At 71.1% G+C, this 57,671-nt stretch carries 52 protein-coding genes (2 of these 52 only partly in view); 23 read left to right on the top strand and 29 right to left on the bottom strand.

The window, feature by feature from the left end; genetic code table 11:
- The 3 genes in view from FB453_RS08125 to FB453_RS08115 are tightly spaced (at most 56 nt apart) and all read left to right on the top strand, a layout consistent with a single transcriptional unit that may run on beyond the window.
- Positions 1–303: the final stretch of a dihydrodipicolinate synthase family protein gene (locus tag FB453_RS08125; protein ID WP_145788774.1), read on the top strand. 849 nt of this gene lie to the left of the window's left edge; only the last 303 of its 1,152 coding nucleotides appear in the window; its start codon lies off the left edge, out of view; the stop codon is at positions 301–303.
- A gap of 56 nt (positions 304–359) precedes the next feature.
- Positions 360–1,163: a sugar phosphate isomerase/epimerase family protein gene (locus tag FB453_RS08120; protein ID WP_145788772.1), complete on the top strand. Its 804-nt coding sequence runs from the start codon at positions 360–362 to the stop codon at positions 1,161–1,163.
- Positions 1,156–2,319, top strand: a complete 1,164-nt coding sequence (locus FB453_RS08115) for an SLC5/6 family protein (RefSeq protein ID WP_145788771.1) — start codon at positions 1,156–1,158, stop codon at positions 2,317–2,319. Before FB453_RS08120 ends, FB453_RS08115 begins: the two co-directional genes overlap by 8 nt.
- 91 nt (positions 2,320–2,410) lie before the next feature.
- Here the strand turns inward: FB453_RS08115 and FB453_RS08110 are convergent, their stop codons facing one another.
- Positions 2,411–3,370 (bottom strand): DUF4034 domain-containing protein, encoded by a 960-nt coding sequence (locus FB453_RS08110; RefSeq protein WP_112590025.1) that lies wholly within the window; start codon positions 3,368–3,370, stop codon positions 2,411–2,413.
- Between the two features lie 270 nt (positions 3,371–3,640).
- On the opposite strand from FB453_RS08110, the gene FB453_RS08105 reads away from it, so the two are divergent.
- Together FB453_RS08105 and FB453_RS34090 are read left to right on the top strand one after the other, a co-directional pair.
- The gene (locus FB453_RS08105) at positions 3,641–6,712 is read left to right on the top strand and encodes a S8 family serine peptidase (RefSeq protein WP_145788769.1); all 3,072 of its coding nucleotides are present in this window, start codon (positions 3,641–3,643) and stop codon (positions 6,710–6,712) included.
- Positions 6,713–6,905: 193 nt separating this feature from the next.
- A complete protein-coding gene (locus FB453_RS34090; protein WP_186718114.1) occupies positions 6,906–7,160 on the top strand; it encodes a hypothetical protein in 255 nt (84 codons plus the stop codon).
- 168 nt (positions 7,161–7,328) lie between these two features.
- On the opposite strand, the gene pyrE is transcribed toward FB453_RS34090, so the two are convergent.
- Together pyrE and FB453_RS08090 are read right to left on the bottom strand one after the other, a co-directional pair.
- Positions 7,329–7,853, bottom strand: a complete 525-nt coding sequence (pyrE, locus tag FB453_RS08095) for an orotate phosphoribosyltransferase (protein ID WP_145788766.1) — start codon at positions 7,851–7,853, stop codon at positions 7,329–7,331.
- Positions 7,854–7,923: 70 nt separating this feature from the next.
- On the bottom strand, positions 7,924–8,568 hold the full coding sequence (locus FB453_RS08090) for an alpha/beta hydrolase (protein WP_145788765.1): 645 nt from the start codon (positions 8,566–8,568) through the stop codon (positions 7,924–7,926).
- 109 nt (positions 8,569–8,677) lie between these two features.
- On the opposite strand from FB453_RS08090, the gene FB453_RS08085 reads away from it, so the two are divergent.
- Positions 8,678–9,253: an AAA family ATPase gene (locus tag FB453_RS08085; protein ID WP_222431329.1), complete on the top strand. Its 576-nt coding sequence runs from the start codon at positions 8,678–8,680 to the stop codon at positions 9,251–9,253.
- Positions 9,254–9,398: 145 nt separating this feature from the next.
- On the opposite strand, the gene FB453_RS08080 is transcribed toward FB453_RS08085, so the two are convergent.
- A complete protein-coding gene (locus FB453_RS08080; RefSeq protein ID WP_145788761.1) occupies positions 9,399–12,863 on the bottom strand; it encodes a ThuA domain-containing protein in 3,465 nt (1,154 codons plus the stop codon).
- 233 nt (positions 12,864–13,096) lie between these two features.
- Here FB453_RS08080 and FB453_RS08075 point away from each other — a divergent pair, with 233 nt between their 5' ends.
- Entirely contained in the window at positions 13,097–13,942 is an 846-nt protein-coding gene (locus FB453_RS08075; RefSeq protein WP_486480203.1) for an SAM-dependent methyltransferase, read from the top strand.
- Between the two features lie 129 nt (positions 13,943–14,071).
- On the opposite strand, the gene FB453_RS08070 is transcribed toward FB453_RS08075, so the two are convergent.
- Positions 14,072–14,515 (bottom strand): peptidase inhibitor family I36 protein, encoded by a 444-nt coding sequence (locus tag FB453_RS08070; protein ID WP_145788758.1) that lies wholly within the window; start codon positions 14,513–14,515, stop codon positions 14,072–14,074.
- Positions 14,516–14,933: 418 nt separating this feature from the next.
- Here FB453_RS08070 and FB453_RS08065 point away from each other — a divergent pair, with 418 nt between their 5' ends.
- Entirely contained in the window at positions 14,934–15,485 is a 552-nt protein-coding gene (locus FB453_RS08065; RefSeq protein WP_145788756.1) for a hypothetical protein, read from the top strand.
- Positions 15,486–15,722: 237 nt separating this feature from the next.
- Here the strand turns inward: FB453_RS08065 and FB453_RS08060 are convergent, their stop codons facing one another.
- Together FB453_RS08060 and FB453_RS08055 are read right to left on the bottom strand one after the other, a co-directional pair.
- The gene (locus tag FB453_RS08060) at positions 15,723–16,259 is read right to left on the bottom strand and encodes a hypothetical protein (protein ID WP_145788753.1); all 537 of its coding nucleotides are present in this window, start codon (positions 16,257–16,259) and stop codon (positions 15,723–15,725) included.
- A gap of 38 nt (positions 16,260–16,297) precedes the next feature.
- A complete protein-coding gene (locus FB453_RS08055; protein WP_145788751.1) occupies positions 16,298–17,425 on the bottom strand; it encodes an FAD-dependent oxidoreductase in 1,128 nt (375 codons plus the stop codon).
- Positions 17,426–17,447: 22 nt separating this feature from the next.
- Between FB453_RS08055 and FB453_RS08050 the strand changes: the two genes are divergently transcribed.
- Together FB453_RS08050 and FB453_RS08045 are read left to right on the top strand one after the other, a co-directional pair.
- Positions 17,448–18,173 (top strand): TetR/AcrR family transcriptional regulator, encoded by a 726-nt coding sequence (locus FB453_RS08050; protein WP_486480213.1) that lies wholly within the window; start codon positions 17,448–17,450, stop codon positions 18,171–18,173.
- A gap of 87 nt (positions 18,174–18,260) precedes the next feature.
- Entirely contained in the window at positions 18,261–19,079 is an 819-nt protein-coding gene (locus FB453_RS08045) for a hypothetical protein (RefSeq protein ID WP_186718110.1), read from the top strand.
- A gap of 33 nt (positions 19,080–19,112) precedes the next feature.
- Here the strand turns inward: FB453_RS08045 and FB453_RS08040 are convergent, their stop codons facing one another.
- The gene (locus FB453_RS08040; protein WP_145788748.1) at positions 19,113–20,666 is read right to left on the bottom strand and encodes an NAD(P)/FAD-dependent oxidoreductase; all 1,554 of its coding nucleotides are present in this window, start codon (positions 20,664–20,666) and stop codon (positions 19,113–19,115) included.
- A 176-nt stretch (positions 20,667–20,842) separates the two neighbouring features.
- Here FB453_RS08040 and FB453_RS08035 point away from each other — a divergent pair, with 176 nt between their 5' ends.
- The 4 genes from FB453_RS08035 to FB453_RS08020 all read left to right on the top strand — a co-directional run bounded on the left by FB453_RS08035 (position 20,843) and on the right by FB453_RS08020 (position 23,639).
- Positions 20,843–22,069 (top strand): hypothetical protein, encoded by a 1,227-nt coding sequence (locus FB453_RS08035; protein WP_145788746.1) that lies wholly within the window; start codon positions 20,843–20,845, stop codon positions 22,067–22,069.
- Positions 22,070–22,103: 34 nt separating this feature from the next.
- On the top strand, positions 22,104–22,544 hold the full coding sequence (locus tag FB453_RS08030) for a hypothetical protein (RefSeq protein ID WP_145788744.1): 441 nt from the start codon (positions 22,104–22,106) through the stop codon (positions 22,542–22,544).
- Between the two features lie 79 nt (positions 22,545–22,623).
- Positions 22,624–23,196, top strand: a complete 573-nt coding sequence (locus tag FB453_RS08025; protein ID WP_145788742.1) for a GNAT family N-acetyltransferase — start codon at positions 22,624–22,626, stop codon at positions 23,194–23,196.
- Positions 23,197–23,225: 29 nt separating this feature from the next.
- A complete protein-coding gene (locus FB453_RS08020) occupies positions 23,226–23,639 on the top strand; it encodes a type II toxin-antitoxin system Phd/YefM family antitoxin (protein ID WP_112590058.1) in 414 nt (137 codons plus the stop codon).
- 83 nt (positions 23,640–23,722) lie between these two features.
- Here the strand turns inward: FB453_RS08020 and FB453_RS08015 are convergent, their stop codons facing one another.
- The 7 genes from FB453_RS08015 to FB453_RS07985 all read right to left on the bottom strand — a co-directional run bounded on the left by FB453_RS08015 (position 23,723) and on the right by FB453_RS07985 (position 30,872).
- A complete protein-coding gene (locus FB453_RS08015; RefSeq protein ID WP_145788741.1) occupies positions 23,723–24,790 on the bottom strand; it encodes an ABC transporter ATP-binding protein in 1,068 nt (355 codons plus the stop codon).
- On the bottom strand, positions 24,787–25,623 hold the full coding sequence (gene modB, locus FB453_RS08010; protein WP_145788739.1) for a molybdate ABC transporter permease subunit: 837 nt from the start codon (positions 25,621–25,623) through the stop codon (positions 24,787–24,789). Before modB ends, FB453_RS08015 begins: the two co-directional genes overlap by 4 nt.
- On the bottom strand, positions 25,620–26,435 hold the full coding sequence (gene modA / locus FB453_RS08005; RefSeq protein WP_145788737.1) for a molybdate ABC transporter substrate-binding protein: 816 nt from the start codon (positions 26,433–26,435) through the stop codon (positions 25,620–25,622). Before modA ends, modB begins: the two co-directional genes overlap by 4 nt.
- Positions 26,432–26,854 (bottom strand): TOBE domain-containing protein, encoded by a 423-nt coding sequence (locus tag FB453_RS08000; protein ID WP_112699363.1) that lies wholly within the window; start codon positions 26,852–26,854, stop codon positions 26,432–26,434. Before FB453_RS08000 ends, modA begins: the two co-directional genes overlap by 4 nt.
- Before the next feature lie 514 nt (positions 26,855–27,368).
- Entirely contained in the window at positions 27,369–27,761 is a 393-nt protein-coding gene (locus tag FB453_RS07995; protein WP_112590077.1) for an SCO5389 family protein, read from the bottom strand.
- Between the two features lie 356 nt (positions 27,762–28,117).
- A complete protein-coding gene (gene smpB, locus FB453_RS07990; protein ID WP_145788735.1) occupies positions 28,118–28,609 on the bottom strand; it encodes an SsrA-binding protein SmpB in 492 nt (163 codons plus the stop codon).
- 25 nt (positions 28,610–28,634) lie between these two features.
- Positions 28,635–30,872 (bottom strand): hypothetical protein, encoded by a 2,238-nt coding sequence (locus FB453_RS07985; protein ID WP_145788733.1) that lies wholly within the window; start codon positions 30,870–30,872, stop codon positions 28,635–28,637.
- 151 nt (positions 30,873–31,023) lie between these two features.
- On the opposite strand from FB453_RS07985, the gene FB453_RS07980 reads away from it, so the two are divergent.
- The gene (locus tag FB453_RS07980) at positions 31,024–32,682 is read left to right on the top strand and encodes an FAD-dependent oxidoreductase (protein WP_145788732.1); all 1,659 of its coding nucleotides are present in this window, start codon (positions 31,024–31,026) and stop codon (positions 32,680–32,682) included.
- A gap of 39 nt (positions 32,683–32,721) precedes the next feature.
- On the top strand, positions 32,722–34,155 hold the full coding sequence (locus FB453_RS07975) for an ATP-binding protein (protein ID WP_145788730.1): 1,434 nt from the start codon (positions 32,722–32,724) through the stop codon (positions 34,153–34,155).
- A 108-nt stretch (positions 34,156–34,263) separates the two neighbouring features.
- Here FB453_RS07975 and FB453_RS07970 read toward each other — a convergent pair whose 3' ends face one another.
- From FB453_RS07970 to FB453_RS07945, 6 genes are read right to left on the bottom strand one after another with little or no spacing between them, the layout of a single operon-like run.
- Complete coding sequence (locus tag FB453_RS07970; RefSeq protein WP_145788728.1) at positions 34,264–34,779, bottom strand: NUDIX domain-containing protein; 516 nt, start codon at positions 34,777–34,779, stop codon at positions 34,264–34,266.
- 59 nt (positions 34,780–34,838) lie between these two features.
- On the bottom strand, positions 34,839–35,480 hold the full coding sequence (locus tag FB453_RS07965; protein WP_112640688.1) for an SRPBCC family protein: 642 nt from the start codon (positions 35,478–35,480) through the stop codon (positions 34,839–34,841).
- The gene (locus FB453_RS07960) at positions 35,480–35,845 is read right to left on the bottom strand and encodes a metalloregulator ArsR/SmtB family transcription factor (protein ID WP_145788726.1); all 366 of its coding nucleotides are present in this window, start codon (positions 35,843–35,845) and stop codon (positions 35,480–35,482) included. Before FB453_RS07960 ends, FB453_RS07965 begins: the two co-directional genes overlap by 1 nt.
- A gap of 28 nt (positions 35,846–35,873) precedes the next feature.
- Positions 35,874–37,964 (bottom strand): xanthine dehydrogenase family protein molybdopterin-binding subunit, encoded by a 2,091-nt coding sequence (locus FB453_RS07955; protein WP_145788724.1) that lies wholly within the window; start codon positions 37,962–37,964, stop codon positions 35,874–35,876.
- Positions 37,961–38,944, bottom strand: coding sequence for an FAD binding domain-containing protein (locus tag FB453_RS07950; protein ID WP_145788722.1), 984 nt, complete (start codon positions 38,942–38,944; stop codon positions 37,961–37,963). The genes FB453_RS07955 and FB453_RS07950 overlap by 4 nt, the downstream gene beginning before the upstream one ends.
- The gene (locus FB453_RS07945) at positions 38,941–39,438 is read right to left on the bottom strand and encodes a 2Fe-2S iron-sulfur cluster-binding protein (RefSeq protein WP_186718107.1); all 498 of its coding nucleotides are present in this window, start codon (positions 39,436–39,438) and stop codon (positions 38,941–38,943) included. The genes FB453_RS07950 and FB453_RS07945 overlap by 4 nt, the downstream gene beginning before the upstream one ends.
- A gap of 126 nt (positions 39,439–39,564) precedes the next feature.
- Here FB453_RS07945 and FB453_RS07940 point away from each other — a divergent pair, with 126 nt between their 5' ends.
- Positions 39,565–40,173: a nucleotidyltransferase family protein gene (locus FB453_RS07940; RefSeq protein ID WP_486480202.1), complete on the top strand. Its 609-nt coding sequence runs from the start codon at positions 39,565–39,567 to the stop codon at positions 40,171–40,173.
- Here the strand turns inward: FB453_RS07940 and FB453_RS07935 are convergent.
- From FB453_RS07935 to FB453_RS07915, 5 genes are all read right to left on the bottom strand, one after another.
- Positions 40,133–40,801: a TMEM175 family protein gene (locus FB453_RS07935; RefSeq protein WP_145788716.1), complete on the bottom strand. Its 669-nt coding sequence runs from the start codon at positions 40,799–40,801 to the stop codon at positions 40,133–40,135. The genes FB453_RS07940 and FB453_RS07935 overlap by 41 nt on opposite strands.
- A gap of 109 nt (positions 40,802–40,910) precedes the next feature.
- Positions 40,911–42,287 carry a GH1 family beta-glucosidase gene (locus FB453_RS07930; protein ID WP_145788714.1) on the bottom strand — a complete coding sequence of 459 codons (1,377 nt, stop codon included), beginning with the start codon at positions 42,285–42,287 and terminating at the stop codon, positions 40,911–40,913.
- A 29-nt stretch (positions 42,288–42,316) separates the two neighbouring features.
- A complete protein-coding gene (locus FB453_RS07925) occupies positions 42,317–43,156 on the bottom strand; it encodes a carbohydrate ABC transporter permease (RefSeq protein WP_091398610.1) in 840 nt (279 codons plus the stop codon).
- Complete coding sequence (locus tag FB453_RS07920; RefSeq protein ID WP_112590114.1) at positions 43,149–44,141, bottom strand: carbohydrate ABC transporter permease; 993 nt, start codon at positions 44,139–44,141, stop codon at positions 43,149–43,151. The genes FB453_RS07925 and FB453_RS07920 overlap by 8 nt, the downstream gene beginning before the upstream one ends.
- 70 nt (positions 44,142–44,211) lie before the next feature.
- On the bottom strand, positions 44,212–45,510 hold the full coding sequence (locus FB453_RS07915; RefSeq protein ID WP_091398604.1) for an ABC transporter substrate-binding protein: 1,299 nt from the start codon (positions 45,508–45,510) through the stop codon (positions 44,212–44,214).
- Between the two features lie 236 nt (positions 45,511–45,746).
- On the opposite strand from FB453_RS07915, the gene FB453_RS07910 reads away from it, so the two are divergent.
- Both FB453_RS07910 and FB453_RS07905 read left to right on the top strand, forming a co-directional pair.
- On the top strand, positions 45,747–46,946 hold the full coding sequence (locus FB453_RS07910) for an ROK family transcriptional regulator (RefSeq protein ID WP_112699358.1): 1,200 nt from the start codon (positions 45,747–45,749) through the stop codon (positions 46,944–46,946).
- Positions 46,947–47,173: 227 nt separating this feature from the next.
- Positions 47,174–49,810, top strand: coding sequence for a discoidin domain-containing protein (locus FB453_RS07905; RefSeq protein WP_145788712.1), 2,637 nt, complete (start codon positions 47,174–47,176; stop codon positions 49,808–49,810).
- A 109-nt stretch (positions 49,811–49,919) separates the two neighbouring features.
- Here the strand turns inward: FB453_RS07905 and FB453_RS07900 are convergent, their stop codons facing one another.
- Entirely contained in the window at positions 49,920–51,230 is a 1,311-nt protein-coding gene (locus tag FB453_RS07900) for an FAD-dependent oxidoreductase (RefSeq protein ID WP_145788710.1), read from the bottom strand.
- 183 nt (positions 51,231–51,413) lie between these two features.
- Here FB453_RS07900 and FB453_RS07895 point away from each other — a divergent pair, with 183 nt between their 5' ends.
- The 3 genes from FB453_RS07895 to FB453_RS07885 all read left to right on the top strand — a co-directional run bounded on the left by FB453_RS07895 (position 51,414) and on the right by FB453_RS07885 (position 54,182).
- Positions 51,414–51,770: a YciI family protein gene (locus FB453_RS07895; protein ID WP_145788708.1), complete on the top strand. Its 357-nt coding sequence runs from the start codon at positions 51,414–51,416 to the stop codon at positions 51,768–51,770.
- Positions 51,771–51,772: 2 nt separating this feature from the next.
- A complete protein-coding gene (locus FB453_RS07890; protein ID WP_145788706.1) occupies positions 51,773–52,981 on the top strand; it encodes an RNA polymerase sigma factor in 1,209 nt (402 codons plus the stop codon).
- A 67-nt stretch (positions 52,982–53,048) separates the two neighbouring features.
- Positions 53,049–54,182 (top strand): glutamate--cysteine ligase, encoded by a 1,134-nt coding sequence (locus FB453_RS07885; RefSeq protein ID WP_145788703.1) that lies wholly within the window; start codon positions 53,049–53,051, stop codon positions 54,180–54,182.
- A 25-nt stretch (positions 54,183–54,207) separates the two neighbouring features.
- Here the strand turns inward: FB453_RS07885 and FB453_RS07880 are convergent, their stop codons facing one another.
- Both FB453_RS07880 and FB453_RS07875 read right to left on the bottom strand, forming a co-directional pair.
- A complete protein-coding gene (locus FB453_RS07880) occupies positions 54,208–55,992 on the bottom strand; it encodes an N-acetylglutaminylglutamine amidotransferase (protein WP_145788701.1) in 1,785 nt (594 codons plus the stop codon).
- Between the two features lie 98 nt (positions 55,993–56,090).
- A complete protein-coding gene (locus tag FB453_RS07875; RefSeq protein ID WP_145788699.1) occupies positions 56,091–56,522 on the bottom strand; it encodes a MarR family winged helix-turn-helix transcriptional regulator in 432 nt (143 codons plus the stop codon).
- Between the two features lie 97 nt (positions 56,523–56,619).
- Between FB453_RS07875 and FB453_RS07870 the strand changes: the two genes are divergently transcribed.
- Positions 56,620–57,671 carry the 5' portion of an ABC transporter ATP-binding protein gene (locus FB453_RS07870; protein ID WP_186718105.1) on the top strand. Its footprint extends 727 nt past the window's final position, so 1,052 of the gene's 1,779 nt are visible here — the first part of the coding sequence; the start codon lies at positions 56,620–56,622; the stop codon falls past the right edge of the window.

The following is a 57,671-nucleotide window of genomic DNA, read 5'->3' as shown; positions in this document are numbered from 1 at the left end:
CTGGCCGCCCTGGACCGGGGGGACCTGACGGCGTACGACGAGATCTTCGGGCCCACCGTGCCGCTGGCCCGGCACCTGTTCGCGGTGCCGACCTGGCACTACAAGACGGGGATCGTGTTCCTGGCCTGGTTGGCCGGGCACCAGGACCATTTCACGATGGTCGCTGGCGCGCAGTCCGGCCGGTCTCCGGCGCACCTGGCCACGCTGCTCACCCTGGCCGATGCGGCCGGGCTGCTACCCGACGCCGACCTGGCCGCCGCCCGCGCCCGAGCCTTCTTCAACGTCGCGGGGGTGGCCCAGTGAGCGCGAGGAGTGAGCCGGTTCTGCGAGCCCCGCAGTCGCGAGCGGAGACCAGCCGAGTGAGCCTCGCGCGGTTCTCGTTCAACCAGGCGACCGCCCAGCGCTGGCCGCTGCCCGAGGTGGTGGCCGGGTGCGTGGCAGCCGGTGTGCCGGGTATCGGCCTGTGGCGGGAGCCGGTGGCCGAGTACGGGTTGGCCCGCTCGGCGAAACTGGTCCGCGACGCCGGCCTCGCCGTCACGTCGCTGTGCCGGGGCGGGTTCTTCTCCGCCGACGACTGGCGCGCGGAGAACCTGCGGGCCATCGACGAGGCCGCCGCCCTCGGCGCCCCGGAGCTGGTGCTGGTCTCCGGTGGGCTGCCGGCCGGCAGCCGGGACATCGACGGCGCGCGGCGTCGGGTCGCCGACGCGATCGGCGAGCTGGCCCCGCACGCCGAGGCCGCCGGGGTACGGCTGGCCATCGAGCCGCTGCACCCGATGTTCGCCGCCGACCGGTGCGTGATCGTCACCCTCGGCCAGGCGCTGGACATCGCCGAGCGGTTCGACCCGGCGGTGGTCGGCGTGGTCGTGGACGCCTACCACGTCTGGTGGGACGAGACGGTGTACGCGCAGATCGCGCGGGCCGCCGCGCGGATCGCCGCGTTCCAGGTCTGCGACTGGGTGACCCCGCTGCCGGAGGGGGTGCTGCTCGGCCGGGCGTTGCCCGGTGACGGCTGCATCGAGCTGCGTCGGCTGCGCGAGGCGGTGGACGCGGCCGGCTACGTCGGGCCGATCGAGGTGGAGGTCTTCTCCGCCGAGGTGTGGGCGCGTCCGGGCGCGGAGGTTCTCGACGCGGCGATCGCCGGCTACCTGCGCCACGTTGCCTGATGTCCCCGAACGGCGGTGGCCGGCGGCGGTCGGCGCCTGGTTGGGGATCGGCACCGCACCCGCCACGCTGGTGCTCGGCGCGGCGATGGCCGCCCGACACGGCGGCGCGGTGCCGGTGGCCGGGCTGCTGGTCGGCGGGGTGCTGATGGCGGCCCTGCTCTGGGGGCAGGGCCGGATCGGGCTGCGCCGACCGCTCGGCGACGGCGGGACGTTGACCGCGGTGCTGCCCGCGTACCTGGGGGACACCTCGCGGCTGCTGCTGGCGGCGGTGCTGGCCGTGTCGATGGTCGGTTGGAACGGGTTCAACGTCGGGCTCGGCGGGGCCTCGCTGGCCGCGCTGACCCACCTGCCGGGCTGGGCCGGGCCGGTGCTGCTGGAGGTGGCGGTCCTCGCCGTCTCCTGGGCGCCGGCCCGGCTCGGCAACCGGGTCGCGGTGGTCACCACGCTCAGCGCGGTGGTGCTGGTCGGCTGGTGCCTGACGGCGCTTCCACCACCCGGCGCGCCGGTCCGTCTCGCCGGCGGCGGGCTCGCCGACGCCGCCGCGCTGATCGGGTACGCGGCCGTGTTCGCGCTGCGCGCACCGGACTTCAGCGTGGGCCTTTCCCGAAGGCGGGACCTGGCCTGGTGCGTGGGGCTGCTGATCGGGCCGGCACTGCTCGGGGTGCTCGCCGGGGCCGGCCTGTGGCTGCGGACCGGCTCGGCCGACGTGGTCGCGCTGCTCGCCGCCGGCTCGGGGCTGGCCGCGTACGCGAATCTGTTCGTCGCGGTGGCGGTCTTCGCGGCGGCGCTGACCACCACGTACTCCGGTTCCCTGGCGTTGCGTGGCCTGGCTCCCCGCCTGCCGGCGCGGGCGGCGATGCTGCTCGTCGCGGTGCTCGGCGGGATGCTGGCGGTGGCGCGGTTCGACCGTCTGGTGCTGCCCTGGCTGACCCTGCTGGCCGCCGCGTTGCCGGTGCTCGTGGTGCCGATGGCCGTGGAAGCGGCGGCCCGTCGGCGCGGTCGTGTCCCGCGTACCGTGCCCGCCTGGTGCTGGATGCCGTCGGCGCTGCTCGCGGTGGCCTGCACGCTCGCCGGAGTGGGTGTCGCCCCACTGCTCGGGCTGGCCCTGGCCGCGGCGTGCACTGTGCTCTGGCGGCGCCTCGGCGACGCGACCTAGATGAGTAATCGACATGCCGGGGCCAGCCAACGCGCATGCTGGAGGTCGTAGGCGATCAGGACAGCCGTAAGCCCCAGTGAGGCCTACTCGTCTAGGCGCTCCGGTTGGTGGCCACCCAGTCCCGGGAGACGGTGAACTTCTCGACCGGGTCGCCGAGGACCGACCACGGCCACTCGGTGACCATCCCGTCGAGCAACGCGAACACGTGCGCGGCCGCGTCGAACTCCTCGGCCAGTTCGAAGGTCAGCGCGAAGATCGCCAGCCGTGGCGCCCAGCCGGGACCGGCGGGAATGTAATCCGGGTGGAAGATCGAGTTTTCGGCGGCGGTGAGAAGCTCGGCGCGGACCTCGTCCGAGTTGAAGTACGCGTTGCCCTCTTCCACGTCGGTGGCCTCCCACCTCTCGAAGTGGGCAACGGCCACCAGTTCGTGCAGGAGGCTGTTGGGCCCGGCCGCCGCGGCGGCGCTCCGCGCGAAGTCGAACATCTCCTCGTGGCTGCCGGACCACTTCTTACACAGATACTGCAACCGCTGCTCGTGCGCGACCACGTGCCCCGGGTGGAGTCGCGTCACCGCCTCGAAGCGCTGTTGAGCCTCCGCCGCCCCGATGCCCAGGCCCCGGGCGCTGGTGACCAGCCAGGCTCGTGCGGTGACGTTGTCGGGTTCCTGGGCGAGCACCTTCTCCAACAACGCTTCGGCGTACTGCAACCGCTCATGGAACGCCTTGAACTGGGCAGCGGCGGTGTACTTGGCCCGCTTGCCGCCACGTGCCTCCCACGCCCAGTGCACCGCGTGACAACCGGCGACCAGCACGGGCAGCGTCGACTCGGGCTCGGCGTCGATCCAGTCGCCGATCCAGTCCTGGATCCCGTCGACCCCGCCGACCGCCTCCATGAGGAAGGCCATCTCGTCCGGATCGGCGGCCATGGTGAGCAGTTCCCGGGCGAACTTCCACCTGCGCTTCTCCAACGCCCGGATCAGGGCCTTCCGGTGCGGGTCACCATAGGTCGGGTCCAGTACCGGGGCCTTTGACCGCTTGATGAATGACCACATGCCACCGAACCCCCATGTCGTACGCCAGGTGGCCGCTGATACTAGATGATCACGCGGCCTGCGGCTGAGCGGTGCGCGCCTCAGCGGTGGCGGAGCCGACTCGTGGGGCTGGGCCGCATCGCAGAGGCGTTGTGATCTTATACGCACCAGTGATCCGTAACACCGCGCAAATCTTCGATTAACCGTCGTGGACTTGGGTGGGGGAGCGCTCCCAGTGCGGGTCGCGATCAATGAGAAACGCTCCACAAGGGAGCAACCGAAAGGAGCCTCGTGGCTACAGGCACGAGCGGAAACAGGCTGCGAAGACTGGCGATACCTACGCTTGTCGTCGCCCTGATCACCGGTACCACCGGTGTCGCGGGAACGGCGTCGGCGGCACCCGCGGGGTCGTCGGGCAACGGCAACGGCGCCGGCTACTTCACCGCCGGGTCAGACCGGAAGGTCACCCTGACCGACGGGGCCGACCGTCGACCCGGCGGCAACCGTGCGGCCACGCCGAAGGCAGCCGTCGATGAGACCGGCTCCGGCATGTACGTCGTCGAACTGGCCGAAGACCCGTTGACCACGTACACCGGTGGAGTGTCCGGTCTGGCCCGGACCCGCCCGGCGGCGGGTAACCGGCTGGACGTGACGTCGACGCCGTCGCAGGCGTACCGCCGGCACCTCGACACGCAGCGGGGCGCGGTCGCCGCCGCAGCCGGGATCACTGTCAACGCCGTCTACACCACCGCCTTCAACGGGTTCTCGGCGAAGCTGACCGCCCAGCAGGTGGGCACGTTGCGGACGGACAAGCGCGTTCGCGCCGTCACTGCCTCGCGGGCCCTCGGCACCCCCTCGGCGCCGCCCACCGCGACCAAGGCGACCGCCGCCAACCCGACGCCCGCCACCTCGAGTGGCGCGGACGAGTCGGCGTCGGCGGACCGCTCCGGCCGGCCGGCCAAGCCCGGCCCCGGCACGGGCGCGGGCATGGTGATCGGCGTCCTGGACACCGGCATCTGGCCGGAGAGCGCGTCGTTCGCCAAGAAGATGCCCGCTCCCGCGAACTGGCATGGCACCTGCCAGACCGGTGTGGCCTTCGTGGCCGAGCACTGCAACGGCAAGATCGTCGGTGCGCGGTACTTCGCCGACTCGTGGCTCGCCGGCGGCGGCTCGGTGCCCGAGGGCGAGTTCCTGTCCCCCCGTGACGCATCCGGGCACGGCACCCACACCGCCTCCACGGCGGCCGGTCTGCCGATCTCGAACGTCACGATCGACGGTCGTCGCTTCGGTCCCGTCTCCGGGGTGGCACCGGACGCTCAGGTCGCCGTCTACAAGGTGCTCTGGGGTGGCATGGGCTACGACGCCGACATCATCGCCGGCATCGACGCGGCCGTCGCCGACGGCGTGCAGGTGCTGAACTTCTCGATCGGCTCGCAGCTCGGCGACTGGGAGGCCAACACCCCCATCGGCATCGCCTTCCTCAACGCCACCCTGTCCGGGGTGTTCGTGGCGGCGTCGGCGGGAAACACCGGCATCGTGAGCGGGGCCATCAGCAACGCGGCGCCCTGGGTGACCACTGTCGGCGCGGCGGTGACCAAGCTCGACGAGGCCACCGCGAAGCTGGGCGACGGCACGAAGCTGGTCGGCGGCTCGCTGGACGCCCTGCCCGGCGGTGGCGCACTGCCGCTGGTCTTCGGTGAACAGGCCGGCTCACCGGATCTGGGCGCGGTCTACTGCGAGCCCGGCAGCCTCGACCCGGCCAAGATCAAGGGCAAGGTGGTCGCCTGCGCGCTGTCCGACATGTTCGGCTCCGCCGCCGAGATCAAGGCCAAGGGCGGGGCGGCGATGGTGGTGTTCGACCCGGTCGGCAACTACCGGATCAACTCCATCTTCAACTTCCCGGTGGTCTACCTGCCGACCGAGAAGCAGGCCGGCACGCTGTTCAACTACCTGATGCGCCACCCCACCGACGCGACCGTGTCGTTGCGCACCGGTGGTGACGGCTCCAGCGTCCCGGGCATACCGAGCGTGGCGGACTTCTCCTCCACCGGCCCGGACAAGGTGACCTACGGCGTCTTCAAGCCGGACCTGGTCGCGCCCGGGTCGAACATCATCGCCGCGGTCTCACCGGTGGGCAACTTCGGGCGACAGTACGACGCGTACTCCGGCACCTCGATGGCCTCGCCGTACGTGGCCGGGGCGGCGGCGGTCCTGCGCGCCGCGCACCCGGACTGGTCACCCGGCGCGGTCGCCTCCGCGCTGCGCACCACCGCCACCGACACCGTCGGCACCAGCAGCCCCCTGGAGCAGGGCAGCGGCTTCATCAATCTGCCCCGGGCCACCGACCCGGGACTGGTCATCGAGCCCACGGCGGCCGAGCTGATCGAGTTCGGCGAGACGACCGAACCCGACGGCAAGGCACTCAACCTGCCGGCCATCTCGTTGCGCGAGTACGACGGGACCCGCCCGGTGACCCTCACCCGCACCCTGACCAATGTGGGCAAGGCGCGGGAGACCTACCGTTCGTCGGTGTCCGGTCTGCCCGGCATGAAGGTCACCGTGTCGCCGGCGTCGGTGACCCTGGCGCCCGGGAAGTCCGCGACGGTCACCATCACGCTGCGTCGGGGCAGCGCGCCCTGGGACCGGTACGTGACCGGGTCAATCACCTGGCAGGGTAAGGCGCACAGCGTCCGGATCCCGGTCGCCGCCCGTCCGTGGGGCATCTCGGCCCGGCCGTACGCGGACGACGGGGAGGAGTTCGCCCGGATGAGCAACGGCGCCTTCGGCATGGTCCAGCCGGGCTTCACCGGCCCGCTCGTCGGTCGCAGCACCGGCTACACCCCGATGCGGCGCACGTCGTACTCGATGCCGGCCGGCGTCTACGGGGGCGTGTTCGACCCGAGCGCCACCGGAGTGAAGAAGGTCGACTTCACGGTGCCGGCGAACACCGCCGGCATTGTCGTCGAGGCCAACACCGCCGACCCGAACACGAACCTTGATCTCTACCTGTACAAGGGCGACAAGCTCATCTACAGCAGTGACAGGTTCTGGACCAGTGCCGAGCAGGCGTACAAGTTCCTGCCCGAGCCGGGGCGCTACACCGCGTACGTGTTCGCACAGTACCCCGGTGGTCCCGTCGTCGACTTCGAGCTGGGCCACGCCATCATCGGCCGTAACGCCACGTATTCCGGTGCCACCCTCACGCTGCCCTCCACCTCGGAGCGCGGTCAGGGCTTCAACTTCACCCTGAAGCCGAACAATCCGCTGGCCGAGGGCGACTTCTGGGCGTACACCGAGTACAGCACCAACGGCACTGTGGTCCCCGGCAACCTCGTCTACACCCAGCAGAGTTCCTGGCAGTAACCGTTCAACCGGGCGTGGGGCGGTGCCGATGTGCACCGCCCCACGCCCGGCACCACGACCAGGTGGTGACGTACGCCAGCGGCCGGCACGGCCGCGGACGACGCAGGCTTTATCGTCGTGCCCGCTCTCGTCGCCCAGCCTGATACCTTCTGGCCCGACCTGAGTAACGCTCCTATTCGCCCCAGTCGAGTTGATGACCGGGTACGCCGACCGTCCGGCCGTACTCCACGGCGGCGTCTCGTCCCGCGCGATCACCTTTGGCATAGCGGAAAACCCGACCGGGGAAGACGACGACGTGATCATCGCCTACCTCGAAGTCCGCGTACCAACCTTGGTCGCTGGCCAAGGATTCAGCCAGCGTCGCTGCTACCTCGTCGGCTACCTCGTCGGGTGCCTCGAAGTCCAGAAAAGTCCAAACACTCGGCTGGTCAGCCGACGTCGAAATTGATACGTCGTGCCGGCCGACTCGGACGACGCGTAGCGAAGGTACGCGCACGTCGACGCCAACGCGCAGGCTCTCGGTCAGTAGTCGTCCACGTAACATCAACCGACCTTCTCATAGCGACGACTTCACGAGAACAGCTCTCATGCCGCTGGTCGAGCGGCGCCGAAGCTGTCAAGTGATCAAGGAAGCTTCGAGGTCGCGGCGGGTGAGGGCGGCGCGGAGTTGTAGCGCCTCGGCCGCCAGATTCTCACGACCGCCCTGCTCGCGGTCGATGGCGCAGACCACTGTCTCCACTTGGGCGCCGATGGACCGTAGCTGTGCGCACGATGCCAGTAGTGCGCCTCCCGTGGTGACGACGTCCTCGATCAGCACGACACGCCGCCCGTTCACCGGACCGCCCTCGGCAGCCTTGTTGGTGCCGTACTCATTGGCGTGCTTCCGTACGAAGACTGTGGGCAGCCCCGTCAGCTGTGACATCACAGTGGCGAGAGGAATACCGCCCATCTCCATCCCCGCCAGCACATCGCACTCCGGCAGCACGGCCACCATCGCTTCGGCGACCTCGCGCAACAGATCCGGCTGCCCTTCGAACAGGTACTTGTCGAAGTACTCCTCGCTGATCTGCCCGGACCGCAGACGGAAGCGTCCGGTGAGATGGCAGGTGTCGTAGACGCGGCGCGCGAGCGGGTGGGTCACCTGCTCAGCCTCGCATCTCGTCTGGATCAACAGCCCGCAGGTTCGGATCGTGACGGCCGTGGTCCCGCCTTCAGGAAAGCGGGTACGCGGTGAGGTGGTCGGCGAGTTGCTTCGGATGGCTGAGCGCCACCGCGTGGCCGCCGTCAATTTCGTCCGGGACGACGCCGAGCCGGTCGGCGGCAATCCGGCGCTGGAAGTCCGCCGGGAAGAACCGGTCCTCGCGTGCGAGGAGTACCGTCGTCGGCGCGTCCGGCCAGGCGTCCAGGGGCCACGGCTCGTCCCCTTCCGCACTGACCTGGTCCCGGGTGTGTGCCGCTGCCTCCGCGACGACCTCGGCCGGAACACCGTTGTAGAACTGCTGCTCCTCACTGAGCCCCTCGGCGCTGCGGTAGCCGGTGTTGGCCCACCAGTCACCGGGCCTCTCACCGGGCTTGGGGACCATCGGTGTGAGCAGGACGAGCAGCCGCACCGGCAGCTTGTCGGCAATGAGCGGCGCGGTGAACGCACCGTACGAGTGCCCGACGACCACGAGGTCTCTCCGGTCACCGATCGCGTCGACGACCGTCTGGCAGAACTCGGCGAACCCCGCGGATCTTTTCTCGATCGGCAGTTCCGGTACCACCACGTCGTGGCCGCGGCTGATCAGCTCGGGGGCAAGGAGATGCCAGTCCCAGGCGCTGCCCCCGCCGCCGTGGATCAGAACGAAAGTCGCCATGCCCCGAAGCCTCACACACAGGTACGACAGGCGAACGGGAAAATCTACTCCTGGCGGGTTACGGAGATCACCTGCGCCAGGCAGCAGAAGATCTATCAGAGGGGACATCGTGAGCAGCCGGTACATCGTCATCACCGGGGGCCCCGGCGCTGGCAAGACCACGCTGATTGACAGCCTGCGGCGTGCCGGTCACGCCTGCGTCGACGAGGCGGGGCGACAGATCATCCAGGACCAGTTGTCGATCGGCGGTCAGGCGCTGCACACCGGGGACTCACGACTGTTCGCCGAGGTCATGCTCAGTTGGGAGATCCGTTCCTACCGCCAAGCCCGCCAGCATTCCGGACCCGTCTTCTTCGACCGGGGGATCCCGGACCTGGTCGGCTACTACCTCCTACTCGGCCAGTCCGTTCCAGCGCACGTGACAGCCGCAGCGCGGCTGTTCCGCTACCACCAGCGTGTGTTCATCGCCCCGCCCTGGCCGCAGATCTACGCCACGGACAACGAACGACAGCAAGACTTCGCCGAAGCCGTGCGTACCTATGACGCCATGGTCGCCGCCTACACCCAACACGGCTACGAGCTCAGCACCCTGCCGCGCAGCGATGTCGGCTCGCGCGTCCAGTTCATCCAGCAACAGACAGCAGCCATCGCCCCGATCCCCTCGCCCAAGCTGCCCCGCGCCTGAGGCCGCAGCTGCGCGCCATCGCTCGGTTGGCGAGCAGCATGACGGGCACGATCGGGGTGCATCCCCTGAACGCGCGGCTGCGACGCGGCACGCCCTGCCGAGCGGCGGCGGGCGGGGTTGACCCCCGCCCGCCATCGCACGACGGTCAGGTGACCGTGATGGTCAGGTTGAGCGAGCGGGTCTCCCCGCTGGTGTAGGTGACCGTCACCCGGGCGGTGAAGGTCCCCTTGCGGGGGTAGCTGTGGGTCGTCGACCGTAGTGTCGCCCCGTGCGTGATGGCGCTGTTGTCGCCGAAGTCCCACGCGTAGTCGGTGATGCTCTGCCCGGACGGCGCCGTTGCCGTGGCGGTGAGCGTGGTGGTCAGTGGTGCGGCGCCGCCGGTCGGGTTGGCGGCCAGGGACAACGTCGCGCCCGGCTCCTGTTTGACCCCGGCGCCGTTGAACCGCAGCCAGTCCAGGGCGAGCAGGTCCGGGGTGCCGTTGACCTGGGCGGGGTTGACGAACTTCGCGTACAGGGTGGTCGTGCCGGTGGGCTTGTTGGTCAGCGTGACGGTGGGGGAGACCAGGTTGTCCCACCCGCCGGTGGAGCCGATGGTGGCCGTGCCGATCAGCGTGCCGGTGGGCGAGCCGGTGCGCAGTTCGATGGTGCCGCCGAGCCCGCCGTTGGTCACCCCGAGCGTCACCGAGCCAACGTTGCGCAGGTCCGCCGGTCCGAACGCCACCCAGTCGTTGTGGTCGACCTCGCCGAGCCGCTTGCCGGCGCGGGCGGTGGCCCGGTCGTTGACAGTGACGCCGGACTGGGCGCTGAAGTGCTCGGCCTCCTTGCTCTTGGGCTGCAACTGCACGCGGGTCGAGCCGGTCAGCGCCGGTACGCCGCCGGCCGCGCCGCCGTCGGTGTACTGCGCGGTGATCAGGGTGTAGAGGTTCTGCCCCGGGCCGTGGCCGTCACCGGCGTCCGCCTCGGTGGCGAGCAGGCCGGAGCAGCCGGTGTAGACGTCCAGCGGGTGGGCGTGCGAGTCGTGCCCGAGCTGCGTCTGCACGGTGACCTTCGAGCAGTCGATGGTGGTCTCCTCCGGGTCGGTGACCGTCACCGTGTACGGGATCTTGTCGCCGAAGTCGAAGAACCCTCCGTCGGGCACCGTGATGGTCACAGTCGGTCGGGTGTTGCCGACCACCACGTCGGTGACCGCGGTGGCGGTCAACCCGTTGCCGCTGTTGCGGACGGTCAGCCGGGCGGTGTGCTTGCCTGCTGTCGGGTAGGTGAAGCTCGGGTTGGCGGCGGTGGAGTCGGTGCTGCCGTCGTTGGTGAAGTCCCAGGCGTAGCTGAGCGCCGACCCGTCACCGGCGGAGGACCCAGCCGAGGAGAACGTCACCGCGAGTGGCGTACGTCCGCTGTCCGGGGTGGCGGCGATCTTCGCGGTCGGTGGCCGCCCGTTGGCGACGTAGTCGATCCGGTAGATGCCCGCGCCGGCGTTGCTGCCGCCGCGACCGCTGCCGGTGCCCTCGCCGAAGTCGATGACGTAGAGCGAACCGTCCGGGCCGAACTCCGCCTCGAAGGGCTGGATCCAGCTCATGTTGCCGAAGATCCCGTTGATCGACTGGAGGTCACCCACGGCGGTCGGGCCGAAGCGCGCGTTGCTGAAGGTCTGCGCCGTCCTGTGGATCGACAGCGTCTTGAACCACCTGCGGGTCAACTCATAGGTGATCCACTTGCCCTCGAAGTACTCCGGGAACTTCGTGGTGCGGGTGTTGGCCGGGTCGTAGTCGTAGACCGGGCCGCTCATCGGCCCGCCACCGCCGGTGCCCAGCTCCGGGAACTGGGTGGAGGCGGAGTACGCGTACCAGATCAGCGCGGACTTCGCCGCCGGCAGGGTGGTCAGGCCGGTGTTGTTGGGGGAGTTGTTCACCGGTGCGGCGCAGTTGAACTTCGCCCCCGAGGTGTTGGTGGCGAAGTTGTAGTCGTTGAACGGGATGTTGTTGCCCACGCAGTACGGCCATCCGAAGTTGCCGGCGCTGGTGATCCGGTTGAACTCGACAGTCCCCTCCGGACCACGGTTGGGATCGGCTGCGCGGGCGTCGGGCCCGTAGTCGGCCACCAGCACCGCGTTGGTCTGCGGTTCGATGGTGATCCGGAACGGGTTGCGCATGCCCATCGCGTAGATCTCCGGCCGGGTCCTCGCGGTGCCGGCCGGGAAGAGGTTGCCGCTGGGCACCGTGTACGTACCGTCGGATTGTGGGGTGATCCGCAGGATCTTGCCGCGTAGGTCGTTGGTGTTGCCGGCGGTGCCCTGGGCGTCCCAGGCGGCGCGGCCGGCGCGTTCGTCGACCGGGGTGTAGCCGCTGGAGGCGAACGGGTCGGTGTTGTCACCGATCGCCGCGTAGAGCCGTCCGGTGGCGTCCATGGCGAGCGACCCGCCCATGTGCGAGTTGGCCCGGCCCTCACCGCGATAGGTGGGGATGGTCAGCAGACGTTTCTCCGAGGAGAGCGCGACGCTGTTGTTGGCGACAGTGAACCGGGACAGGTTGAGCTGTTTGAGGGTCTTGTCCGACCAGAGCAGGTAGATCCAGCCGTTGCTGGCGAAGTTGCGGTCCAGGGTCATTCCGAGCAGCCCGTCGGACTGGTCGGTCATGGCCGAGGTGTACGCGAAGTCCAGCAGCGTGGTGACCTGGAGGGTGTCGGAGTTGACCACCTTCAGCGCACCGGTGCGCTGGATGTAGTAGACCTTCCGGTCCGGGCCGACGGCCAACTCGAAGGGGTCGGCCAGGTTCTCGGTGACCAGCCCCACCCGTTCGAAGTTGCTGGTTTTGGTGGCCGAGCAGTCACCGCCGACCGCACCGGCCGCCCACTCGATGCCGTAGCGCAGGTGCTCCAGGAAGGTCGGGGTGCTGAACTGGGAGCTGGCGTGTCCGCCGGCGGTGAACCAGGACCGGCCGCCGTCGTAGCGCTGACACCAGGAGTACGCGTGGTCGACGCCCTCGTCCAGGCCGTTGATCCCGTCACGCACCTTGATCTGGGCGAGGGTGTGTACGTTGCCGGTCGGGTTGGTCCGCCAGTTGTACCACTCCTCGCTCTGCTCCCACAGCTCCGGCAGGTTGCGCGTGGAGGGGTGCGCCCGGTCGAGCACCTTGACCCGGCCGGGGAAGGTGCCGCCGGTGGACGAGAAGTCGGGGTGGTAGTCGAAGATCGTGCCGACCAGGCCCTCGTACCAGGGCCAGTCGCGTTCGCTGGCCGAGGCGGCGTGCAGGCCGGCCCAACCGCCGCCGTTGCGGATGAACGTCTGCAACGCGGCCCGCTGGCTGGCGTTGAGCAGGTCACCCGAGGTCGGGAGGCTGTTGGTGTTGTTGAACACGAGAGCGTCGAAGGTGGCGAGGTTGGCGTCGGTGAAGGCCGCCGCGTCGGTGGTGGCGACGACCTCGAAGTTGTGGGCGGCGCCGAGCTGCTGGATCGCGGCGATGCCGGCCGGAATCGAGTCGTGGTAGAAGTTGGTGATCTTGGAGAAGACCAACACTCGGAAGCGCGGGGCGGCCTCGGCGGGCAGGGCGGTGGTGGTGCTCACCACTGTGACGATGGAGAGCAGGATCAGGCAGAACGCACGGAGGTGTCGGGGCATGGGGGCGCTCCCTGTCGGACGGTGAGGGGTCGGAAAGCGCTTTCTTGCTGCCCGCATCACGGTACTGACAGCCAGTGACGACCGTCAATAGCCCTCTGGTAAGCGGTTTCCCGCCCCGGCGGCGTCCGCGCGTCGGCGGGCCCCACAGGCCCATGGGTACGGCTTAGGATGGCCTCTGGATACGTGCGGTGACTCTACGGATGCAGTGTGTCCCGTCGACCTGGGGAGGTCTCGTGACGGTGCCGTCCACGTCGGAATTGCCCGAGGGTCGGAGTGCCGACCGGATCGACACCACGACTGTGCATCCGGCTCGCCGCTACAACTACTGGCTCGGCGGCAAGGACAACTTCGCCGTCGACCGGGAGTCCGGCGACCAGATCGCGGCCGTCTACCCAGGGGTACGCACGCTCGCCCGGGAAAACCGGGCCTTCCTCGGCCGGGCGGTCCGGTTCCTCGCCGAGGAGGTCGGCGTCCGGCAGTTCCTCGACATCGGCACCGGCATCCCGAGCGCCGACAACACCCACGAGGTGGCCCAGTCCGTCGCCCCCGACTCCCGGGTGGTCTATGTCGACAACGACCCGATGGTGCTGGTCCACGCCCGGGCGCTGCTGACCAGCCACCCGGCCGGTGCCACCGCCTACCTGGACGCCGACCTACGCGACCCGGAGAAGATCCTCGCCGACCCGCAGCTGCACGCCACAGTGGACCTGTCCCGACCGGTGGCCCTGGTGCTCATCGCCGTGACGCATTTCCTCACCGACGACGACCGCCCACACGAGCAGGTCGCCCGCCTGCTCGACACTCTGCCGTCGGGCAGCTGGCTGGCGCTGACCCACTTCACCACCGACCACATCCCCGCCGAGATCGTCAGGCGGATGGAAGCCGAGTTCGCCGCCGGCCGGATGAAGCAGGACGCCGTACCCCGCGACCGCGCCGAGTTCGCCCGGTTCTTCACCGGTCTGGAGCTGGCCGAACCGGGCATCGCCCCGGTCGCCGAGTGGCGACCGCAGGTGCCACCGGAGCAGCGTCCGCCCCTGGCCGACGCCTCCATCTACGGCGCAGTGGCCCGCAAGCCCTGACGGTCCGATCAGGACTTCACCGCTAGGCGCAGCCTGACCAGCTAGTGCTCAGACGCCAACGACGATGGGGTCAGCCCGCCGTACGAACGGCAGCCTGACCCCACACCGTGAACGTTCGTGGTCAGAGCACTAGCAGGGCTTGGCGTACCAGTACGGGTCGAATTCCACCCAGCTTGCGCCGGCTCCGTCGACGAAGCCGTGGGCTTCATTGCCGTTCTGGTCCAGCAGATAGGCCCAGTAGCTTGGAGTCTGGTTGTTGTAGACGGACCCCCAGCCGTTCCAGTTGAACAGCGCGTAGTTGCCACAGGCGTAGATCACGAACATGCGGCCGCGGAAATCGCCCTCGGTGTAGAGGCACAGGGCGGTGTAGGGGCAGGAGCCAGCGGTCTGCGAGGAGATCCCGGAAACGCTTGCGTTGTTGTTGTCGTCGGGGCCGGCCTGGATGGCCTGCGCGGAGATTCCGGCAACGCTCGCGCGGTTGCCGTCGTCGGGGTTGGCGTGGGCGGCCGAGGGCACCGTGAGGGTGGCGACGACAGCGGCGAGTGCGGCGATGAGGAACAGCCGTGGTTTCATGCGACTACAGTGATCGACATATTAGGCTGCGTCAATGTACTCGATCTGTGGGGAAAATAACGCATGCGTCCCGTTCTCGTGAATCGGGCTCGTGCCCAGCTCACTTGGGTACTGAGGGGCCCGCCGCCACAGCCTCCCCAGACACAGGACCCGGACGCTTAACTACGACGTCGGCCACACCGGTGGGCGGGTAACGTCGATCGAGTTCCAGGTGATCCAAGCCTGGCCAGGCGTCCTCCGTGATGCTTCGCGACGCTGTCTTCCCCGTTCAACCAAACCGGTTGAGAGCTGGTGGCCTTCGTGCACCACCTCGGCAGGGTCCGAGTGAGATGATTCCTGGCACGGCCGTGCCACGCTTCGGCTGACGTCCAGACTCGGCAGAATCGTATCGCCGGGACGACGGACATGAGGTAGGGCGTTGACGCTGACGGAGCGCTGGATGGATGCGTGGGCCGCGCAATTGCAAGCCGCCGTCGACCGGGCTCTTCGTGATGTCGTGTCGGACTCTCCGTTCGAGGCGGACCATCATCAGGTGGGACCGCCGGCGCCCAGGGCCGAGCTTGAGCTGCTGCGGCAGCGCTTGCCGTGGATGCCGGTTGACCTTGTCGCGCTGCACCAACAGGTTGGTCAGCTCACACTGCCTGACATCTGCAACGGATACTTCATCCATCCAGCCAAGGAACTACTGGCTCTACTCGACGTGCAGGATCGGGCGGATCGGATCGGCGAGCCGGGCGCCGATGGCATCGACGTAGTCGTCTTCGGCAGCAACGGCGGTGGTGACCTGTACGCCGTAGCGACGACCGACGGTCGGGTCTTCCGGCTGCGCGGCGCCAGTTATGTCGGCGGTGTCTACGCCGGAACCGAAAACGGCGTCACTGTCGCAGGCGCGGACCTTCGCGAGTTCCTGGAACGGCTTCTCATGACGGTGAGCGCCTTTGCTACGAACGGCGCCATCCTCGATCTTTGAGCAGCCACAATCTCTCGGCCTTCCGGCGCGCCGCCGACCTGGCCGTGCGGTTGGGGTGACCGCGACGACCATCAGACGGCTTTCCCCGTAGCCCTATGCATCTGGGTCCCAGGCCAGGAGCCGGTCGATCGGGGAAATCCGGGACTCTCGTCACGCTCACTGTCTAGCACCGCGCCCCGGCATCCGGACAGCGGGTTTCGCCGCCACCGCTGGGGCGTCGCGCCGGGCCCTTGCCGGTCAGGCAAACGGCTTCGGGTCGAAGCTGATGCCACCCCGTTCGGCCATCCGGAGCACCCGGTGGCCGTAGCGCGGGGGTTGGCGCAGGTACAAAGTGAACCCCGACGCCTGAAACCTCAGGTCCAGGTCGCGCCCCTCCAGGTGCCAGCAGGGCTCCCCCGAGAGTGAGGGGGCCTCCTGACGGAGGTTCTTCATCTCGAACGGCAGGCACACGGAGCGCAAGCTGCCGTCGATGTCCCACACGTTGTGGAAGATCAACGTGGCTGGCGCGACCCAGAAGTGAATTTGCCGCATCGGCCCCGGATCGACCCGGCGCACGATGTAGTCGAGGTCGAGATGCAACTCCAGGGCCGACGGTGCGGTGGGGTCGAGGTCGTCGTCCTCGCGATAGTCCAGGGTCGGGTTCTCGGGTGGACCCTCGTCGTCGGTGACGGCGAGCGCGTGAATTCGGCAGTAGTCCCACGACGTCTCCACCAGGTCCTGATCCGTCAAGGTGGCCTTCCGGAGACCGGACTCACTGTGCACATCCGTCGTCATGAAACGATTATCGCCACGCGCGTGGTCAGCGCCAGATGTCACTCTTTGCGTGCGGGCTCCGAGGGTCGGGTGAAGAAGCGAACGATGTCTTCCGCCGCGGTGGGGGACAGCATCATCGCCTGGACTCGTGCGGACATTTCGGCGATCGGGTGAATCCTGCCGAACATCGACTCTTCGTACGTCCGAATCGCCGAATTCGGGTCGGCGGGGTTGGCAGCGAACTGGCCGGCGAGTTGCGCGGCGTCGAGCATGGCCTGGTTCGCGCCCTCGCCGACCGGTGGCATGAGGTGCGCGGCGTCGCCGATGAGGGTGACGCCCGGCCGGCTGGTCCAGCGCGTACCGGTGGGCATCGCCTCGATCAGGCGTGACGTCGGCGCGCCCTCGGCGGCCTCGATGAGGGCGGTGAGGCGGGGGTTCCAGCCAGCGAACAGGTCCAGCAGGGCGCGCTTACTGCGGTACGTATCCAGGGGCCGGTCCTCCGCGCGCAATGAGATCCCGACCCGGAGGCTGCCGTCGCCGAGACGTTGTGCTGCCAGGATCTGGTTCACCCCGACGCACCACAGGTTCCCGGGGCCGACCAGCTCGGCGAGATCGGGATGACGCTGGTCGACGTCCTCGACGTTCAGCTCCACGAGCGTTGCCACGTAGGACAGTTCAACGTCGGTCAGCAGTGACCGGACGACTGAGCGCGCGCCGTCCGCGCCGATGAGGATGTCGCAGCTGGCTGTCTGGCCGTCGTGGAACGTCAGTTCCCAGCCTTCCTCGGGCCGGTGGGTCGCCGCGACGACCCGGTGTCGCCAGGCAACCGTGCCGCCGGGGAGGGAGTCGAGGAGGAGATCGCGCAGTGCGCTCCGGTCGATCTCGGGTCGTCCGGAGAATGAGCCAGGTTGCGGCTCGTGGTGCACCAGGATGCGTCCGGTCGGGTCGAGGATGCGATGTTCCTCGCCGTCGGGCCGCGCCTCGGATCGGAACCGGCCGGCGAGACCCGCCTCTGCCAGGGCCAGTTGCCCGGACTCCGGGTGTAGGTCGAGGGCACCGCCCTGGGGCCGCGCGGATCGGCTTGCTTCCCGGTCGTACACCACGGCGTCGATGCCGTGTCGGTGCAGGATCCGAGCCAGCGTCAACCCGCCGAGTCCACCACCGGCGATCGCAATTCGCGTACTCACGGCGCTACCGTACACTGTATTGGTGGATACACCGTACGGTAATGAGCCGCTGCCTGTCTGGGAGCGGCCCGAACCTCAGCCGCGGGCGGTGCCGGTGCCGTTGAGCCGCGAGAAGATCGCCGCTACGGCGATCCGGCTTGCCGACGCGCACGGCCTCGACGGGCTGTCATTGCGCAAGATCGCCAAAGAGCTCGGTGTCGGTCCGATGCGGCTCTACGACTACGTGATCAACAAGTCGGAGCTACTCGATCTCATGGTCGACGTCGTCTATGCCCGGATCGCCGAGGTGGGCCAGCGCTCCGGGTGGCGCGACACGGTGCTGGCCATCGCCCACGCGACCCGCGATGCCGCCCTTGACCATGAGTGGTTCTCCGACGTGCTCGGCGGACGGCCACACCTGGGACCACACGCGCTCGCCGTGGGCGAGGCGACCGCCGCGGCGCTCAGTGCGGCACCCGGCGTGCGTGACATCGACGATCTCCAGCGAGCCGTGGGCGCCCTCAACGCCTTCGTCATCGGATCGGTCCGCAGAGAGGTCACCGAACGACGCACCGCACGTTCCACCGGCACCGATGAAGCTGCCTTCCAGGCGAGCCTCGGCCCCTACCTCACGCGCATGTTGAAAACCGGCAGGTACCCCACAGTGGCCCGGCTCGTCATCGACGGCGCCCACCTCAACGCCGAGGAGACCTTCAACCACAACCTGACCACCATCCTGGACGGCATCACGCGCCGACGCTCAACGTGACCTTGAGGTATAGCCGTCTCCACCAACCTGACCCGCTCGACTGGCCGTACCCACAACGGCGACGCGAGTCCAGACAGGAGCCCACGAGTGGACGTCAGCCTGGCGACGAGCGCCGGCAGGGCCGATCGGTCGAACGAGGACTTCGTCGGTGCGGTTCCCGGCGCTGTCGTCCTGCTCGACGGTGCCGGCATTCCGGGCGCCGAATCGCTCTGCTCCCACGGCGTCGCCTGGTACACGCACCGCCTCGGCGGGGCGCTGCTCGGCCACCTGTCGCGCGGCGACGGGCGAGAGCTCGCCGCGATTCTCGCCACCGCCATCGGCGAGATCGCCGCCGAGCACGGCGACACCTGCGACATCGCGGACCCCAGCAGCCCACAGGCCACCGTCGCGATGGTCCGCGCCCAACAGGACCGCTTGGACTGGCTCCTGCTCGCGGACTCCTTCCTCGTCATCGACCAGGTCGACGCCGGCCCGGTGGCGATCACCGATGACCGCGAGGTGACTGCCCGGCGGGAATGCTCGGCGCCGCTGGCCGGCATTGCCCAGGAAACGCCAGAGTACGACCGGGTGCGAGCCTCCTGCGCCACCGCGCTGCGTGCCCGCCGGAACCAGCCGGGCGGCTACTGGATCGCGAAGGACGACCCGCGCGCGGCGCGGGAAGCGGTGACCGGCAGCCGGTCCCTCGCCGACCTGAACGGTGTGGCGTTGCTCAGCAACGGTGCCAGCCGCATCGTCAGCCCGTACGGTCGGACCGACTGGCCGGGAGTGCTGGAGATGCTTCGGGCCAGCGGGCCGGCCGGCGTCATCGCCTGCGTGCGGCAGGCCGAGGCGCAGAGCACCGGTGGCGCGGATGCGCACAGCCCGGACGACGCCACAGTGGCCCACTGCACGCACCTGCCGCAGTGAGCACCTGCTCCTGCCGCGAGAGCGTGCTCGGCTTCACGCGTGAGACGGGGGAGCTGCGACAGAGGCTCGGTCGTCCGACCCCTCCGGCACGGTGATCGGGGCCGCGATGATCCGGCTGGGCACCACCGGAGCGTCCCGGCCGGTGCCCCGCCGGCTGTCGCCGCCGGCGGATTCCTCGTGGTAGTCCTGCTCGACGTTGACCGACCAGACGTCGTGCGTACTCCCGGTGGCGATGTTCTCGGCGGTGAGCATCGCGGTCAGCATCGAGTGGTCCTGGTTGTTGTAGCGGTGCATGCCGTTGCGGCCCACCGGGTGCACGTTCGGCACCGCCTCGGCCAGCCAGGCCCGGATCACGTCCACGTTGTGCTGGTAGCGCTCGTCGTACACCGGGTAGGCCTTGGGCATGCGCACGACGTAGCCGGCCTCCACCACGCCGGGTCGCACCAACCCCAACCGTTCCAGCTCCGCGGTGGCGAGGGCCACGAGGTCGGCATCCGGGGTACGCCACATCTCGTCGTCCTCGAACACGAAGTACTCCAGGCCCAGGCAGGTGCGGCCGTCCTTGACGAGGTACGGCGACCAGGAGCCGAAGTTCTGGATCCGGCCCACCCGTACCCCCGGGTCGTGCACGTAGATCCAGTTGTCCGGGAACGAGAACTCCGCCGGCACGACCAGGGCGACCGTCAAGAAGTCGCGGTAGCGCAGGTCGGCCGCGCAGGCCAGCACCTCCGGCGGCGCCGGCGGGTGGAGCGCGGTCACCAGCTCCGAGATCGGCATGGACGAGATCACGTGGTCGGCAGCTTCGGTACGCTGCCCGCCCGCGCCGTTGACCGTCACGCTGATCGCCCGCTGGCGGGCCGGGTCGCGGTGCACGGCGGTGACCCAACTGCCGGTGGACAGTTGCCCGCCCCGCTCGCGAACCTGCTCGGCGCAGCGCTCCCACATCATCCCGGGCCCGTACTTCGGGTACTGGAACTCCTCGATCAGGCTGGTCACGTCGGTGCGTCGACGTCGGGGCAGCAGCGCGTTGCGGATCGCCGTGGCCAGCGACAGGTTCTTGATCCGCTGCGCCGCCCAGTCGGCCTGCAACCGGTCAGCCGGCATGCCCCAGACCTTCTCGGTGTACGTCTTGAAGAAGATCGAGTACAGCCGCCAGCCGAACCGGGCCGACACCCAGCCCTCGAAGTGTGACTGGTCCTTTGGCGGCCGCAGCCGGGCGCGGGCGTACGAGCCAAGGCAACGGACGGCCTCCGGCAGACCCAGGTTGCGCAGCGCGTTCATGGCGCTGAGTGGGTAGTTGAACAGGGCACCCCGGTAGAAGATGCGGCTCATCCGGGGGCGGGTCAGGAAGTCCTCGTCCGGCAGGATCTCGTGCCAGAACGCCTCCACCCGGGGCACCTTGGTGAAGAACCGGTGCCCGCCGATGTCGAACCGCCACCCGTCGCGCTCCACGGTCCGACTGATCCCGCCGACCACCTCGTCGGCCTCGAACACCTGAACCGACCGGCCGTGCCGGAGCAACTCGTACGCCGCGGTGAGCCCGGCCGGCCCCGCACCGATGACCACCGTGCCGTTCTGCTCGCTCATGCTGACGCGCTCCCTGCTCACCGCCATGATTGAGGCGCGGCGTCTACCCGCTATGGGCAGAATGTCACACTTGGTGATAGCTGGTCCTCGCTTCGGCGGGGCGCGCTGCGGCGTACCACGAGAAGAGCGACTTCCCCGCGCGGCCGGCGGTCCGGGGGAGCGGGGAGGCGGGGCGGATGGACCGGTGGCGCAGCGGCGCGGCGACGCTGGCCGCCCGGGCGGTCGCGGCCGGCCGCGGCGGAGCGCGCCTGGCCCGCCGGGTGCCGGCGCCCTGGCCGTACGTCATCGGCCTGTTCCTCGGCGCGAAGCTGCTGCTCACAGTGCTCGGGCTCCTGGCCCTGCACGCCTGGGACGACATCCCCGGTGCGCCGCCGGCCGACGAGACGTTGATGTGGGCGCAACAGCGGGAGATCTCCGGGCACCGGTGGATCTCCTTCTGGTTCGCCTGGGACTCGCTGCTCTACCTGCGGCTGAGCGAGCTGCCGCTGACCGGGCCGTGGCGAGACTTCGGATTCCCGCTGTTGTACCCGTTCCTGGCCCGGCCCCTCGGCGCGGTGCTCGGCGGCGACAACGCCCTGGCCCTGCTGGTGATCAGCAACGTCGCGTTCCTGCTGGCGCTCTGGTACGGCTACCGGCTGGCGGAGCTGCTGCTCGGCGACGCGGACACGGCCCGCCGGTTCACCCGGTACCTGGTGCTGCTGCCGACCGCGTTCCTGTTCCAGGCCGCGCTGACCGAGTCGCTCTTCGTCTGCCTTGCGTTGGCCGCCTTCTACTACGCCGAGCGAGGCCGGTGGCTGCTGGTCGGCGTGATCGGCTACTTCCTGGCGATGAGCCGTTCCGTCGGCCTGCTCGTGGCGCTGCCGCTGGCCCTGGTGCTGCTCCGGCAGCACGACTGGCGGCTCGGGCCACGCGCCCTGCTCGGCTACCTCCGGATCGGCTGGCCGTTGGTGCTGCTACCCGCCGGATGGTTCACCTTCATGGCGTACTGCCGGTGGCGGGGTGGGGACTGGTTCGCCTACCAGCACGCCCAGGAGACCGGATGGGGCATCAAGGTGCAGAACCCCGTTCCGGTGCTGCTCAACGGGTTGACCGGGGAGCCGCGCGACGCCGCTCGGGCGTGGTTCGCCGTGGCCGTCCTGGCCGTGCTGGTCGCCGGGTTCCGCCGCCGGGAGCTGGCCTACCTGGTGTACGGCATCCTCATGGTGCTGGTGCCGCTGTCGATGGGCCCGCCGGTGTACAAGAGCCTGCTGCGCTATCTGCTCGCCGCCTTTCCGGTGGCGCTGGTGCTGGCTCGCTGGGCCCGCCACGCCAGCGTCGACGTGTGGCTGACCGCGACGCTCGCCGTGGTGCAGGGCGTGCTGTTCGTGCTCTGGCTCAGCTACTGGACCCACATGATCATCTGATTGGCGCTGCCGTCGGCCGGGCAAGATGTACACGATGACCGAGCCACGGGTACGCCTCGACGACCTGGGCGCCTGGCTGATCAAGGGCAACGCGGACCTGGTCGACCTCGCCGCCCGGTTCGCCCGCGAGCCACTGGTGACGAGCTGGTGCGTGCGTCCCGGCTACCGGGCGCGGTTGATGCGCGCCGGGCAGCCGGTGGTCTTCTGGGCCAGCGGCAGCCGGGGCCGACTGCCGTACGGAGTATGGGGCGTCGGGCGGGTCACCGGGGCGGCCGAGCCAGGCGCACCGGGGCAGCCGTGGTCGGTGCCGCTGGATCTGCCCATCCTCGCCGGACGGGACCGGGTATCCCGGCTGCTGCTGCGCGCCGATCACCGGCTCGCCGCCCTGGAGGTGTTCCGTCAGCCGCAGGCCGCCAACCCCTCCTACCTGACCGTGGCCCAGTTCGCCGCGCTGCGTACCCATCTGCCGGAGTAGCGGCCCCGGGCCGTGACCGACCTGCGGCCCTGTGCGAGTCTGCTACCCGTCGTTGCCAACGCACCTTCGGGGAGGCCCGGTGTTCGCCCTGCCGCTGACCGAGGACGTCGAGCTGCGCCCGTTGAACCCGTGGCGGGCCGAGGAGTTCCTCGCCCACCTCGATCGGGCCCGTGAGCACATCCAGCCCTGGGTGTCGCCGTCCTTCGTCGCCACCGATCTGCCGTCGGCCCGTGCGGTGTTGCAGCGGTACGCCGACTTCTGGGCCAGCGACAGCGGTGGCATCTGGGGGCTGTGGTGGCGGGGCACACTCGTGGGTGGGGTCATGCTCGTTTCGTTCGACGTGACCCGGGGCGTCTGCGAGGTCGGTTGCTGGGTGGAGCCGGCAGCGCAGGGCAGGGGCATGGTCGCCCCGGCGGTGCGCCGGATCGTCGACTGGGCGGTGCGCGAGCGCGGCATCCAGCGGGTGGAGTGGCGTACCAACGCCGACAACGCCCGCAGCAAGGCCCTCGCCGACCGGCTCGGCCTGCGCCTCGACGGCACGCTGCGCCAGGTCAGCCCGGGTCCGCACGGTCGGATCGATCTTGAGGTCTGGTCGGTGCTGGCCGACGAGTGGTCCGCCCGCCACGCACCGTCCACTGACGACGGCGAATAGTTGTCATACCCGAGCGGCACCATGCATCCATGGCCGTCCCCGCGCTCACCCCTCATTCCGACCCGCCGCGTTCCGTGCCGCTGCGTGAGGCGCGCACCCGGTTCAGTCAGCTCGTCGCGCTGGCCGAGCTGACCGACGCGGTCACCGTCGTCACCCGCGATGGCGATCCCCGCCCGGTCGCCGCGATCGTCCCCGCCGCAGCCGCCCGCAGCGGCGCCCAGGCCCGCGCCGACGCCGACCGGCTCGCGACGGTCACCGCCGGCTGGGCCCGCCGCCTCGAGGAGCAGCACCGACGCAGCACACAGCGGCACGCCGCCGAGCTTGGCGCGGTCCGCGCGGCGCTGGCCGAGGCGTGGGCCGAGCTGGACAGCCGGGTCGTCCCGGGCAGCGACCCGACGCTGGCCCGGCTGCGTGCCGCACACGCCGACCTGCTCGCCGGCTGACTCGCGGCTGTCTGCTTGGCACGGGCGGCGGTGAGGGACGCGCCGGCCGGGTCCACCCCGGTGACGATGTTGCCGACGTCGGGTCAACCGGTGGCCGGGTACGCGTGGGTCTCGGTCGCCTTGACCGCCACCCAGACCCGCTGGCCGGGGATCAGCCGCAGCTGCGCGGCAGCGGCCGGCGTGACGTCGGCGGCCACCCCGATCGGCCCGTCCAGTTGCACCCGCACGTTGTCACCGTGGCGCTGGACGCCGGCCACCGTGCCCGCCCAGGTGTTGCGTGGGCTGCCCTCCGGCCGGGCCGGGTGCAGAGCCACCGCGGCCGGGCGAAACGCCACGAACGCTTCGCCGTCCAACCGGTCGGCGACTGTGAGGGTCAGCTCCGGCGACACCCGCACCCCGTGCCCGTCGGCGCGACCCCGGTACAGGTTCAGACCGACCAGCCGGGCGACGTAGTCGGTGCGGGGGCGGGCGGTGACGCTCGGCCCATCGCCCTCCTGCACTACCCGGCCACCCTCGACGATGACCAGCCGGTCGGCCAACGCGAGCGCGTCCAGCGGGTCGTGGGTGACCAGCACCGTCGCGCCCGCGTGCGCCGACAGGTGCCGGTGCAGCTCCGCGCGGGTGTCCAGCCGGGTGCGGGCGTCCAGTGCGGCGAGTGGCTCGTCCAACAGCAGCAGCGACGGCGCCACGGCCAACGCGCGGGCCAGCGCCACCCGCTGCGCCTGACCGCCGGAGAGCTGCCGCGGCCGGCGCTGCGCCTGCGCGTCAAGCCCCACCCGACCCAGCCACTCCAGGGCCGTGGCGCGGGCGGCCCGCCGCTCGAAGCCGTGCCGGCGCGGCCCGAAGGCCACGTTGTCCAATGCGCTGAGGTGCGGAAAGAGCAGGTAGTCCTGGAAGACCACGCCGATCGACCGGCGTTCGGTGGGCACCCAGGCACCGGTCGCCGGGCGGTCCAGGTCGACGTCGTCGAGGGTGACGTGCCCGTCGGTGAGGGGATGCAGCCCGGCCAGCGCCCGCAGCGCGGTGGTCTTGCCGGCGCCGTTCGGGCCGAGCAGCGCCACCACCTCGCCCGGCGCGACCCGCAGCGGCACGTCGAGCCGGAAGGTGCCCCGGTCGACGACGAGCCGCGCGTCGAGAAGCCGGTCGCTCATGCGGTGGTCATCCAGCGGTCCCGCAACGCGACCAGGATGCCCACCGACACCACGAGCAGCACCAGGCTGAGCACGATCGCGGACTCCAGGTCCGTCTCCAACGCCAGGTAGACGGCGAGCGGCATGGTCTGCGTCCGACCGGGATAGTTTCCGGCGAAGGTGATGGTCGCACCGAACTCGCCGAGCGCCCGCGCCCAGCAGAGCACCGCCCCGGCGGCCAGACCGGGCGCCACCAGCGGCAACGTGACGTGGGTGAAGGTGGTCCACCGGCTGGCGCCCAACGTCGCCGCGGCCTCCTCGTAGCGGTGGTCGGCGGCACGTAGCGCACCCTCCACGGCGATCACCAGGAACGGCATGGCGACGAACGCCTCGGCCAGCACGACACCCGTGGTGGTGAAGGGCAGGGTGACACCAAACGTGGTGTCGAGCCAGCCACCGAGCAGGCCACGCCGGCCGAAGACCAGCAACAGCGCCACCCCACCGACCACCGGCGGCAGCACCAGCGGCACGGTGACCAGCGCGCGTACCAGCCGACGGCCGGGAAACTCGACCCGGGCCAGCACCCAGGCGAGCGGTACCCCCAGCAGCAGGCAGAGCGCGGTGGCCAGGGTGGCGGTCTGCACCGACAACCGTAGGGCGGTCAACGCGCCCGGCTCGGTGAGCCGCTCCGGCAGGGTCGTCCACGGTGCCCGGATCAGCAGCCCCGCCAACGGCAGGACGAGAAACAGCAACCCCAGCCCAGCGGGGATCAGCAGCGCCGCCGGCACCCGCCCCCGCCGTCGGGGAGTGGCCGGGCGCCTGCGGGGTGCGTCGTGGTCGCGGACCTGCGTCACGGAGCCTGGAACCCCGCCTCGGCGAGGACCGCCTGCGCCGGCGCCGAGCGGACGTACGCGACGAAGGCCCGTGCGCCGTCCGGATTCGGCGCGTCCTTCAACGCGACTATCGGGTAGTCGTTGGCCGCCCGCGCCGACTCGGGGAACTCCACGCCGGTCACGTCGGCGCTCGCCGCCCGCGTGTCCGTGCGGTAGACCAGTGCCGCGTCGACCTCGCCGAGCTTCACCTTGGCGAGCGCACCCTTGACGTCCCGTTCCAGGGTGACCGGCGTCAGCGCGACGCCGGCCGCGTCCAGGGCGGTGCGGGCCGCCGCGCCGCAGGGCACCTGGTCGGCGCAGATGGCCACCTTCACGCCGGGCCTGCTCAGGTCGGCCAGCCCGGTCACGCCTCCCGGGTTGCCCCGGGGCACCGCGATGACCAACTGGTTGCGGGCGAAGGTGGTCGGTGTGCCCTCGGCGTTGCCCGCCTTGGTGACCGTGGCCATGTTCGCCGGGGCGGCCGAGGCGAACACGTCCGCCGGCGCACCCTGGGTGATCTGGTTGGCCAGTGCGGAACTGCCGGCCACGTTGAGGGTCACGCGGCTGCCCGGGTTGGCGGCCTCGAAGTCCTTCCCGATGCGGGTGAACGAGTCGGTCAGCGAGGCGGCCGCGAACACGGTCACCGGGCCGGTCACCCGCCCGTCCCCACTGCTGCCGGTTGCCTGGCCGTCGCCCGCGCCGCAGCCGGTCACCGCCAGGCCGGCTGCCACCAGCACGGCCACCGCCGTACGCCTGCCCCGTGCGTCTATCCGCCCGGCCGTCCGCGCGTTCATCTGGCCGACCGTCCGCGCGCCGGGGCGGGTGCTGCCCGCTCCACCACGACCGTGGTCGACTTGATCACCGCAACGGCCACCGAACCGACCCGCAGGTCCAGCTCGTCGACGGCCTCCCGGCTCATCAGCGACACGACCCGGAACGGGCCTGCCTGGATGTCGACCTGGGCCATCACCGTGTCCTTACGGACGTCGACGACGATGCCGCGCAACCGGTTGCGGGCCGAGGAGAACTCGGCGCCCGCATCCGGGTCGGTGGCCTGAGCGCGAGCGAAAGAGGCCAGGTCGACGCCGTCGACGACCCGGTGGCCGTGCTCGTCGCGCCCGGCCGGCAGGCGCCCGGCGTCCACCCAGCGGCGAATGGTGTCGGCGCTGACGCCGAGCAGGTCGGCCGCCTCCCCGATCCGGTACGTCGTCACCCGCTCACCCTAAAGCCCGCATCTGCCAGGGGCAAAGCCCGACATTGGCAGCAACCGCGTTAAATGAGGGCCGCAAGGCCAGCATTCGCGCCTTTCTGCTCGGTGTCCGGACGCCTGCGACGGCCCTCCTTGGGTGCTCCCGCAAGATCGCGCTCGAACCAGGAAGTAGTGGTGTCGCGTACCGATGAAGCCACTACATCCTGGTTCGAGCACGATCTTGGGCGCGGGGCGCGGGGCGCGGGGCGCGGGGCGCGGGGCGCGGGGCGCGGGGCACCCCAAAACCCGCACCCGGTCAGTCGGGCCCGGTGTCCGTCGTCAAGATCCGCGCAATATCAGGGATGTTGCTGCCTCTCCCGCGTCGAAGGCAGCAACATCCGGGAAGTTGCCTAGATCTTGGGCCGTCGCCGTCGCCGTCGCCGTCGCCGTCGCCGTCGCCGTCGCCGTGGGGTGTGGGCGCGGGGTGGGCGTGGGGTGTGCGGCGGGCGGGCTCGCGTGAGCCCGCCCGCCGCGACGGTCAGCAGTTGCGGAGTTCGGGGGATTGGTTGAGCAGTTGGCCACGGGTCGACACGAAGCGGCGGTATCGCTCGCTGTCGACGGCCGATGGGCGGAACGCGGCGACGCGGTGGCAGTTCTGGAAGGCCAGGCGTACGCCGAAGTGTCGCTCCAGGCCGGCGCGGATCGCGTCGCTCGCCAGCGCACGGAGCAGTTGACCCCGGTCGGCGTCGGTGGGCGGCGGGACGACGTTGTCGGCCAGGTCGGCGTCGCCGGCCTCCAGTTCCGCGACCACGCGGCTGACGGTGGCCCAGGCGTACGGCAGCGAGTCGCGGACGCAGGCGATGAACGCCTCGTCGTCGATGGGGCCGCGTTCGGCGGCGTCGAGCAGGGCGGGCGGGACGGTGAGTGACATGGTTCTCCTCCGCATCAGCTAATGATTACCGTTTTCATTAACGGTGTCGACTGAGCAGACCACGTCTCTCGGACGACGTCAACGATGTCCCGGCGCGCCACGCCGCGACCCACACGCAAAGCACAGGCGAACGCGCCTGCAAGCGCCTGCGCGGAGGCGCCAGCGAGAGCGCGAATGCGGAGGCGACCGCGAGAGCACGCGTGCGAGTGGTGCCAGCGAAAACGCGCAGGCGAAGGCGCCAGGGAGAGGACGCATGAGGTGACTGCACGCAACGCATGCGACAGCGCTCACGAAGGGAACCCGTGAAGGGCCCCGCGATTGCGCCCCCACTGAGAGAGCGCCGACCCGTTGCGGCGTCAGGGCCGGCGGGGGTGGCCCTTGAGGTGCCGGCCCAGCTCGCGGGCGATCTCCCGGTTGGCGTCGCGCTCGGCCAGCGTCTGCCGCTTGTCGTAGGAGCGCTTGCCCTTGGCGAGAGCCAACTCGACCTTGGCGAAGCCGTTCTCGAAGTACATCGACAGCGGAACGAGGGTCACCCCGCCCTCGCGGACCTTGTCCAGGATCCGGTCGATCTCGGCGCGGTGCAGCAGCAGCTTGCGGTTGCGGCGCGGGGCGTGGTTGGTCCACGTGCCGTAGGCGTACTCGGCGATGTGCAGGCCGTACAACACGATCTCCCCGTCGCGCTCGTGCGCGAACGCGTCCACCAGCGAGGCCCGCCCCTCGCGCAGCGACTTCACCTCGGTGCCGACCAGCACGATGCCCGCCTCGTACGTGCGCAGCACTGTGTACTCGTGCCGGGCCTTCTTGTTCGAGGCGATCAACCGGCGTTCGGGCTGCTTGGAGGGGCTCACCCCGCGACGATATCCGGCCGCTGCCTCAGCCGGTCGTCCGGCGTTCGGCGAGCAGTCGCGCGGTCAGGTCCCGTACCGCGTCCCCGAACGCCTCCTGCGACTCACACGGCCAGTGTCCGAGGATCGGTGGGGGAACGCTGTCGCTGGGCGCCGGCACCACGTCCTGCGGGTCGGTCAACCGCCGGTCCACGGTCGCCGGCGGACCGGTCAGCGTCTCGGCCTCCCCGGGACGGTGGGAGGCGAAGATCCAGCCGCCGATCGGGTCGGTGTCGCGCCACAGGTTGATCCAGCGCCAGCCGACCCGTTCGCCGATCTCCCGCAGCGCCGGCTCGTCGGCGTAGGCCGGGAAGAGCCGGGAGTACAGCCGGCCCAGCGGTGACCCGTAGGTCAGCAGGGCGACCCGCTCGGTGATCCGGGTGGGCAGTTGCAGGACCGTGGCGGCGAGCAGCACCGAGCCGTGGCTGTGTCCGGCCAGCAGCACACCCTGCCCCTGTTCGACCAGGTAGGTGATGCGCTTGGCCAACTCCGGCACGGCCCGCTCGGCGTAGCAGGGCGGCGCGAACGGGTGCGCCGCCCGGGGCCAGAAGGTGCCCAGATCCCAGAGCACCCCCACGTACCGACGGAACTGCGCCGTCCGGTACGCGAAGATGCCGCCCACCACCAGGCCGAGCAGGATCGCGGCGATCACGTAGCTACCCGAACCGATCAGGAAGTTGACCATGCCCTCCGGCACGCCGATGTAGCGCTGCGCCACGTCGCCGGGTGGGAGCTGGAGCAGGCCGAGCACGCTGGTGGCCAGGCCGAGCGCCGCCAGGCCGGCGTACACCACGGAGAGCGGTTCCAACCGTTCGGTGAAGCGGGCCCGGGCCACCGCCTGCTCGACCCGCCGCAGCCGGGCCGCCGCCCGCGGCGGCGCGTCCGGGAAGTCGGCGGCCACGATCGCCCGCGCGGCCCGCCGCCGCCCGCGCCGGGTCATCCTGGTGACCAGGCCGGCCACCAGCAGTGCGGTCACCACGGCCAGGAAAAACCCGAAGATCGCCCATTTGTACGCCAGGGGAGGGCTGGTCTCCAGGCCGTCCGCGGTCGTCCCCTCGCGATCGAGCAGGTCCGCCACCCGGTAGACCAGCTCGGCCGAGAACGCCACGGCGAGCCCGGCCGAGATCGTCATGAAGACCGGCGCTCCCAACGCGCGTATCGGTGACCGGCTCTGCCCGCCGCCCCGCCGCCAGATCACCAGTGCGGCGAGCGCAACCACCAGCACCGTCTGGCTGACGAACAGCCAGGCCACGATTGCGCCGTAACCGGGCAGCGCACCGCCTTGCGGCCACGGCGCCGGGCTGATGACGACGTGCACGATCACCAGCATCGTCAGGCCGCAGGCGATGGTGCGCAGCCCGCGGAAGACCCCGTCCACCCGGGGCGACGGGTCGGTGCGGTCGATGCTCGGCACCACGGTGACCATGACCAGGCAGGCCAGCAGCACCGCCCCGGTGGCCGTCAACAGGAATACCATCACCCACGAGCGGTGCTGGCTGGCTCGCGCGGCCAGCAGGCTGCCGCTCAGCGTGGCGAACGCCGCCGCGACATGGACCGAGCGCAACCGGCCCACCAGCGGCTCGCCGTCCCACTGGCCGACGGCGCTCAACTGGTGTTTCGACGTCAGCGTCGAGGGCGTCCGGAACGCGTCGAACGAATGGCCCGGGCGAGCGCCCAACCACCAGACGAGCCCGATGGCGGCGACCGGCACGAGCGCCAGCACACCCAGGCGCAGCCCGGTCGGGCGCCCGCCGAGCCAGGACAGCCAGCTCCGGCCGGACAGGCAGGACGGGGTGTCCATGCAGCGCCACGCGACCAGGTCCAGCGCCACCCCGACGATGGAGAGCACGTAGAGCACGGTGAGGGTGAGGGCGAGCACCCGGCACAACGCCATGAAGCCGCGCTGCGAGACGGTGTTCGCCGGACGCATCCAGAGCGCCACGTTGCAGAGCATGAACGGCAGCAGGAAGACCAGCGACAGCGTCCGCACGGCAGTGCCGGACGGCAGGTCACTCCAGCGGTACGCCTCCAGCGTCACCCCGTCCGTTCCCGTGGAGTCGGGATAGCCGGGTCGCGGTCGGTAGAAACCTCCGCTGCGGTCTCCGGCGACCTGGTGCACGTACGGCCGGTCCAACACCTGGTCCGCGCCCGCGCCGGAGACACCGTGCACCCGCAGCTCCACGATCCCGCCCGACGTCGTCGGTCCGGTCGGTGTCGCGTCCGCCATGGGCCCCCCGAGGTTCGCGCGGCAACCGGGCGGGTCGTCGATGTCCGGCCACCCGCGCGGCTTCCCGGCTTACCCGTCTGCGAGGCGGTCAACCGTGGGCCGGGCCTTGGCGATGGTGCGGCCGACCCTCGGCAGGTGATTTCATGGCGCCATGGCGAACCCGGTGATCCTGACCGTCGACGACGACCCCGTGGTGTCCCGGGCGGTGGCCCGGGACATCCGGCGCCGCTACGGCGACCGCTACCGGGTGTTGCGGGCGTCCTCCGGCCCGGAGGCGCTGGACGCGCTGCGCGAGGTCAAACTGCGCGGCGAACAGGTGGCGCTGCTGCTGGCCGACCACCGGATGCCGGAGATGACCGGCGTCGAGTTCCTGGAAGCGGCCATGGACGTCTTCCCGGCGGCCCGCCGGGTGCTGCTCACCGCGTACGCGGACACCGACGCCGCGATCGAGGCCATCAACGTGGTCGACCTGGACCACTACCTGCTCAAGCCCTGGCACCCGCCGGAGGAGAAGCTGTACCCGGTGGTCGACGGGCTGCTGGAGGCGTGGGCGGTCACCCCGGACGCGGCCAGCGCGGAGATCCGGGTCGTCGGGCACCGCTGGTCGGCCCCGTCGTTCAAGGTCCGCGACTTCCTGGCCCGCAACCTGGTGCCGTACCGGTGGCTGTTGTCCGACGATCCGGAGGGCGTCCGGTTGCTCGACGCGGCCGGGGCCACCGAGGCGGACGTACCGCTGGTGGTGACGCCGGAGGGCAAGGCGTTGGTCGCCCCGAGCGAGGCCGAGTTGGCCGCGCTGGCCGGGTTGACGGTGGTGCCGGCGTGTGACTTCTACGACCTGGTGGTGATCGGCGGCGGCCCCGCCGGTCTCGGCTCGGCGGTGTACGGCGCGTCGGAGGGGCTGCGCACCGTGCTCGTTGAGCGACGGGCGACTGGCGGTCAGGCCGGGCAGAGCAGCCGCATCGAGAACTACCTGGGCTTCCCGGACGGTGTCTCCGGCGCGCAGTTGACCGATCGGGCCCGGCGGCAGGCGGTCAAGTTCGGTGCCGAGCTGCTCAGCGCCCGGGAGGTGGTCGGTCTCAGCGAGGCCGGCGGTGCCCGGCTGCTGCGCTTCGGCGACGGCACCGAGATCGCCGCGCACACAGTGGTGCTGGCCACCGGCGTGTCGTACCGGGTGCTCGACGCCCCGGGGCTGGCCGACTTCACCGGGCGGGGGGTGTTCTACGGCGCCGCCGCCACCGAGGCGCCGAGCTGCGTCGAGCAGGACGTCTACATCGTCGGCGGGGCGAACTCCGCCGGCCAGGCGGCGGTCCACTTCTCCCGGTACGCGTCGAGGGTGCACCTGCTCATCCGTGGTGCGGACCTGACCAACTCGATGTCGCGTTACCTGATCGACCAGCTGGAACGGATCGACCGGATCACCGTGCACCCGCACACCGCCGTGGTCGGCGGGGCGGGGGAGGACCACCTGGAACGGCTCACCCTCTGCGACACCCGCACCGGGGAGGCCCGCTCGGTCGACACCTCCTGGCTGTTCATCTTCATCGGCGCGGAGCCCCGCACCGACTGGCTGGACGGGGTGCTGGTCCGCGACGACCGTGGTTTCATCGTGACCGGTCCGGATCTACTCGCCGGGGGGCGGCGTCCGGCCGGCTGGTCGCTGTCGCGCGACCCGTACCACCTGGAGACCAGCGTGCCGGGCGTGTTCGCCGCCGGCGACGTGCGGGCCGAGTCGGTCAAGCGGGTCGCCTCGGCCGTCGGCGAGGGTGCGATGGCGGTGTCGCTGGTGCACCGCTACCTGGAGGCCCAGTGAGCCGGTTCTGCGAGCCCAGTCGCGAGCGAAGGAGTCCCCGTGACCACCGAGTCTGAACGGCTGACACCGGCGCAGTTGCGCACCCTGTTCCTGTTCGAGGCGCTCGACGACGGGCAGCTCGACTGGCTGGCCGAGCACGGCCGGGTCGAGCAGCGCGCCGGCGGCACCCTCGTGTACGGCGAGGGTGAACCCGCGACCTGCTTCTTCGTGCTGGTGCGCGGGGCGGTGGCGTTGAGTCGCCTGGTGCGCGGCGACGACGTCGAGGTCAGCCGGACCGACCAGCGCGGGGTGTACGGCGGGGCCACTCAGGCGTACCTGGGTGACCAGGTCGACCAGATCTACCGCAACAGCCTGCGGGCGGTGACCGACGCGGAGTTCTTCGTGCTGCCGGCGGAGGACTTCGCGTACGCCCTGCGGTCCTGGTTCCCGATGCCCATGCACCTGTTGGAGGGGCTGTTCTTCGGGATGCGGGACAGTCAGGCCATCGTCGGTGAGCGGGAGCGGTTGCTGGCCCTCGGTTCGCTCTCGGCGGGGTTGACCCACGAGCTGAACAATCCGGCCGGGGCGGCGGTGCGGGCCACGTCGGTCCTGCGGGACCGGGTCGCCGGGATGCGGCACAAGCTCGCCATGATTGCCGACGGGCGGCTCGACGGAAGCGCCCTGCACGGCCTGGTCGCCTTGCAGGAGGAGGCGGTCGCCCGGGTGGCCACCGCGCCGAAGCTGACCCCGATGGCCACCGCCGACGCCGAGGACACCCTCACCGACTGGCTGGAGGACCATGGCGTCGGCGGGGCCTGGGACCTGGCGCCGATCCTGGTCGGCGGTGGGCTCGACGCGGCCTGGCTGGCGCAGGTCAAGGCCGCGGTCGGCGCCGCGGACCTGGAGGCGGCGGTGCGTTGGCTCACCTACACCGTAGACACCGAGCTGCTGATGCGCGAGATCGGCGACGCGGTCACCCGGATCTCGGGGCTCGTGGACGCCGCCAAGCAGTACTCGCAGCTGGACCGCGCGCCGCACCGGGTGGTGGACGTGCACGACCTGCTCGACGCCACGCTGGTGATGTTCAAAGGCAAGATCCCCGCCGAGGTCAAGCTGGCCCGCGAGTACGACCGGGACCTCCCACCGGTCCCGGCGTACGCGGCCGAGCTGAACCAGGTGTGGACCAACCTGATCGACAACGCGCTGGGCGCGATGGGGGAGAAGGGTGTGTTGACCGTCCGCACCGGACGGGTCGGCGACCAACTGGCGGTGGAGATCACCGACACCGGGCCGGGCATCCCACCGGAGGTGCGTCCGCGCATCTTCGAGCCGTTCTTCACCACCAAGCCGGCCGGCGCGGGCACCGGCCTGGGGCTGGACATCTCGTACCGGATCGTGGTGCACAAACACCACGGCGACATCCGGGTGGAGACCGAGCCGGGGCGCACCACCTTCCGGGTCCTGCTGCCGATCACCGAGGACGCACCGCACTGAAGTCCACGCGTCCGCCGCGCCGATCTTGCAGTTTCGGTTGCCGATATGGGTGGTACGCCGCCCTGTGTCGGCACAGTAGGTGCAAGATCGCGGCGCGGGGGGCAGGGGTCAGGCGGGGTGGTTGGGGGTGAGGAAGTCGGCGAGCACCCGGGTGTGGGTGGAGAACGCCAGCTCGACCGGGTCGGTGAGCACCAGCCACTCGGTCGCCTCCTCGGTCGGCGCCGACGGTGGCAGGTCCTCGGCCGTCCGCTCGGGCAGCACTCCGAAGACCATCATCGTGCCGCCCGCCGGTGCGCCGTGCACCGCGAACAGGCGGGCGTCCTCGGCCGCCGCGATCAGGCCGGTCTCCTCCCGCAGCTCCCGCACGAGTGCGTCGGACCACTCCTCGCCGTACTCGATGAAGCCGCCGGGCAGCGCGAGCAGGCCGCGGGCCGGCTCGATGTCCCGGCGGACCACCACCACACCCAGGCCCTCGGCGGTGCGGACCGGCAGCACCGCGACCGCCACCGGCAGCGGGTTGCGCCAGACGGTCTCGCCGCAGACCGCGCAGACTCGCGGCCATCCGGCGGCCGACGGGTAGGCGGCGCCGCAGTAGGAGCAGTGCGAGTACGGCGTGCCGGTCATGCCGCAGCACGTTACTCCGATCCCCGCCCAGACCGTCGCGCCGCCGCCTCGTCCCGGGCTCAGGCTGCCGGGTCGCCCGTGTAGAAGGCGGTGGTGCGTTCGGCGGCGGCCTTCGCCTCGTCGGCGTCGGTGCCGGCGGCGATGCTCGCTTCGCACCACAGTTGGCTGCTCAGCTCCATGGCCCGTCGTCCCTCGGCGGAGGCGGTCCACTCGGCGCCCTGCTCGGGGGTGATCCCGCTGCCGTCGGCGGCCAGGTGCGAGGCGAGGCCGAGCAGCCCGAGGTCCCAACCGACGCCGACCGCGCCCGGCCCGAACTGGGCCCACCGGTCCTGGTCGACGTGCGCGATGTGGTCCAGGTCGAGACGGGCCCGCTCGTCGCCGACGGGGGTGACCCGCACCTCGATCCAGCTCACCTCGCCGCCCATTTCCCAGGTGGCGGTGAAACGGTGCGGCGGCTCGCAGCTCTCGACGGTGCCGTGGGCGTTGCCCTGGAGCTGGTACGTGCCGCCCAGCCGCAGGTCACCGGAGATCGGAAGGAACCAGCGCGGGATGCGCTCGGCGCTGGTGCAGGCGTCCCACAGATCCTCGGCCGTCGCCTGGTAGGTCTGGCTGATCGTGGTGACCCGCGCCTCACCGGCTTCCAGGGTGCGGCTGCCGACCTTCCGCTGGACGGCGTTGATCTGCTCGGTGGCGTCGAACATCAGGTGTTCCTCTCGTCGGGGTTGTCGGCGGGCCCGCGCAGCCGACGCTCGCGTCGGCCCCGGGCCAGCTCGGTGGCGAGTGCCGCCAGGGGTGGGGTCCAGAACCGGCGGAAGTGCTCCAGCCAGCCGTCGACCTCGCGCAGTGGGCGTGGGTCGACCGCGTAGAGCCGCCGGGTGCCCTCCGGCCGCACGGTGGCGAAGCCGTTGTCGCGCAACACCTTGAGGTGCTGGGACACGGCGGGCTGGGAGATGCCGAACTCCTCGCGGATGACCGCGCTGACCGCGCCAGCGGTCTGCTCGCCACCGGCAAGCAGTTCCAGGATGCGGCGCCGGACCGGATCGCCCAGCACGTCGAAGGCGTGCACGACGACAGTTGTATCACTGACGGCTTATTTAAGCCAAGTCTGATACTCCGATAAGCTTGTCCAGCCGGATCGGCAGTTCCCGGATCCGTACGCCGGTCGCGTGGTGCACCGCGTTGGCGACCGCCGCCGCGGCGCCGACGATGCCGATCTCGCCGAGGCCCTTCACCCCGGCCGGGTTCAGCTCGTCGTCCCGCTCGTCCAACCAGTACGCCTCGATGGACTCCACGTCCGCGCAGCCGGTGATGTGGTAGGTGGCCAGGTCGTGGTTGACCCAGTCGCCGTACCGCTCGTCGAGCACGCCCTCCTCGTGCAGCGCCATCGACAGCCCCATCGTCATGCCGCCGATGAGCTGACTGCGCGCCGTCGTCGGGTTCACCACCCGCCCCGCCGCGAACACCCCGAGCATCCGATTCAGCCGTACCTCGCCGGTGTCCGCGTCGACCCGCACCTCGACGAAGTGCGCCCCGTACGCGTACCGGGGCAGCGCCGGCTGCCTACCCACCTCCTCGGTGGTGTCCGCCTCGGCGGTCACCTCGCCGGTCGGCGGCCCGCCGTCGCGCAGTTTCTCGCGCAGCGCCTGCGCGGCGCGTATCACCGCCCAACTCCAACTGGCGGTGCCCATCGAGCCCCCGGCCACCGGCGCGGTCGGCAGGATGGTGTCGCCGATGTGGATCTCCACCAGCTCCGGCGGCACATCGAGCGCGTCGGCGGCCACCTGCCAGATCGCCGTCCGGGCGCCGGTGCCGATGTCGGTGGCGTTGATCTGGACCAGGAAGCTTCCGTCGGGGCGGGCGGTGGCCCTGGCCGACGACGGCCGGGCGCGGGCCGGGTAGCTCGACCCGGCCACCCCCGTGCCGACCAGCCAGCGTCCGTCGCGCCGGGCGCGGGGCGTCGGGTCCCGGTCCGCCCAGCCGAACCGCTGTGCGCCCTCGCGCAGGCAGGCCACCAGGTTGCGGCTGGTGAACGGCCGCCCCTGGTCGGGGTCGACAGCTGTGTCGTTGCGGATGCGCAGCTCCACCGGGTCCATGCCGACGGCGATGGCCAGCTCGTCCACCGCCGACTCCAGGGCGTACGCGCCGGGGCACTCCCCGGGGGCGCGCATCCAGAACGGCGTGGGCACGTCGAGGCGGACCAGCCGGTGCGTGGTGCGGCGGTGCGGTGCCGCGTACATGCTGCGGGTGTAGACGGCGGTCTGCTCGGCGAACTCGCGGATGGTCGAGGTCTGGCTGATCGCGTCGTGGCAGATGGCGGTGAGCCGGCCGTCGGTGTCGGCGGCGAGGCGGACCCGCTGGATGGTGGGGGTGCGGTAGCCGACCGGCCCGAACAGTTGCTGGCGGGTCAGCGCCAGCTTCACCGGGCGGTCCACGTGCCGGGCCGCCAGGGCGGTCAGCACCACCGCGGCCTTGGCGTAGCCCTTGCTGCCGAAACCGCCCCCGACGTGCTCGGTCACGACCCGCACCGACTCCGGAGACACCTCGAACAGCTCTGCGAGGGTGGCCCGCACCGACGACGCGCCCTGGTTGGAGTCGTGCACCAGCAGCCGTCCGTCGTGCCACTGCGCCGTCGTGGCGTGCGGTTCCATCGGGTTGTTGTGGTACGCCGGGGTGCGGTACGTGGCGTCCACCCGCACCGGGGCGGCCGCGTACCCGGCGTCGAAGTCGCCCTCGGCGGTGTCCGTCGGATAGCTGGGGTTGACCTGGTCCGGCTTGTACAGGCCGGGATGGTCGTCGGTGAGAACGGTGCTGTGCGGGCCGGCGTCGTAGTCGATGCGGACCAGCCGGGCGCCCTCGCGGGCCGCCTCCAGGCTGGTGGCCACCACCACGGCGACGTACTGCCCCCGGTAGTGCACTGTCGGCTCCTGCAACAGCCGCAGCTCCGGCTGCGGGCCGGGCGCCATCCGGGGCGCGTTGCCGTGGTGCACCACGGCCAGCACACCGGGCGAGGCCAGCGCCTCCGTCGTGTCGATCCGGGTGATCCGGCCCCGCACCACCGCCGACGGCACCGCCCAGCCGTAGGTGACCCCGTCCACCGGGTACTCCACCGCGTACCGGGCCGTGCCGGTGACCTTCGCCGGGCCCTCCAGCCGGGGGTACGCCCGTCCGATCGCCCCGGTGCTCACGACGACGCCAGTTCGCTGAGCGCCCGCACGGTGATGGCCCGGGTCAGTGGCAGCTTGAAGCCGTTGTGTCGTAACGGGCGCGCCTCGGCCAGCTCCGCGTCGGCGGCCCGTGCCGCCAGCTCCGGGCTGAACTGACGACCGCGCAGCTCCTGCTCGGCCCGGTACGCCCGCCACGGCCGGTGCGCCACAGCCCCGTACGCCAGCCGCACGTCGCGAACCACGTCCCCGTCGAGGTCCAGCACCGCGGCCACCGAGCCGACGGCGAAGGCGAACGAGGCCCGGTCGCGCACCTTGAGGTACGTCGAGCGGCGCGCGGCCGGTAGGGGCGGCAGCCGTACGGCGGTGATCAGCGCGCCCCGGGTCAGTGTGGTCTCCCGTTCCGGCTGGGTGCCGGGGGAGCGGTAGAAGTCGGCGATCGGGACGTCACGGGGGCCGTCGGTCTCGTGCACCTCCACCACCGTGTCGAGGGCGGCCAGCGCGACGGCCAGGTCGGACGGGTGGGTGGCCACGCACTGCTCGGACCAGTCCAGCACCGCCAGGTCGCGGTTCTGGCCGTGCAGAGCGGCGCAACCGCTGCCCGGCTCTCGTTTGTTGCACGCCTTGCCGGTGTCCTGGAAGTAGACGCAGCGGGTGCGCTGCAACAGGTTGCCGCCGGTGGTGGCCATGTTGCGCAGCTGTCCGGAGGCGGCGGCGAGCAGGGCGCGGGCCAGCACCGGGTAGTCGCGGCGTACCACCGGGTGGGCAGCGAGGTCGCTGTTGCGGACTGTCGCGCCGATCCGCAGCCCACCGTCGGGCAGCCCCTCGACGGTGTCGAGTGGAAGCCGGGTCACGTCCACCAGCACGCCGGGGCGTTGCACCCCGAGCTTCATGAGGTCCACCAGGTTGGTTCCGCCGCCCAGGTAGGCGCCCTGTGGTTCGGCCGCCAGCACGGCGACCGCGTCGGCCACGTCGGCGGGCCGGTGGTAGCGGAACGCCTTCACGAGGACGCCGCCGTCTCGCGCACGGCCGCGACGATGTGCGGGTACGCGGCGCAGCGGCACAGGTTGCCGGCCATCCGCTCGCGAATCTCCGCGCCGGTCAGCTCGGCGGGCGTGTTCAGGTCGTCGGTGACAGCGCTGGGCCAACCTCGGGAGACCTCGTCGAGCATGCCGCGGGCGGAGCAGAGCTGCCCGGGGGTGCAGTAGCCGCACTGGAACGCGTCGTGCGCGATGAAAGCGGCCTGCAACGGGGACAGCTCGTCCGGACCGGCCAGTCCTTCGACTGTCACCACCGACCGGCCGTCCACGGTGACCGCGAAGACCAGGCAGCTCTTCACCCGGCGGCCGTCGAGCAGCACCGTGCAGGAGCCGCACTGGCCGTGGTCGCAGCCTTTCTTCGCCCCGGTCAGGTCGAGATGCTCGCGCAGCGTGTCGAGCAGGGTGGTGCGGTTGTCCAGGGTCACCGCACGGGACGCGCCGTTGACCTCGACCGTCACCCGGGACGAGTGGCGCTCGTCGATCGTCGTCGCGTTCTCCGGTCCGCCCTGCACCGGCCCAGACTAGCTTTGTCGGTATATCTCAGGGCGAATAACGCAAAGCCCTTCGTAAGGGAGGTGACGACGGTGACCGCCGGACTGTTGCTCGCCGCCGGCGCCGGGCGGCGCTACGGCCGACCGAAGGCGCTGGTGGAGCTGGACGGCGAGCCGCTGGTGCGGCGCGCGGTCCGGCTGCTCGGCGACGGCGGCTGCGCGCCCGTGCACGTGGTGCTCGGCGCGGGCGCCGACGAGGTACCCGACCTGCCCGGCGTGGTGCCGGTCCGGCACGACCGCTGGTCCGACGGGCTGGGCTCGTCGCTGCTGCGGGGCCTGGCCTCGCTGCCGGCCGCCGTGCCGGCCGCCGTCGTGGTCCTCGTGGACCAGCCGCTGCTCAGCCCGGTCGCGGTGCGCCGGGTGCGCACGGCGTACGCCGACGGCGCGGTCGTCGCGGTCGCCACCTACGCCGGCCGGCCCGGGCACCCGATCCTGCTGACTCGACGAACCTGGCCGCTCCTGAGCGGGTACGCCCTCGGCGACCGGGGCGCTCGCGACCTGCTGCGCGACCGGCCGGACCTGGTGGTCGAGGTGCCCTGTGACGACGTCGGGTCCCCGGCCGACGTGGACACCCCGGCCGACCTGCTCCGACTCCGCCCGTTCAGCGGCGGGTCAGCCAGCGGGGCAGCCCCTCGCTGGTGACCGCGTGATAGATGATCATGACGATGACGCCGATCAGGCCCAGCAGCGGGCTGGCGAACCAGCCGAGCAGACCGCTGAGCCCGTACAGGATCAGGCCGGTGACCGGTCGCAGCCGCTGCGTACGCACGTACTCGGGGCTGACCCGACGCTCCAGCAGTGCCGGGTGTCGATGCAGGTAGCCGAAGAACACCAGCCAGGGGGCCGACATCAGGGCCGCGGCCAGCGCGTACAGGGTGACGGCCGCGCGTTGGTCGTCGGTGTCGCCGTGGGTGAACGCGGACGCCAGCACCGCGGTGGGGAAGGGGATGATCACCGCGCCGAAGAGCACACCGAGGTTGATCCAGCTCAGCGTGAGTGTGGTGCCGCGGATCAGCCGCAGCAGCGCGTGGTGGTTGAGCCAGAGCACCCCGATGTAGACGAAGGACACCACGAAGGCCAGGTAGGAGGCGCCCTCGCCGAGCAGGCCGGTGAGGAGTTCGCCCTCGTGGTACTCGGGCACCCGTAGCTCGATGACCAGCAGCGTGATAACGATGGCGAAGACGCCGTCGCTGAAGGCAGTCATCCGGTCGGTGGCGGAGACTCGCCCCCTGGGGTCGGGCTGCTCGACCTCGTCGGGTGCTGCGGACATTGCCGCAGGCTAGCCACTCGGCAAGGCGGTCGGTGGCGGTTTCGTCCGATCCGGACGGGAACGGCCGCCCGGGGTCGAAACCCCGGGCGGCCGCTCGCACCGCCCCCGTTCAGGCCACCGGCGTCGCGCTGCCGGTGGTGCGGGCGAGCCGCTGGTGGGCGCGGATCAACTCGGCGTAGCGCAGACCGCTCGCCTTCACCGTCCGGCGCTGGGTGGCGTAGTCGACGTGCACCAGCCCAAAGCGCTTGTCGTAGCCGTACGCCCACTCGAAGTTGTCCAGCAGCGACCAGACGAAGTAGCCGTCCAGGGGAACCCCTCGGGCCACCGCCGACGCGCACGCGGCCAGGTGTTGCTCCAGGTGGTCGGTGCGTTCCTTGTCCTCCACCGTGCCGTCCGGGGTGATTTCGTCCGGCCATGCCGAGCCACTCTCGGTGACGATGATCCGGCCCGGCCGGTACTCCTCGTGCACGTCGATCAGCAGCCGCTCCAGGCCGGCCGGGTACATCTCCCAGCCCATCGCGGTCTCCACCGAGCCGGGCACCGGCACCTGCCGGGCGTACGGGGCCGGACCGGTCGGGTCGTCGACCACCAGTTGGCGGAAGTAGTAGTTCACCCCGAGGAAGTCCGTCGGCGTGGCGATCACCGCCATGTCGCCGTCGCGTACCGGCGGCTCGACCCCGTAGGTGGCGATCATGTCGGCGGGGTAGCCGCGCCCGTGGACCGGGTCCAGCCACCACCGGTTGACGTGCCCGTCGGCCCGGCGGGCCGCCGCGACGTCCTCGGGTCGGTCGGTCGCCGCCTCGATCGGGCTGAGGTTGACCACCAGACCCACCGAGGGCGGGCGGGTCGCGTTGGCGCGGATCGCCTGGGTGGCCAGCCCGTGCCCGAGCAGCACGTGGTGCGAGGCGTGCACCGCGCGGCTGAGGTCCCGCTCGCCGGGGGCCATGTTGCCCTCCAGGTGCCCGATCCAGCACACGCAGAGCGGCTCGTTGACGGTGCACCAGTCGGCGACCCGGTCACCGAGGCGGGCGGCGACCACCGCCGCGTAGTCGGCGAACGCCTCGGCGGTGGCGCGCTCCGGCCAACCGCCCCGGTCCTGAAGGACCTGCGGCAGATCCCAGTGGTAGAGCGTGACGAACGGTCGGATCCCGTCGGCGAGCAACGTGTCGACGAGCCGGTCGTAGAAGTCCAGCCCGGCGGCGTTGACCCGCCCGACGCCGTCGGGCATGACCCGGGGCCAGGCCACCGAGAAACGGTACGCGTCCACGCCGAGTCGGCGCAGCAGCGCCAGGTCCTCCGGCCACCGGTGGTAGTGGTCGCACGCCACCGCGCCGGTGTCGCCGTTGTCGACAGTGCCGGGGGTCGCCGAGAAGGTGTCCCAGATGGACGGCGCCCGGCCGTCGACGTCGACGGCCCCCTCGATCTGGTACGCCGCCGTGGCGACACCCCAGAGGAAGTCGGGTGGCAGCTTGGACAGGTCGGGCACGGGTCGGTTCTCCTCTGGGGTTGGATGACTCACTTGACAGCGCCGGCGGTGAGGCCGGCGACGAAGTAGCGCTGCAGGGCCAGGAACCCGACGACGACCGGGATGCTGACCACCAGCGAGGCGGCCATGATCTGGTTCCAGTAGACGTTGAACTGGGTGGAGTAGCCCTGCAGGCCGACGGCCAGGGTGCGGCTGCCCTCGTCGGTCATCACCGAGGCGAAGAGCACCTCGCCCCACGCGGTCATGAACGCGTACACGGTGACCGCGACGACGCCGGGCACGGCGGCCGGCAGGATGACCTGGAAGAGGGTGCGCAGCGGACCGGCGCCGTCGACCTGCGCCGCCTCGTCCAGACCCCGGGGGATCGAGTCGAAGTAGCCGACCAGCATCCAGATCGAGAACGGCAGCGAGAAGGTCAGGTACGTGATGACCAGGCCGGTACGGCTGGCGTACAGCTCGATGCCGGTGGCGTTGCCCAGGTTGACGTAGATGAGGAACAGCGGCAGCAGGAACAGGATGCCGGGGAACATCTGCGTGGACAGCACCGTCACCGAGAAGACACCGCGACCGCGGAACCGGTACCGGCTCACCGCGAACGCGGCGAAGATGGCCACCGCCACCGAGCAGACCGCCGCGATGCTCGACACCACCAGGCTGTTCACCAGGTACCGGGCCAGCGGCACGGTGCTCCACATGTCGATGAACGGTTGCAGGGTGGGTCGGCTGGGCCACCAGGTGAAGCCGTTCTGCACGTCCTGCAACGGCTTCGCCGCCGAGGTGACCATCACGTAGAGCGGGATGACAACGAAGAGGGTGAGCAGGGTCAGCACGATGCGCCGGCCCCAGCGCTCACCGGCGGTCTCACGCATGGTCGTCCCTCCGGCGGTTGGTGATCAGCAGGTACGCGGCCGAGACGACCAGCAGGAACAGCAGCAGCGCCACCGACATCGCTGACCCGGAGCCGAAGTCCCAGGTCTTGAAGGAGCTGCGGTAGATGTGGATGGAGATCAGGTCGGCCTGCTCCGGCGCGGAGCCGCCGAACAGCACGAACGGGGTGTTGAAGTCGTTGAACGTCCACAGGAACAGCACCAGCAGCAGCACCAGGTTGACCGGCCGCAGCATCGGCAGGGTGACCGAGCGCAGCCGGCGCCAGAACCCGGCGCCGTCGATGGCGGCGGCCTCGTACAGCTCGCCGGGCACGTTCTGCAACCCGGCCATCAGGCACAGGAACGCGAACGGCCAGTTACGCCAGACCGACACGACCAGCAGCGACCAGAAGCTGTTGTCGCCGATCAGCCAGAAGGGCCGTTCGTTCATCAGCCCGAGCTGGTCCACGAGCACGTGGTTGACCAGGCCGGTGTCGCGTTGCAGCAGGAAGCTCCAGGTGATCACGGCGGCGTAGACCGGCAGCGCGTACGGGGTGAGGAACAGCGCCCGCAGGATCGCCCGTCCACGGAACGGCCGTTGCAGGACGACCGCCGCCGAGATGCCGAGCAGCCAGGCGAACCCGACCGAGAGCAGGCTGTAGGCCAGGGTGATCCAGAACGAGTGCAGCAGTTCCTTGCCGGCGGCGCTGTTCAGGTCGAGCGTCGCCCGGTAGTTCTCCAGCCCGATGAAGGGCGCGGTGGACCAGTCGCGGATGTGGAACTGGGTCAGCTCCAGCAGGCTCATCCAGACCCCGACGACCATGGGGATCACGTGGATGGCGAGTTCCAGCACGATGGCCGGTGCGAGCAGCAGGTACGGCAGGAGCGAGCGGCGGGGGCCGCGGGGCCGGCGGGCCGGCCCCCGGGTCGGCGACCCGGCCCGGGGTTCGCGCCGGTCGGCGTCCGGCGCGGTGGTGCTGGTTGCCATCGGGGTCCTCTCGGAGGCGGTGGCCGTGGCCGGGCTCAGCGCCCGACCACGGCCACCGGTGACGCCTGGGTCAGCGCATCTTCTGCTGCGCGTCGGTCAGCTTGGCCTTCACCGACTCCTCGGTGACCGGCTTGCCGCTGGCCGCGTCGGCGAACAACTCCTTCATCGCGGTGCCGACCAGGGTCTCGAAGGTGCTCTCGTCGGGCACCTGCGGCAGCGGGGCCGCGGTGGTGACCAGGGTCTCCTGGATGGTCTTCTGCTCCGTGGCACTGAACGCCGGGTCGGAGGCCGCGGTCTTCACCGCAGGCAGCGAGCCGTACGTCTTGTTGAGGATCGTCTGCTCCTCGTCGCTGGTCATGAACTTGACGAAGCTCAGCGCGCCGTCCTTGTTCTTGGTGTGCTTGAAGACCGCCATGTTGATCCCGGCGACCATGCTGTTGACCTTCTTGCCGCCGGCCGGCGGGCTGGCCAGGAACGGCACAGGGGCCACCCCGTACGCGTCGGCGGGCATGTTCTGCGTCTTCAGGTTCGACCCGGCGGACTGCCACAGCAGCATGGCGGCCTTGCCGTTGGCGAAGTCGGAGACCGACTGGTTCTGCGCGTACTCGGCGTTGCTCGGGTTGGTGATCTTGTCGGCGGCCATGAAGTCGATGTACCGCTTGATCGCCGAGACGTTCTGCGGGGTGTCGAAGGTCGGCTTGCCGGCCGAGTCGAACCACTCGCCGCCGTACTGCTGGCTGAAGGTGAAGGCGTGGTGGGCGTTCTCCGACGGGTTGGCACCCTCGATCGCCAGGCCCCACTTGCCGCCGGTGCTCAGCTTCTTGCCGTACTCGGCGAGCTGCTCCCAGGTGGTCGGCGGCGCGGTGATGCCGGCGTCGGCGAACGACTTCTTGTTGTAGTACAGGCTGTACGCCATGCTGTAGAGCGGCACGGCGGCCGGCGGCTTGCCGGGGGCGCCGGCGGCGGCGAGCGCGGCGGGCACGATCCGGTCCTTGCCGCCGACGGCCTGCAGGGCGGCGTCGTCGAACTCGACCAGCGCGCCGGTGGCCTGCAACGACGCCGACCAGGTGTTGCCGATGTTGACCACGTCCGGGCCCTTGCCGGAGGCGGCGGCGGCCAGCAGGCGGTTGAGCAGATCCGACCAGGGGACCACCTCGACGGTGACCTTGATCCCGGTCTGCTTCTCGAACTTGTCCAACTCCGGCTGGAGGATGGTCTTGTCGGCCTCCAGGCTGGCGCCCTGGTTGCTGGCCCAGTAGGTGAGCGTCTTGGGCGATGCGGCGGAGTCGTCGCCGGAGCCTCCGCAGGCGGTCAGCGAGGCGGCCGCCAGTACGGCGGCGGTGAATATCCCGAGGTGTCGTCTCGACACGGGTCAGCCCTTCCGGTGCGTGGTGGGGGTCCGCCGGCCTTCGTCGCCGATAGGGGTCGGGCGACGGGGGGCCGGCTGCGGACAGGGTTCGGGGGTGCGCCGTCGGGGTCCGTCGGCGTTTCCCGGGAGTTACATCACGGCTTAATTTATGTCGTCATTAAAGTTGCTGGCTGGTGGGTCGTCAAGCACGAGGCGGTTACAGTCGCCTCGAACGGCCGACGGGAACGAGGTGACGAGTGGAGCTGGCGCGAGCCACCAACCGCAGCGTGCGGTTGCGCAACCGGTCCGCCCTGCTGACCAAGCTCTTCCTGGACGGCCCGCTCACCCGGCAGGACCTGGTGCGCAGCACCGGGCTGAGCCAACCTGCGGTCAGCAACGTGGTGGCCGACATGATCGACGAAGGGCTGGTCGTCGAGGCCGGCGCCGCCGAGTCCGACGGCGGCCGGCCCAGCATGCTGCTGCGGATCGCGCCCCGCTTCGCCTTCCTGATCGGCGTGGACGTCGGCGAGACCCGGGTCCGGGTGGAGCTGTTCGACTTCGCGATGACCCTGCTGGCCAGCGTCGAGTACCCGCTCGACCCGGCCCGCACCGAGCCCGACCTGGTGGCCGGGCACGTGCTGGCCGGCATCGAGGCGGTCACCGGCCAGGCCGGGGTGGCCCCCGGCGACGTGCTCGGCGTCGGCATCGGCGTCTCCGGCGTGGTCGAGCAGGGCACCGAGGCCGTCGTGCACGCCCAGGCTCTCGGCTGGGACGGGGTGCCGCTGGAGCGTCTGATCGGCGCCGGCACCGACCTGCCACTGCACATCGACAACGGCGCGAAGACCCTCGGCCAGGCCGAGATGTGGTTCGGCGCAGGCCGGGGCGCCCGGCACGCCGTCTTCGCGTTGGTCGGCTCCGGGGTGGGCGCGTCGGTGGTGACCAACGGCGCCACCTATCGGGGCGCGTCCAGCAGCGCGGGGGAGTGGGGGCACACCACGCTGGTGTACGGCGGCCGGGTCTGCCGGTGCGGCGCGCGCGGGTGCCTGGAGGCGTACGTGGGGGCGGAGGCGATCATCGACCGCTACCGGGAGGCGCGCCGGGGTCGACCGGTGCCGGGCGAGGACGAGGAGTCCCAGATCGCCGCGCTGGTCGCCGCCGCCGAGACCTCGGCCACCGCCCGACGCGTGCTGGAGGACACCGCCGGCTACCTGGGTGCCGGGGTGGCCAACCTGATCAACCTGTTCAACCCGGAGCGCGTGGTGCTCGGCGGCTGGGCGGCGATGGCCCTCGGCGACCTGCTGCCGGCCGTGCGGGAGGCGGCAGGCCGGCAGGCGCTACGCCAGCCGTACGAGCAGGCGTCGATCGAGTTGTGCCGGCTCGGGGTGGACGCGGTGGCGCTGGGCGCGGCAACCCTCCCGATCGCCCGCTTCCTCACCGAGGGTGGCGTCCGCCGCTGAGCGGGGACGACTGCGGCGCCGTCGGCAAATTACCCAAAAAGAATCCTCGGGATAAATAACGAAGTTATAGATCGATGTCTTGACGCCGTCGCAATCTCGCCGCAACACTCCTACGAGAGCGCTCTCCGACCCGCGACGCCGCATCGGCGGCACCACCCACGGCGCCACGGGGCGAGCCGATCCCATCCGCGCGGCACCCCCCGTAACCCCTATCGACAGGCGATGTCATGACATCTCGTGCAACATCCGTACGCCCGCGTCCTCGACGCGCCGTCCGGCACCTGCTCGTCGGGCTCACCGTGGCCCTGGTCGCGGCGCTCACCCCGACCGGTGCCACCGCGCCCGCGCAGGCCGCGCCCACCCTGCTGTCCCAGGGCCGCCCCGCCACCGCCTCGTCCAGCGAGAACGCCGGCACCCCGGCCTCCGCGGCCGTCGACGGCAACACCGGCACCCGCTGGGCCAGCGCGTTCAGCGACCCGCAGTGGCTCCAGGTCGACCTGGGCGCCCGGGCCACCATCAGCCAGGTCAACCTGCTCTGGGAGGGCGCCTACGGCCGTGCCTTCCAGCTCCAGACCTCCGACGACGGGGCCACCTGGACGACGATCTACTCGACCACCACCGGCACCGGTGGCACCCAGAACCTCACCGTCACCGGCGCCGGCCGCTACGTACGGATGAACGGCACCGCCCGGGGCACCGGCTACGGCTACTCGCTCTGGGAGTTCCAGGTGTACGGCGAGACCGGCGGCACCACGCCGACCTGCGGCAGCACCAACGTCGCGCAGGGCAGCCCGGCGACCGCCTCGTCCAGCCAGGACGCCGGCCTCGCGGCATCCGCGGCGGTCGACGGCAACACGGGCACCCGCTGGGCCAGCACCGCCAGCGACCCGCAGTGGCTGCGCGTCGACCTCGGCAGCACCCGCACCATCTGCCGGGTGGTGCTTACCTGGGAGGCCGCGTACGCCCGGGCCTTCCAGCTCCAGACCTCGGCCGACGGAGCCACCTGGACCACGATCTACTCCACCACCACGGCCACCGGCGGCACGCAGTCCCTCACGGTCACCGGCAGCGGGCGCTACCTGCGGATGTACGGCACCGCGCGGGGCACCGCCTACGGCTACTCGCTCTGGGAACTGGCGGTGAACACCACCGGCGGCGGGACCGGCGACCCCCCGGTCGACACGACCGACCCGCGCAATCCGAACCTCGGGCCGAACACGTTCGTCTTCGACCCCAGCACGCCGACGTCAACCATCCAGAGTCGACTGAACACCCTCTTCACCCAGCAGGAGACCAACCAGTTCGGCCCGCAGCGCTACGCGGTGCTGTTCAAGCCCGGCAACTACACCGCCGACGTCAACCTCGGCTTCTTCACCCAGGTCGCCGGCCTCGGCATGAGCCCCGACGACGTCAACCTCAACGGCCACGTGCGTGCCGAGGCGTTCTGGTTCGGCGGCAACGCCACCCAGAACTTCTGGCGGGCCGCCGAGAACCTGTCGGTCACCCTGCCCGCCGGGCAGACCGTGGAGCGCTGGGCGGTGTCCCAGGCGGCGCCGTACCGGCGGATGCACCTGCGCGGCGCGCAGAACCAGATTCAGCTCTGGAACGGCGGCGACGGCTGGTCCAGCGGTGGCCTGATGGCCGACACCCGCATCGACGGCCTGGTCGTCTCCGGCTCGCAGCAGCAGTGGTACTCCCGCAACAGCGAGTTCGGCAACGGCTGGACCGGCTCGGTGTGGAACATGGTCTTCCAGGGCGTCAACGGCGCTCCCGCGCCGAGCTTCCCCAACCCGTCGCACACCGTCATCCCGCAGACCCCGCAGGTCCGGGAGAAGCCGTTCCTGTACGTCGACGGCACCGGTGAGTACCGGGTCTTCGTGCCGGCGCTGCGCACCAACTCGGCCGGAACCAGCTGGTACAACAAGACCCCGGCCGGCTCGTCCATCTCGCTGTCGCAGTTCTACGTGGTCCAGCCCGGCACCAGCGCCGCCACCATCAACGCGGCCCTCGCCCAGGGGCGGCACCTGCTCTTCACCCCGGGCGTGCACCGCGTCACCGAGCCGATCCAGGTCAACCGGGCCGACACTGTCGTCCTCGGTCTCGGCCTGGCCACCATCCAGGCCGACAACGGCGCGGTGGGCATGCGGGTGGCCGATGTGGACGGCGTGAAGGTGGCCGGCATCATGTTCGAGGCCGGCACGACGAACTCGCCGGTGCTGATGGAGGTCGGGCCGTCCGGCTCGTCCGCGAGCCACGCCACGAACCCGACCTCGCTGCACGACGTGTTCTTCCGCATCGGCGGGCCGCACGTCGGCAAGGCCACCAACACGCTGACGGTCAACAGCGACAACGTGATCGGCGACCACATGTGGCTGTGGCGGGCTGACCACGCCGCCAGCGGCGTACCGACCGGCTGGACGCTGAACACCGCCGACACCGGGCTCACCGTCAACGGCGACAACGTGACCATGTACGGCCTCTTCGTCGAGCACTACCAGAAGTACCAGACCATCTGGAACGGCAACGGCGGCCGGACGTACTTCTACCAGAACGAACTGCCGTACGACCCGCCCAACCAGGCAGCCTGGATGAACGGGTCGACCCGGGGCTACGCCGCGTACAAGGTGGCCGATTCGGTGACCAGCCACCAGGCGTTCGGGCTGGGCAGCTACAGCTACTTCAACGTCAATCCCGCCGTCGTGGAGGAGCGGGCCTTCGAGGTGCCCAACAACCCGAACGTGCGCTTCACCAACATGGTCACCGTCTCGCTCGGTGGCGTCGGAACCATCAACCGGGTGATCAACAACGCCGGTGGCACCGCGAACGCGGCCAACCAGCAGGTGTACCTGACCACCTACCCCTGACCGGGGCACCCGCGTCGGCCCGGTCCTCCGGGACCGGTTCGGCCGGGTAGCACCCAGGGCCGTGGCCGGCCCGGTCCCGCCGAGACCGGGCCGGCTGCGGTCGTGCCGCTCAGCCGGCCAGCACCTCGGCCGCCGCCCGTTCACCGGCGCGCACCGCGCCCTCCAGGTAGCCACTCCAGCGGGTCGCCGTCTCGGTGCCCGCCCAGTACACCCGCCCCACCGGCGTCCGCAGGTGGGGGCCGTACGTCCGCCACGTGCCCGGGGTGAGCGCACCGGAGAAGCAGCCCCGGGTCCACTCGTCGACCGACCAGTCGTACTCGACGAGATCCACCGGGTCCTCGGCTCGTGGCCCGACCACGCTGGCGAACGCTTCCAGCAGGCATCGTCGACGCCGCCCGGGGGACATGCCGCGCAGCGTGGCGGCGTCCGTGGAGTAGCTGAACCCGGTCAGCACCCCGAGCGGCGAGGTCGGGGTGGAGTTGTCGACCGTCTCGGTGAGCGGACCGGCGCTGCTGGTGGCCACCCCGGAGCGCCCGTCGGCACGCCAGAACGGCTCCGGGTAGACGGCGTGCACCTTCAGCGCCGAACCCATCGGCATGCGCTGGGTGAGCCCGTCACGCAGCGGGGGCAGCGGCGGGTCGTACCGGATCCGGCCGGCCAGCGCCGGGGCCAGCGCGACCACCACGGCGTCGCCGTCAACGGGCCCGGTGTCGGTCCACGCCGTCGCGCCGTCGACGGTCTGTTCGATGGCCCGCACCGGCGCGGCCAACGTCAGCGCGCCCGGCGGCAGAGCGGTGGCCATCCGTTCGGCCAGCGCCGGCGGCCCGCCCACGATCCGGTCCTGCTGCGCGCCGCCGGCCATTCCCAGCAACGGCCCGGTCCCGCCGGCGCTGCGCAGGTAGAACAGCAGGTGCAACAGGGACAGCTCGTCCGCACCGGTGGCCAGCAGCCCGCCGGCGAGCACCCGCCCCAGGTAGTCGGCGGTGTCGTCGTCCCCGGCCGTGGCGGCGAGCCAGCCGCCGAGGGTCGTCCGGTCCCACAGTGCGGCCTCCGGCGTCGCCCAGGGTGCGGCCGGGTCCAGACGTGCCGCGTACTCGTCGAGCAGACCGAGCACCTGGCCCACCTGCGTCGGCGGCTCGGCCCGGCGCGCACCAGCCCAGAGCACTGTGGGCCCGCCGACCGATGCCGAGGCAAAGGTGGCCAGCCCGTGCTCGGCGACCAACGCGTACATCCGGTCCTGGGTCGGCCCGATCCACTGCGCCCCCAGGTCGAGTTGCGTGAGCTCGGGCAGCCAGCGGGTCAACACCCGACCGCCCACCCGGTCGCGGGCCTCCAGCACCCGCACCTGGGTGCCGGCGCGGCTCAGCGCCAACGCGGCCGCGAGACCGGAGAAGCCGGCGCCGACCACGATCACGCGCATACCGTCGACCACACCGCGGTCTACCCACAACGGTCGCAGCCATGACTACCGGCCCCGGTCACGGCACACAGCGGGGCCGGGTCGGCCGCCGAGTATTTTCCGCCGGCCTGTCGATCTGGGCGGCGGCCGATCGTGTGGAGGATGAGAGGTCGGCGACGGGCCGGCCCCCCGCGAGGAGGAACGATGACGCTGTACCTGCTCAGCCTTCACCAGCCGCAGGGTGAGCTGCCCCCGGAGCCGGAGTTTCTGGCCGGGGTGATGCGTCAGCTCGGCGAGCTGCGCGACGAGTTGGCGTCCACCGGGTCGTGGGTCTTCGGACAGGGCCTGCACGGCCCGGAGACCGCCACCGTGCTGCGTCCCCGCGACGGCGAGGTGCTCATTACCGACGGACCGTTCGTGGAGGGCAAGGAATACCTGGGCGGCATCACCATCATCGACGTGCCGGACCTGGACGCCGCCCTGCACTGGGGTCGCCGCTACGCGCTGGCCACCACCCTGCCGATCGAGGTGCGCCCCTTCCACGGCGGGGCCGGAGACTGACCGTGCCGGATGTGGAGGCGGTGTTCCGCGCGGAGTACGGGCGCGCGGTCGCCGTTCTGGTTCGCCTCCTCGGCGACATCGACCTCGCCGAGGAGGCCGTCCAGGAGGCTTTCGTCGTCGCGGTGGCGCGCTGGCCGACGACCGGCCTGCCGCCCAGTCCGGCCGGCTGGATCATCACCACGGCCCGGCACAGGGCGATCGACCGGCTGCGCCGCGACGCGTCCCGGGTCGACCGGCACGCCCAGGCGACTCTGTTGTTCGCCGCCGACAGTCCCGTCGAGGAGGGACCGGTGCACGACGACCGGCTACGGCTGATCTTCACCTGCTGCCATCCGGCGCTCGCCCCGAGCACCCGGGTCGCCCTCACCCTGCGGCTGCTCGGCGGACTGAGCACCGCCGAGATCGCCCGAGCCTTCCTGGTGCCGGAGCCGACCATGGCGCAGCGGCTGGTCCGCGCCAAGTCGAAGATCCGCAACGCGGGGATCCCGTACCGCCTGCCCCGCGACGCCGACCTGCCCGACCGGCTGCACGCGGTTCTCGCGGTGCTCTACCTGATCTTCAACGAGGGGTACACGGCCAGCGCCGGCCCGCACCTGGTCCGCGCTGAGCTGTGCGCCGAGGCGATCCGGTTGACCCGGCTGCTGGTCGAGCTGATGCCGGACGAGCCGGAGGCGCTCGGTCTGCTCGCCCTGATGCTCCTGACCGAAGCCCGCCGGGCAGCGCGGACCAACGCCGAGGGTCAGCTGGTGGCGCTGCCGAGCCAGGACCGGGCCCGGTGGGACGCCGAGCTGATCACCGAGGGGCAGGCGCTGGTGCGTCGCTGCCTGCGCCGCGACCGGCCGGGCCCGTACCAGATCCAGGCCGCGATCGCCGCCGTGCACAGCGCCGCGCGGCGCGCCCCCGACACCGACTGGGCCCAGATCCTTCAGCTGTACGACCAGCTGACGGTCGTCGCCCCCAGCCCGGTGGTGGCGCTGAACCGGGCCGTCGCGCTCGCCGAGGTGTCCGGTGCGGCGGCGGCGCTGACCGAGGTGGACCGCCTCGAACTGGTCGGCTTCCACGTTTACCACGTGGTCCGCGCCTACCTGCTGGCTCGGCTCGGCCGGGGCGGGGAGGCCGTCGAGGCGTACCGGACGGCCATCGCCCTGACGGACAACGCGGCCGAACGGGCCTTTCTCACCGCACGCGCGACGGCCCTGGCGACGCCCTGAGGGCGCGTTTGCCGCAGGAGCGGCCGGGAACCCGAGGCACCGCCGCAGCAGGGGATGGGGAGGGGCCATGGCGTACCGCCGGACCGTCGTCGACACCGCGCCCGACCTGTCCACCCTCACGCTCGGCGTGGAGGAGGAGTACCTGCTGCTCGACCCGGACAGTGGCCGGAACCTGCCGGTCGCCGACCAGGTGCTCGCCGCGCTGCGCGGCCCCGCCCGGGACCAGAGCCGCCAGGAGTTCCGGCACAGCATGGTGGAGATGGTCACCCCGGTCTGCGCCGACCTCACCGAGCTGCGCGCGCACCTGGTGGCGCTGCGCCGCTCCGCCGCGGAGGCCGCCACGGCGGCCGGGGCCCGGTTGGTGGCGGTCGGCGCCACCCCGGTGGCCGAACCGCACCGGACGGTCCCCGACGAACCGCGCTACCACGCGATGTCGCGCCGGTACGGGCCGGTGGCGCACGACCCGGCGGTGTGTGGCTGCCACGTGCACGTCGGGCTGCCCGACCGGGAACTGGCAGTGCAGGTCTGCAACCACCTGCGGGTGTGGCTGCCGGTGGTGCAGGCGATCACCACCAACTCGCCGCTGCACGACGGGTACGACACCGGGCACGCCAGTTGGCGCTCGATGCAGTTGGAACGCTGGCCCAGTATCGGACCGACGCCATACTTCGACTCCGTCGCCGACTACGACCGCACTGTCGACGAGCTGATCGCCGCCGGCATCATGCTCGACGCGGCGATGGTCTACTGGTACGCCCGGCCGTCGTCGACGTACCCGACGGTGGAGGTGCGGGTCGGTGACGTCTGCACCGAGGTCGACGACGCGGTGCTGGTCGCCGCGCTGGTCCGGTCCCTCGTGGCCACCCTCGTCGACGACGTACGCGCCGGGGTGAGCGCCCCGGACGTCCGGGACTGCCTGGTCGCCGCGGCGCACTGGCGGGCCGCCCACGACGGTCTCGACGGCGAGCTGATCGACCTGCGTGCCGGCGGGACCCGCCCCGCCTGGGCGCTCGTCGACGAGCTGATGGCGGTGATCGCCCCGGCCCTGCTGCGCCACGGCGACCTCGGGTACGTGCTGGCGCAGCTCGCCCGGCTGCGCCGCGACGGCACCGGCGCGATGCGGCAGCGGCAGGTGCTGGAACGTGCCGGGGACCTGCACGCCGTCCTCGACGACCTCATCACCCGCACCGCCGCCAGCTGACCGCCCGTCAGCACGCACCGGGGATTCAGCGGATGTCGTGGGTCTGGAGCCACAGCTCCAGCAGGCCGAGCTGCCACAGCTTGTTGCTGCCGGCCGCAGCCTCCGCCCGGTCCGGCTCGGCGAGCAGATGGGCCACGTACTCAGGGCGGAACAGCCCCCGCTCGCGCGCGGCCGGCGCCTGCAACGCCTCGGCCACCAGCTCGCGCACCGGGCCGTCCACGTTGCGCAGCGCCGGCACCGGGAAGTAGCCCTTGGGCCGGTCGATCACCTCGGCTGGCAGCACCTCCCGGGCGACCTCCTTGAGCACGCCCTTACCGCCCTGGGCGACCTTGTGCTCCGGCGGGCAGTGCGCGGCCAGGGTGACCAGGTCCTGGTCGAGGAAGGGCGTACGCACCTCCAGACCCCACGCCATGCTCATGCTGTCCACCCGCTTGACCGGGTCGTCGGGGAGCATCAGGTGGGTGTCCAGGCGCAGCACGGCGTCCAGCGCGGTCTGCGCCCCGGGCGCGGCGAGGTGCCCGGTGAGCAGGTCCCGGCTGGCGTCGTGCTCCAGCGCGTACGCCGGGCCGACGATGCGGCGCAGCTCGTCGTGGCCGCGGTCGAAGAACGCGGCGGCGAACGTCTCGGCGGCGCCGTGCCGGGGCGCCTCGACCAGCGGCTGGTGGTAGCCGTAGCCCGCGAACACCTCGTCGGCGCCCTGCCCCGACTGGGCCACCTTCACGTGTTGCGCCACCTGCTCGGAGAGCAGGTGGAAGGCGACCACGTCGTGGCTGCCCATCGGCTCGGTCATCGCCAGCACGGTCCGTCGGACGGCGGGCACCAGGTCGTCGTCGGCCAGTCGGATCCGATGGTGGTCGGTGTCGTACGCGCGGGCCACCAGGTCCGAGTAGTGGAACTCGTCGCCGGACTCGCCGTCGCGGCTGTCGAAGCCGATGCTGAACGTACGCAGGTGTTGCTGGCCGGCCTCGGCGAGCAGCGCCACGATGAGGCTGGAGTCCAGCCCGCCGGAGAGCAGCACCCCCACCGGCACGTCGGCGACCAGCCGTCGGCGTACCGCCGCGCGCAGCGCTTCGCCGATCGAGGCCCGCCAGTCGGCGGCGTCCATCCCGGCGTCGGCGGGCTCGCGCACGTAGTCGGGTCGCCAGTAGACCTCCTCGCGGCTGCTCCCGTCCGCCTCGATCACCCGCAGGGTGGCCGGCGGCAGCTTGCGCACACCGCGTAGCACCGTCCGCGGCGCGGGCACGATGGAGTGCCAGGACAGGTAGTGGTGCAGCGCCACCGGGTCGATGCCGGTGTCGACGTCGCCGGCCCGCAGCAGCGCGGGCAGGGTGGAGGCGAACCGCAGCCGCCCAGGTGTCTCGGCGAGGTAGAGCGGTTTGATGCCGAGCCGGTCGCGGGCCAGGATCAGCCGCCGCCGGACCCGGTCGACCAGCCCGATCGCGAACATGCCGACCAGGTGGTCGACGAAACGTTCACCCCAGTGGGCGTACGCCACCAGGATCACCTCGGTGTCGCTGGTGGAGTGGAAGGCGTACCCGGCCCGACGCAACTCCTCGCGCAGCTCGGGGTAGTTGTAGATGCAGCCGTTGAAGACCAACGCCAGGCCCAGGTCGTCGCGGACCATCGGCTGCCCGCCCGCGTCGGACAGGTCGATGATGGTCAGCCGACGGTGCCCGAGGGTCACCCAGCCGTCGGCGAACAGGCCCTCGTCGTCCGGGCCGCGTGAGCGCATCGCCTCGGTCATCCGGGTGACCGCCGCCGCGTCGGGCGAGCGGCCGTCGAATCGCGCCTCCCCGCTGATCCCGCACATCAGCCGGGCCTCCCGTCACCTCGCGCCGACCGGTGCCGGCCGGTCCCGCCGACCGGACCGGGGGCGCTGGCTACCCGTGGGCGCGGGGAGCAAACCCGTCAGCCACGCAGGGTGCGCAGGATGCGGGCCAGTTCGGCGCGGTCGGTGTGGTTGAGGTGGCCGAAGAAGCGGTCGGCCTCGGCCCGGCGCGCGGCCCGGATGGCGGTGCTGACCCGGTCGCCCTCCTCGGTGAGCGCGACCAAAGTCGCCCGACGGTCGGCCGGGTCCGGTCGGCGTTCGACCAGCCCTCGGGTCTGGAGGTCGTCGACGACCTCGGTTGCCGAGCGGGGCGCGATGCGCAGGTGCTCGGCGAGGGTGCCGGGGCGTACCTCGCCGTGCCGGGCCAGCACGCCGAGGGCCCGGGACTGGCTGGGGGTGACGTCCCAGGGCGCCAGTGAGTCCCGGGTCTGCCGACGCAGATGGGATGCCACCGCCCAGAACGTCTCCGCCAGGCTCTCGTCGTCGGCGCTGTCGACGGTGTGCTCGGTCACCGGAATACGGTAGCAGGATATGTGGTTGCTCCCTCATGATGAGGTAACCTCAGCAATATCGCCGACGAAGGGTAGTGCCCCCTTGGAACCCACCCCGATGGGCCGCGACCGCGGCCACCGCACCATCAGCGCCGAAGAGAAGACGCAGGCCCGTCAGGTGTCCCTGCGTCGCATCGGCCGCCTGTTCACCCCCCACCGGCCCGCGCTGGCCGCCGTCACCGCGATCATCGTGGTCTCCTCGATCATCGCTATGGCCACCCCGTTCCTGCTGCGTGCCGTGATCGACCGGGCCCTGCCGCAGGGCGACGTGACGCTGCTGGTGTGGCTGGTCCTCGGCATGGTCGCCGTCGCGGCGGTGACCTCCGCCCTCGGCGTCGTGCAGACCTGGATCTCCACCCAGGTCGGCCAGCGGGTCATGCACCGGCTGCGCACCGACGTCTTCAGCCACCTCCAGCGCCAGTCGCTCGGGTTCTTCACCCGCACCCGCACCGGCGAGGTGCAGTCCCGGATCACCAACGACATCGGCGGCATGCAGTCGGTCGTCACCTCCACCGCCACCGCCGTCGCCGCCAACCTCACCACAGTGGTCGCCACCACTGTCGCCATGGTCGCGCTCTCCTGGCAGCTCTCCCTGGTCTCGCTCGTGGTGCTGCCGCCGGCCATCTGGCTGACCCGTCGGGTCGCCCGGATGCGCCGCGAGATCACCGCCCAACGGCAACGCGAACTCGCCGACCTCAACGTCACCGTCGAGGAGGGGCTCTCGATCAGTGGCGTACAGCTGGCCAAGACCCTCGGCACCGGCCCCGCGCTGATCGACCGCTTCACCGCCTCCTCGGCCCGCCTGGTCGACCTGGAGCTGCGCAGTGAGCTGGCCGGTCGCTGGCGGATGGCCTCGATGAGCATCATCTTCGCCGCCGTACCGGCGGTCATCTACCTCGCCGCCGGGCTGCCCGGCACCGCCGGCACGCTGAGCATCGGCACCCTGGTCGCCTTCACCGCTCTGCAGGGCGGCCTGTTCCGACCGCTGATGGGCCTGCTCAACGTGGGCGTCTCGCTCACCGCGTCGCTGGCGCTCTTCGCCCGGATCTTCGAGTACCTGGACCTACCGGTCGACGTGGCCGACCCCACCGACCCGGTCCGCCTCGACCC

This window comes from Micromonospora sp. CNZ322 (assembly GCF_007827755.1).
This window is presented reverse-complemented; position numbering and strand designations above follow the sequence as displayed.

Coding starts and splice junctions, on each gene's coding strand:
- FB453_RS07995 (WP_112590077.1), bottom strand. CDS start 27,761: ATGTCACTCACCGTCCCGCCCGCCCTGCTCGACGCCGCCGAACGCGGC.
- FB453_RS08060 (WP_145788753.1), bottom strand. CDS start 16,259: ATGACGACGGATGTGCACAGTGAGTCCGGTCTCCGGAAGGCCACCTTG.
- FB453_RS08070 (WP_145788758.1), bottom strand. CDS start 14,515: ATGAAACCACGGCTGTTCCTCATCGCCGCACTCGCCGCTGTCGTCGCC.
- FB453_RS07925 (WP_091398610.1), bottom strand. CDS start 43,156: ATGCGTGAGACCGCCGGTGAGCGCTGGGGCCGGCGCATCGTGCTGACC.
- FB453_RS07900 (WP_145788710.1), bottom strand. CDS start 51,230: ATGCGCGTGATCGTGGTCGGCGCCGGCTTCTCCGGTCTCGCGGCCGCG.
- FB453_RS07965 (WP_112640688.1), bottom strand. CDS start 35,480: ATGTTCGACGCCACCGAGCAGATCAACGCCGTCCAGCGGAAGGTCGGC.
- FB453_RS07885 (WP_145788703.1), top strand. CDS start 53,049: ATGGCGTACCGCCGGACCGTCGTCGACACCGCGCCCGACCTGTCCACC.
- FB453_RS08080 (WP_145788761.1), bottom strand. CDS start 12,863: ATGCCCCGACACCTCCGTGCGTTCTGCCTGATCCTGCTCTCCATCGTC.
- FB453_RS08020 (WP_112590058.1), top strand. CDS start 23,226: ATGGCCGTCCCCGCGCTCACCCCTCATTCCGACCCGCCGCGTTCCGTG.
- modA (WP_145788737.1), bottom strand. CDS start 26,435: ATGAACGCGCGGACGGCCGGGCGGATAGACGCACGGGGCAGGCGTACG.
- FB453_RS08110 (WP_112590025.1), bottom strand. CDS start 3,370: ATGTGGTCATTCATCAAGCGGTCAAAGGCCCCGGTACTGGACCCGACC.
- FB453_RS07980 (WP_145788732.1), top strand. CDS start 31,024: ATGGCGAACCCGGTGATCCTGACCGTCGACGACGACCCCGTGGTGTCC.
- FB453_RS34090 (WP_186718114.1), top strand. CDS start 6,906: ATGACCGGGTACGCCGACCGTCCGGCCGTACTCCACGGCGGCGTCTCG.
- FB453_RS07985 (WP_145788733.1), bottom strand. CDS start 30,872: ATGGCGGACGCGACACCGACCGGACCGACGACGTCGGGCGGGATCGTG.
- FB453_RS08040 (WP_145788748.1), bottom strand. CDS start 20,666: ATGAGCGAGCAGAACGGCACGGTGGTCATCGGTGCGGGGCCGGCCGGG.
- FB453_RS07880 (WP_145788701.1), bottom strand. CDS start 55,992: ATGTGCGGGATCAGCGGGGAGGCGCGATTCGACGGCCGCTCGCCCGAC.
- FB453_RS08030 (WP_145788744.1), top strand. CDS start 22,104: ATGACCGAGCCACGGGTACGCCTCGACGACCTGGGCGCCTGGCTGATC.
- FB453_RS07895 (WP_145788708.1), top strand. CDS start 51,414: ATGACGCTGTACCTGCTCAGCCTTCACCAGCCGCAGGGTGAGCTGCCC.
- FB453_RS07920 (WP_112590114.1), bottom strand. CDS start 44,141: ATGGCAACCAGCACCACCGCGCCGGACGCCGACCGGCGCGAACCCCGG.
- FB453_RS08035 (WP_145788746.1), top strand. CDS start 20,843: ATGGACCGGTGGCGCAGCGGCGCGGCGACGCTGGCCGCCCGGGCGGTC.
- FB453_RS08090 (WP_145788765.1), bottom strand. CDS start 8,568: ATGGCGACTTTCGTTCTGATCCACGGCGGCGGGGGCAGCGCCTGGGAC.
- FB453_RS08015 (WP_145788741.1), bottom strand. CDS start 24,790: ATGAGCGACCGGCTTCTCGACGCGCGGCTCGTCGTCGACCGGGGCACC.
- FB453_RS07935 (WP_145788716.1), bottom strand. CDS start 40,801: ATGTCCGCAGCACCCGACGAGGTCGAGCAGCCCGACCCCAGGGGGCGA.
- FB453_RS07970 (WP_145788728.1), bottom strand. CDS start 34,779: ATGACCGGCACGCCGTACTCGCACTGCTCCTACTGCGGCGCCGCCTAC.
- FB453_RS07905 (WP_145788712.1), top strand. CDS start 47,174: ATGACATCTCGTGCAACATCCGTACGCCCGCGTCCTCGACGCGCCGTC.